This window comes from Paenibacillus sp. J31R109, assembly GCF_059692055.1.
Map to the genome: position 1 here is coordinate 57,672 of NZ_JCAUAR010000008.1, position 57,671 is coordinate 115,342.

A 57,671-nucleotide genomic window follows, 5' to 3' on the forward strand; every position below is an offset into this window, starting at 1 on the left:
GATATCGCGAGCAACCCGGCATGCTCATCATCTTCCGCATTTTCTATGGATGCTCGAATCGCTTTTTCACCGCCAGCAAGGAGACCGTTTACTAAGTCTGCCTCTACCCCGAATGTCGGAGGACATTCAGAAGCATCCAAAATCCCAAGACGTCCGCTTGTTCCAGCTCCGATGTAGAAGAGTCGACCTCCTGCCGTCATCGCATCAGTAATGGCTGCAATAGCAGCGGAAATCTGAGGAATTGCGCCTCGGACCGATAGGGCAACGGTTTGATCTTCCTCATTCATTAATGTCACGATTTCTTCAATGCTAAGTTGGTCAAGGTGCAGTGATTTTTCATTTCTCTGCTCCGTAACCAGTTTATTCTTCTTTTGATGAGCCAAAACGATACCTCCTGTTCTTGGATGATTAGCAGCATCCTTACTTTACCGCGCCAGCAGTCATGCCTTCCATGAATTGTTTAGAGGCCAGGAAAAATATAATCATCATGGGCACAGAAGCTAACGTTAGCCCTGCGAACAGCATGCTTAAATCTGTCGAGTACTGTCCGAACAAAGAGAGCATACCAACCGGAATTGTCTTCTTCGCATCGTCTTGAATAAAAATTAGCGGGAAAAAGAAATCATTCCATGCCGTGATAAAATTCATAATCATCACAGTTCCAAGTGCTGGCCGCATCAGCGGCAGCAAAACATGCCACATAACACCAAAATCAGAGGAACCATCTATGCGCGCCGCCTCTTCCAACTCCTTCGGGAGCGTTCTGAAGAAGCCCGTTAAGATGAGAATAGCAAGTGGCAAGCCGATCGCTGTGTACACACTAACCAACGACCAGATATTATTCAACATCGATAGTTTTTTCATCAAAAGGAACAAAGGGACGATACCGAGCTTAATAGGAATCATCATGCCCAAGAGAAAGAAAAAGAACAAAGCTCCATTCCAGCGGAATGGATATCTCGCAATATAGAAGGAAGCCATAACACCAAACAGCAAAATTAGAACTACGGATACAACACTAACCATAAGACTATTCCAAAAATAAGTGAAAAAGGGAATTTGATGTATCAACTTACTATATGCTGCAAACGAAAGGGATGTTGGTAATGACATTGGATTTTTTAAGATTTGGATGTTCGTCTTCAAGGAGGAGGTCAGCATCAGAAAAATCGGATACAAACTGACCAGCGCCCCCAAATACGCCGCAGCGTACTGGAATCCCCGAACGGATTTGTTGGTTTTCATGGTCTGCCTCCTGTCCTAATGCTGAGCCGATTGGTTCCTAGTAACGTACAGGAACAACGCCGATATCGTTGCAATAATGAAAAATAAAACAACAGCTAATGCCGAACCAAGTCCAAGTGCGACCGAATCTCCGCCAGATGAGCCGCCAAAAGCAATTCGATAAAAGAAGACAGCCAATGTGTCCGTCGAGTTATATGGCTCACCCTGCGATCCTTCCATCGCATAAATCAACTCGAATGCTTCGAAAGCATGAATAAATGTAAAAACAGTAATGATAATCAGAGACTGACTCATCATAGGTAAGATGATCGAGCGAATTAAACGGAAGCCTTTGACGCCATCCAACCGTGCTGCTTCAACAACTTCAGAGGAAATGGCTTGTAAACCAGCAAGAAAGATTAACATCGAGAAACCAACACCAAACCAACTGTTGACGATTGTAATCGAAGTTAGCGCTGTAGCAGGGTCTCCCAGCCAAGGTTTGGCCCATGAAACGAGACCTATCTTTTTGAGCATGACATTCACAACGCCATTATTCGGGTTCAACATGAGCTTCCATAAGAAGCCTACGACGATGACAGACAGCAGCCTAGGTAAAAAGTAGGCCATTTTCAAAAAATTTGAACCTTTGAGTTTACTGTAAACAAGGTAGGCAAGCCCAAAGGCAATCACATTCTGTACAACCATCTCAACGGCAAAATAATAAAGATTGTGACCAAACGCATTCCAAAACAAATGATTAAACGGTTCCTTCGTAAACAAGCTTACAAAATTGCCGAACCCAATGAACTCCCCACGGACGAGGCCTTTCCAATCATAAAAGCTGTAGCCGAACGCGGAAAGAATCGGGTAAATCACGAACATCATGTAAACTGCGAGGGCAGGGACGGGGAACAGGTGAACTGCTCCCTTTTTCCACCCGGACGATTTGGCCAAGTTATTCATGCCCCTCACACCTTCTCTTTACTTATTTCTTAGGTTTAAACCAAGTATCTGTCATTTTTTGAACTTCTTCTGTCACTTGCTCCGGTGTTAATTTATTTAAAAACATACCTTGGATTGAATTTTCTAACGTAGCTTTCGTTGTTGGATTACCGGCATTGAAATAAACGACAGCTGCGTAAGGTGTGGAGATCGTATCGGCATTTTTGGCAATTTTCGCTACCAGAGGATCATTAGCCGCCACACCTGGGATCGTGCTTGGTTTTTGTAATTCATTAACAGCAAGAGCCCCGAATTCTTTCGTTGTTAAAAATTCCATGAATTTCAGTGCTTCCTGTTTATGAGCCGATTTGGCATTCACGGAAAATGAACCATCCACCCATGTGGTTACCGTTTGTTTGCCATCTGCTTTCATTGGCGGAACAGGAAATACATCCATCTGAAGGTCTGGGTTCGTTTTCTTCATAACTGCATACTCCCAGTCCCCCATCACCATCATCGCAGCCTGCTCAGTAACAAACATGTTTCTCATGTCATCCATGCCGATACCTACGTAATTATCTGGGAAAAATGGCGTTAGATCTTTCAGCATTTTAATCGAACTTACATACTCTGGGCTTTTGAAGTTTGCGCCCCCGCTAACAATTTTCTTCATGAAATCTGTCCCATAAACAGCCGGTCCAAGCGTCCCTTCTGTCAGCGATAGAATCCATCCTTCCTTGGAGCCGAAAGCGAAAGGCGTTACTTTATTCTTCTTCAAGGTATCTGCTGTTTTAAGGAATTCATCCCACGTTTTAGGTTCTTGAAGATTGTATTTTTGAAATAGTTTCTTGTTATAAAATACTTGCGTCGAGCTGAAAACAGTTGGCACGCCGTATACTTTACCGTCAGATCCCGTAGCAGCCAGCAATGTATCTTTCGAGAATACATCCATGCCTTTCACATTCGTCAACGGCTCTAGGTAGCCAGCATCCGCCAAAGCAGCACCCGCTGCATAAGGGCGAAGATGGATAATATCTGGACCGTTTCCGCTTTGCAGACTTGTGTTCAGCGCTGTGTTGTACTCCGTATTCTTGGTTGGTTTGAACTCAATATCAATATTGGGATTTTTCTTTTTGAACTCAGCAATGATTTTTGTGTATGCTTCTGTATCTTCTGTACGCCAGCTGCCTATTGTCAGTTTTACTTTATCCTGTGTTGCTGCTGTAGTTGTTGGTACCGTACTAGCTGTACTAGCGGCTGTACTAGGCGTTGCACTGTTACTGCTGCATGCGACAAGCATGGAAGAAGCTGTGACCATAGTTAGTAAAGCACCACTGAATAAACGTTTCATAAAAAAACCTCCCTTTAATTTTCACTTGTATGTTAAACCTCTAGAATTTCAAGAGGACCAAACCAATCCATACAAAATCAGTTGCTGTTATCCATTGCGTTTGCCAACCTTAACCGCTTGTCGAGTCATTTCCAGCGAGGTCACACTTGCCTCGTAGTGGCAGCCAGCGATACCAACATATAGAATATCTATAACATTCAATTGGGCAATTCTTGATGCCATCGCCCCGCTGCGAATACTTTTCTCCAATGTGCTAATAAACAGCTGAATATCTGCCAAGTCTGCAACTGGATTCGATCCGAATCGGGTCAACGTAATGACCGCAGCGCCATTATTCTTCGCTACTTCCAGCGAACGAATCATATCTTCCGTTTGACCCGTATAGGAAATACCAAAGACTACATCTCCCGGGAGCAGGTTAGCAGCAATGGTAGCTTGCGCATCAAACCCTGTACCAATCTCACACCAGCGGTTAATCCGTGAAAGCTTTTGCTTGAAATCCTCCGCGATGACCCCTGAAGCACCAACGCCGAACACGCCAATTTTTCTTGCACGACTTAACGTTTGTATGGCTTTCGCCACACTTTCCGGTGATAGGACGGTTAGCGTATCTTGAATGGAAACAATATTGTTATTTGTGACTGATTTAATGATCTCCCCAATTGAACTGTTCGCATTGATTTCCTGATAGGTCTCTGTTGGCAATGACGACTGTGATAAATCACCAGCGATTCGCATCTTAAGTTCCTGAAATCCTTTAAAGTGGAGAGATCGTGAAAGACGTATGATTGTCGCTTCACTAACGCTGGCAAACTCCGCCAGTTTCTGAACAGAAAGGCTAATAACCTCTTGCGGATGCTCCAAAATGTATTGTGCAACTTTGCGCTCACTCGGCTTCAAACTTGCCATAGCAGCTTCTATGCTCATTAATCCACCTTTTAACATGGGCAACATCCTCTATCGTTTTTTGTTATATGTTATATTATCTAACGCATTTTTCTCATTATAATGAGTTTTATTTCATTTTGTAAAGAAAATTGTGAAATATTATTTCATTAATGTTATTTTATCTGTCATAAAAAGGCTTAAACTGTCTTTCCTTCCTCGTTTAACCTCATAAATACTCGAACTCATGTCATGTAATATGCACATCATTAACTAGCATGCCTAATTCAAGATACCGTTCACATAAAAAATAGCTTACCGATGTCTCGGCAAGCTATTTCCACGTATGATTAAGCTTCGTGTTGTAAGTCGTGTTCCACTTCTTTTTTGATTTTATTCGGCATCATTTTGGGTTTGCTGGTGAACCACTTCGTATACAAATCTTCGTAAGTGCCATCTTTGGATACGGATTGGAGCGCTTCGTTAATTCTTCCGATGTACTTGTTTTTCTTTTTCGCAAGAATAGCCAGACTATCTTTATTGAACGGATCTCCTACTATTTTCACAGACCCTTGCGCAGTGTTCTTCATAAAATCTTGGGCATTGCGTTCCTCCACAATCACTGCGTCTGCTGTATGACTTTTTAACTCTGCATAGGCATCGGCGATTTTTGAGAAACCGTGGATTTTCGCCCCTTGAATTTCACTTGCATAGTAAAACCCAGGTGATCCATTTTCGGTTGCTATCGCTTTGTCGACTAAGTCATCTTTCCCTTTGATAGCTGAGTTCTCCGAAGCAGTCAGAATCACTAAGTTTGTTTGAAAATAAGGATCAGAATACTCCAGATCATTACTACGTGCATCCGTAATTGTCTTCCCCGCAATGGCCAAATCAATATCACCGGACTTCAATCCTTTATTCAATTCGCCCATTTCCATTGGAATTAACTCATATTCTAACTTTGACTTTTTAGCGATTGCTTGCCATAACTCCACCTCGAAGCCCTTCTTCTCCCCACCATCTATATACGTATAGGGGCGGAAATTTTCCTCGATGCCAACCTTGACCGTTTTATTCTGCCCGCATCCCGAAACAATCAGGACGACTAACAGGGGGATTAACAGGACGATTCCTCGTTTGCTACTAGCGCTTCCATTCATGTATGCAATACCCTCCTCATTAGGTAAACATAGGTATTATTTGTCAATGTTCGGACGGTTATTCAGGTTCTTCTTCAGGTTCAATTCTACGATTATTAAAAGAATACGGCTGCTCCCGACAGCGCTCCTTTGCTGCGACGAGATACTCGAAATTTTCGAGTATCTCTGCCTTTTTCTCTCGGGCTGATGTAGCATAAAAAAAGAAGCTGGTCACTCGTACATGAACATGTACAAGAACCAACTTCTTTGCTTACTCACCTATCGCCTAACTCATCAACTCATCTTTTTCCGCTACTTCTCAGCAACCATCATGCAGCTCAAGGACTAACCTGAACTAGCTCCAAGTCATCAAAGTAAACCTCGCCAGGAACGACGTGTTTATACATAAAGATGGTCGCGGTTGTGTTCGTGCTTCCTGTGGTAAACGTGTATTCTTTCCTTGTATATTCAGCAGAATTCACATAAACCTGACGTTGGTAACTGCCGAAATCCCGCACTCCGAACTGTGCAGATCCCCCATCTACGACCTTCGCCCATGCAGAGATCGTATACGTTGTGTTTGGCGTCAGTCCAGTTACAAATTGCTCAATCCCCCCGTAGGCCGTTGCTAATTTGGCTGCGTACGTTCCTGTACGGGCGTTCGTATTCACGATGGCGGATTGGTTAAAATGCGATGGCCAGTTCGTAAAATCCCCTGTCTCAAAGCCGGGGTTGTTCAGCAGATTACTTACAGGAGTTGCAGGCACAACCTCCACGAGGCAAACGGCCGTTTTGGTTCCGTCAACTGTGGTCACGGTCACCGTAGCGGTTCCCTCACCCACCGCGGTCACGATGCCACTTGCATCCACCGTCGCCACTGCGGGATTATTCGTGCTCCAGCTTACCGCTTTATTAGCGGCATTGGACGGTGCGATAGTGGCCAACAACGTCACCGTCGCGCCTATTTTCAAACTCAATCCGCTGCGATCCAGTGAAACCCCAGTTACCGCGACGGGAGGTGGCGTAGTTGGCGCGCTTTGCTGAATAAGTTCAAAATCATCAAAGTACGCCTCTCCTGCCGCAGCACGTTTGTACATGAGAATGGTCGCGGTTGTGTTTGTGCTGCCTGTCGTAAAGGTAATCTCATTTTTCGTATAAGCCGTCGAGTTGATATAAACCTGACGCTTGTAACTACCGAAATCTCTAACACCAAACTCACTATTGATCCCCATGGACCACGCAGAGAGCGTATATGTTGTATTGGGTGTAAGTCCAGTTACAATTTGTTCGATCCCACCGTAGGCAGTTGCCAATTTGGCGGCGTAAGTTCCTGAATGAGTGTTTGTATTCACTACAGCTGCCTGGTTAAAATTCGATGGCCAGTTACTGAAATCCCCTGTCTCAAATCCCGGGTTGTTCAGCAAATTGCTCGCAGATACAACCTCTACGAAGCAAATGGCCGTTTTGGAGCCGTCTACCGTGGTTACCGTAACCGAAGCTGTTCCCTCACCTACAGCCGTGATGATTCCAGTCGCACTTACTTGCGCTACGGCAGCATTGTTTGAGCTCCATGTCACTGCTTTGTTGGCCGCATTAGAAGGAGACACGACTGCCGACAAGGTTGCTGTCCCGCCTACCTTCAGACTCAATGCGGACTTATTCAACGTGACGCCAGACACGGCGACAGGTACGGGCGGCGGTGGAGGTGGCGGCTCCGTTATGCCACTAGTTGTAATGTGGAAATAGTCAAAATCCGCAGTAAGTCCCGTTCCCCCACACACAATAAGTCCGATTTTGGGATCAGCAAGGCTAGTAATTACTGTGTTGCCTATCTGGGTATAAGTGATACCGTCTACCGAATAATAGCCAGCATACTTATCTCCATACTTCATAATTCGAAGGTAAGATGCCGTTGAGCCGATCGTATCGGGTACCTCCATATGGGTACGTACACCACCAACCTTAACGTCAAATTGTAACTGATTGCCACTACCATACAACCGGGTCATCCGGATATAGGTGTCATCATTTACATAGACGACCAATCCACCTTGCGACCACTGCGAATTCGGCTTGCCTTCGAGCTTCGTATCAATAGCCCAGTTGCCTTCAGGCGCACCCGTGAGAAGGATGTTCTTGGCATCTGCACTTCCGCCCGCGATATCTCCGTTTTCACTGACAATTCTCATATACCCCGGATTCGTGCTTAGCGACCATTTCGCTGGGTTCTCTCGGGTCCAATGCCATTGTGAATCGATATCCACATCATTGAACTCATCATCAGAACCTACCGTGTATACGGGATCAGGTTCAACAGGTCCTCCCGGCGCTGCGCTGTACTGGATTAATTCCAAGTCGTCGAAGTAAACGTCCCCGCTGCCGCCGTTTTTATATAAATATATCGTAGCACTGGTGTTGGTACTGCCCGTCGTAAACGTAAGTTCCTTCCTCGCATAACTGGTCGTGCTCATATGCACATCTTTGGAGCTGCCGCCATAATTTTTGACGCCAAATACGGCATCGCCACCGCCAACGCTCTTGCCATTCCCATACAATTTATAGATCGTATTCGGATACAATCCACTGATGGTCTGCTCAACACCCGCCGTATTCCCTGTAAGCTTGGCTGCATAAGTGCCGGTAAGCGCATTGTTACCCTCAATAGTAGCCCCATTGTAATAAGTAGGCCAATTGGTAAAATCACCTGTTTCGAACCCTGAATTCTTCAACAGATTTTCCTCCACCGGCGGTGGTGGGAGCGGAGGCAGGTTGTTAGGATCCAGCCCTGGACCTTGGTAAGCACCGATATTCGGTGCTAGTACGGCCGACACCGGATTGCCGAAGTAGTCCTTGCCTCCGTTGTTCGTCATCAATGTACCCGTTCCAATAGCCGGGGATGTGGAAAGAAGCTGGTATCCGACTACCGTATCTTTGCCTATACCGCCCGAGCCAGGGGAGGCAAGCAGCGGATCCGCCGTAATCTTATTCGCATCCGTTGGTTCGCTAGCCGGATGGTTGCCATAGAACAGATTGTGATCAAACACATTATTCGTACTACCGGCAAAATTGTAGCCGCCAGTTCCGAGATTCGTGATGATATTGTTCGTGAAGTACGTATTTTTGGCATAACCGCCCCAGTTTAAATAATCCACCACTTTCGTGTTCGAATATCGAGGCAGATATACTGTGTTGTTATAGATACGAGTAGTATCAGGAGTTCCGCTAAAATTAAACACAGCACCGCTGTCATTCTGGCTAATGTTATAGCGGATTGTCGTGTTGGTATTGGCGTTGCTCGCAACCGTACCATCATTAACAACCAAGAAGGCTCCGCCTGCATTATTATGGCTGTAGTTATACTGAATAATGGTTCCATCGCTCTTGTAATCGGCATCATAAGCCATAGCGTCTCCGCCCGGCGCAGTATTGTAAACTTCATTGTTCTGAATCACCGCATCCTTCGCAGAAAAGACCCAAAGCGGAACATGATAGCCGCTGGCCCTTACATGCGTGTCATGCACGATGTTGTTTTCGATCAGGGCATTGGTTGTATCCAAGATGAACGCGCCATCTGCACCTACATTATAAATGACGTTGTTCGTTACTTTGGAGTCAGCGGAAAATTTCTTCTGAGCACCATAAATGTAAATGCCCACGCTATCTACGGAATAAATCTTGCTGTTATTCACCACAACATCGGATACGTGATAATCCCAGTTCGTTCCCCAGACGATAATCCCGCCATTATGGGCATAATCGGTGGCTGTATCACCTTTCACATTATGGATCTCTAAATTTTCAAATAGAAAATGCTTAAATACTCTAGGATTCGTGTAGCCGCCGCTGGTGCCGTCCACATGTATGCCTCTGCGTACTGCCTTCGTAGCCGCATCATTGGTAATCTCCAGATTTCGGACTTCCCACTGCTCTTGATTGTTAAAATAGACCGCTGCTGCAGCGCCAGCCCCGGCGATCAATGGCTTACGGCCGGTACCATACATGTCAATCGTGATGGGATTTCCTTCTGTGCCCGAGCCTTGGGGAGAAAGCGTACCCGTCCATACACCGTCTGCCTTGAACATAATGGCGTCGCCAGGCTCAAAGACGGTACTATTGACTTTACTCAGCGATTGCCAAGCCGATCCCGAAGCAGTTCCAGTGTTTGCATCATTGCCGCCTATTGCATCCACATAATAGACGGAACCTGTTGCATAAACCGTTGATGGTGCAGCCATTGGCATGAAGCTTGCTGCTAAGATGACGATTCCCAGCAGCAAGCTTAATAACCTGGACCCTATCACTCTCTTCATCACATTTCCTCCTTTTTTAACCAAACTAATCACATGAGAATAGTACGGTTAATGTTTATCTTAAAAAACGGCGACTCCCCTCGAGGTCGAGTAACCGCTTCCAAGAATATTGTAAAAAACATTTAATGGATATGAATCTTTTTATAAGTGCTTTCATCAATATCAATCTTAGCTTCTCGAATGAGCTTATCCAAATAGTCACCGTATGCAACGTCCACATAATTTCTCCACACATTACGTTTACTCTCTTCATAGTTTTTATAGCCAGTTTTTTCTCGAGCCACGACCTTTACAATCACATACTCGCCCTGCATCGTCTCATCCAGTACAGCACTTACCTGATTAACGCCCAAGTTATCTGCAAGTACGGAATAGAGAACCGCCTGAGACTTGAAATAGGTGCCAGCGTTATCCTTATTCAAGTTCTCCTCAGTAAATCGGAGCATGAACGCATCGTTCTCACCTTGCAGTTCACTTATCGCTTGATCCATCTCTTTTCCTTGATCTAAAAGAAGTTTAATGGCGTCCATTCGTTTCTTGATGGATGGCTTGTTTGCATGGCTGCTCTGTACATCTCCCTTATAAGAAACAGAGATTTTCTGAAATCTAATCCTGTCCTCCTGCGTAAACAACGTATCCTTGAGAAGCTCATAATGCCGCTTGAGTTCATCTTCGGTCACGTTCAGTTCAACCTCAGACAACGATTCCTTCAATTGCGTCCTTAGTTTGCTTATGTAATAGGTCATGAAGGTACTTTCATCCAGTTGGACGGGTCCATAAATAGGTTCACGAGCTTTAACAGCGGCCAGTCTTCGCTTATTCTCTTTATCCATCTCATGGAGCAAATCCTCATAGGAAGTACCTTGTATCAGACCATGATGTTCAGCCAGCTCCAGTTCAATCTTGAGTCGAATGATTTCATCCAAGGCTCTCTGTTTAGCCATCTCTTCCGGATTCTCGCCATGATAGTCCGTTTCCCAGAAATTCTTTCCGTAGTTCACACCTTTGGTCCGATAAAAATAGTCGATGACCGAGGTTCGTTGCTTATCCAACTCACCCTTGAATTCTTGTGATGTGATCACGCTGCCATTCACCATCGCAATCGAAGTCTGGCCCGAATCAGCCCCCACGGAAGCATAAAAGACGATGACTCCAACTATCGGGAGAATCGTCATTGCTACCACGATCCTCTTCGTAAACTTCACTATGATCACCCCTACTTCATCTTATTACAGCGCTTACATTCGAGGTAGAGATAAAGTTTTAAGATGACCTAGGAATTTGTTAAGATTTTATGCATTTCCTACACAATTTCAATCCATTCAATCCGGACTGCATTCTGCTCTGCCCGAATGACCAAACTCATCTGTTCCGTTTCCAGTGGAGTCCTGACGATTCGTTCAACTTGCTGCCAGCTATCCGTGTCCCCAGCGACTTCCATGCTACCGAAATCCTCACCATTCATTGTGAGCTTTATACAAGCGCTCTCTTCGACGGAGCTAATCATCATCCGAATCGTACATTGGGATGCATGCGAAGCGTTGACCGTAACATCATAAGCTAGCCATTCACCTGCAGCTAATTGAACGAACACGCGTTTATCTGACTTGCCCCGGCCATGCCAAAAATTTGACCTCAACTCTCCTCCTTCCACAAAACGGATATCGGTGCAGTCCTGTTCACGGAATCCTATGAGATTCTCATGGTCTGAGGTCGTTCCAAAGCTGACACCCTTCCCTTTAAACCCGTAAAAGATTGCAGGAATTCGAATCGGTGCTCTCCGAAATAGAGATCGAACAACATCCGAATGATAGATGCAATTCCCCAACGCTAGATTGTTTAGGAATTCCCATAATATGCTCTCAGCGACAACTGGATTGGGGCAGTCTCTCCCTTCCAAATATCCGGTTAACAAATGCCAATTGTTCGGCATGTTAATAGAGCAAGGAGTATTCTCCGTGTCTAACTTTTTCCATGGCCAGAAGTTCCATGAAATGCCGTGCTCCTCAAATAATTGAAAGGCACCGATGTACCATTCGTTACTATTTTCCCCGCCTTCGCCCATAAAGATCGGCACGTTCCATTCCTCTCTTTTTGCCAAATAAGGGCTTAGACTCTCTGTGTCAGGATTACTCCAGTATTTATGAAATTGAAGCATCAGGTTATCATCCAACTTTTCGGTAAAAATAGACCAATCCGTCGCCCAATGAACGCCTTCCAGAATGATCATATGACGCGCATCCACTTCCCGGATAGCCCTGACAATCTCCTTGTAAAGCGGCATAATGTGGTGATTATAGGCTGAAAACCAATCTGGCAGCGGCTCGTTTAATAAATCGTAACCAGCCACAATCCATTCGTCTTTATAACGGTCAGCCAGCATCCGCCATAAACCGACAGTTAACTGCTTGTTATTTTCATCCGTAAATAAGTTGGGATGATCCTTCTCCGAATCGTCAATATTTGAACCCGTCTGCCCCCCAGGCGCACCGTGCAAATCTAGGATGACATAGAGGCGGTAATCTCTACACCATTTGATTACTCTATCGATATAAGCCAGATGATGCTCCTTGATCTGAAGCGTCTCTCCATCTTCCATCAGGAAACGTGCATTAACTGGAATTCTTACGGAATTAAAGCCTTCTCCCGCAATTCGTTCGATATCTGCCTCTGCTATATACCTTTCGTAATAGAGCTCCCAGAACCATTCAGCTTTCACAGGACCAACTAAATTCTCAACCATTCGTTCGATCCGTCGAGGCCGATCCCCTTGCTCTGGAAATTTCCACATATACCCTTCTGGTAGCAGCCAATTGCCAAATCCGACACCCCGCAGAATGATTTCTCGGCCATCTCCATTCACAAGTTTACTTCCTTTCGCTCTGACAAAACCTCTTACATCCTGTTCTTTTCCCGGTTGACTCACGATCTATTCACTCCCGCTTCATCTTTGTCATTCGGCGTATTTTAACAAAAAGCCCGCTGATTTCCAGCGGGCTCCCTCATCCTATTTCTTCATTTTCGAGTACCAATCATTCACTTCTTTCGTCATATCATCGCCACCGAGGCTCTTCCACTCTTTCACAAAGTTATCGAATTCGGTAACCGGTTTTTTACCATAAATAATATTGATAAACGTATCTCCCTCTAACTTGACGAGAATACCGCCTTTGGATTGCATCGCCGGCGTATTCGCGCCCGTGTACGCTTGAGGTATATAGATACCGGCTTTCCAGCCATCATCGACAATCTCAGCTGCCTTAAGGCTATCCTGTCCGCTGACTGCTATTTTCTTTTCACTCGGCGTTACTGGCGCTTTTCCTCTACTTACGTCTGCTCGCAACTTCATGCTGATGAATGGATCTTTCGGTTCGATGAGCAAATATTTAGCCGGACTGACTTTGCCTCCCGGAATATCCGCTTCGGTCACGGAGTAGGTGCCATCCGCTTTAATGGTATAATCGTAATCCTTCGCCCACCCGTTCACAAACTCGCTGCCCTCTTCAGGGTTTACAGCAGCAAATATCCGGTTCAAGTATAGGAATAGGGCATCCACATGTTCAAAGTCTTTCTTAACCAATAAGCCGCCTCGTAAGTAAGTCGTGTCACGGGCTTCTATTTTGCCATTCAGCGTTGGCAGCGGATACGGCTTCATGATGGACCCCGCCACATTCTTCTGCATATCGGTGTTCGGCCAGCCGGACATCCACGATGGAGCAACTACGATACCTACGCGACCTTGCGCGATCATTTCAGCCAATTTATTCTCGTCATGAAGGCCAGCTTCTTTCGAAAGATAGCCTTTATTATACCAATCCCTAAGCTTCGACAAGCCGTCTTTCATCGCCGGAAGCGTCGATCCATGGATTAATTTCCCATCCTTCTCCAACCACTGATAAGGTACCGTGCCTAAAGCCCCGAACACCCATGAAGTCTCTCCCAACCAGCTTGTGAACGGATTGGGGGAAGATCCACCTGAGCCCAAACTTGCTCCAAGCGGGATCACATTGTCAGATCCACCAGGCTTTTTCTCCAAAAAAGCCTGCATGACAACTTCCAACTCTTCAAATGTCTTAGGCGCTTTCATACCAAGTTTATCTAACCAATCCTGTCTGATCCACATCACGGGGTTGTCATTCCCAGCAATAGCGAAGTTCGGAATGGCCATTTTTTTACCACCATAGGTGACTTGACTCCAATTTAATGGGTTCGAGTTGTAGATTTGTTTCATTTTGGGAGACGCATATTTCTCAAAATCTGCTGTGATATCTCGATACTTACCGGATTGAATCAATTCGTCTAACAACGTCATATCCTGTGTGGTCAGCACATCCGGCAATGATTCGTTGGCTGTCAGCATCAATCTCAGTTTCGTATTGAATTGTTCGCCGGGCACTTGCCACAAAACCTTCATATCAACACCTAGTTGATCGTGTGCCCACTTCGTGTGCACATTGTTTTCCATCGTCTCACCATTCTTGAACTTCATGGTGGCGTCCGTGGCTTTGACTGTCGTGATGGTCACTGGTGTTTCAAACTTGTATGTTCCCTTCTGAATGGCTTCAGCAGGCGCACCCTTCTGTACAGCAGACGTCGGCGAAGTTTCAGCTCCCTTTTCGCCAGAATTTGTGCTTTGCGTACAAGCGGTTACAAAAGAGAACGTCATAATCACTGCAAGAGCAAGCAGATATCGTTGTTTACCCATTTTCTATCAAGATCCTCCCTTAAGCTGTATTGCGTTGCACCTTTATATTAATACAGCGCTTTCAGCGGAGTAAGTGATAAAGTTTTAAGATGGTGTATGAAATTGTTAAGATTGCGTGATATACCGATCTCTGTACTCTTGGGGTGTAACCCCGTAATAATTTTTAAATAATTTGCTAAAATAAGGCGGGTTTTGGAAGCCCATTTGGCTTGCTAGCTCATAGATTTTGATATCCGTTGAACTCAGCATAACCGCTGCCTTTTCCATCCTATAACGCATGATGAAATCACTGATATTTTCTTTCATTTCCTGCTTATACATGGTTGATAAATATACCGGGTGCAGGGTCACATGATCTGCGATCGTTTGCAGGGAAACATCTTGTGCAATATGCGTTTCAATAAATCGATGAATCTTGGAAATAAGTTGGTTTTTACCGTCCTTGAATTCACGAATGCTGCCAGATTCCATGCTTTCCAGTACCCCTACCGCCCACTCCATGACTTGGTCCGCTCTGTTAAAAGATCGTGGATCTGACGACACGTCCGTCTCTAACCCCGATACTTCCATCAAGGTTTTGCCCTGCAGATGCGCAATATACAAAAAAGCATTCATCAAGGTATAAATAACTTCCATCATGTTTTCTTCCGTATCCATTTTCTTAGCGCTCATTTCTTCGAAAACTTCACGCAATTTGTTACGAACATCCCCCCACCGTCCCGCTTCTAATAGCTGCTGGATACTTGGCGGACTGTATAAGGATTGCAGCGACCTCGATTGCACGCGAGGCTTCCCGGACAAGATCATAATTTGCCTATCACTTCGGGGAACCTTACGAAATTCATTCAGCGATTTGCGATAATGCAGCGCGAGTTCATCTGGAAATAGTCCCTCATCACTTATCAAGACGGATACTTGCCCCTTCAAAAAGGCCGAGACTTTCAATTGCAGTTCATACGCCAAATTCTCTAAACCTGTATCACCCATAGGTTCGAGAGACCCTTTCATGCCTCTGTCCTGCAGCAAAAAGCATAAATACCCGAATGCATCCTTACAATACCAGACGTTGTACTCCAGCTCTAGAATTTCGCAAGCAATATTATGGACAGCGTATTCGTATAACAAATCGTCACCGCCGACCGCATCTCCAAACCCGCCATCCATTCTTACAAGGATAAAAGAACAGTTCATCCCCGGTTCAAACGGAAGCTGGTACTCCTTCATTCGCTCTGCTAATGCGGAGGACGACATCGCTCCACCCGTTAACAAGTTATTTAATAAATTGGATCTTAATAATGGCAGGTGAACATGGAGTGTCTGACGTGCCCTTTCCAAGGAGCCTACATGCTCCCATTCCTCTTGGAAAAGCGTCTTAACACGAGACACCTCCTCCATCAACTCTTCGTCCTTAATCGGCTTTAACAAATAATTCACCGTACCGTACATGATGGCCTGACGTGCGTACTCGAATTCACCGTAACCCGAAAGCAAAATGCATTTGGTACGGGGAAAGTGATCCTGTATATGTTTGCATAATTGCAGCCCATTCATGCCCGGCATCCGGATATCCGTGACGACAATATCGATCGGTGTTTTCTTTAGCACCTCTACGGCTTCCATCCCCGAGGCCGCCTGAAAGACGTATTCCACACCGATACTTCTCCAATCATTTTCAACCATACTCTTTAATAGCATGGGTTCATCATCAACTAGCAGAAGCTGAATCATGGCTGCCGAGCCTCCCTACCTTATTCTCATTCCAACGAAGTGCTACGCTAAGCCCTGACAATCGACTCGAAGCCGTAATGCTGACACTGGCCTCAGATCCAAATCGTTGCACTAATCGTTGATTGACGTTCCACAATCCACACCCTGTATGCTCATCCATTGGACGCTCCAAACTCTGTACATACGCCCCGATCTCCTGCTCCGTCATCCCCACACCGCTATCTTCTACCACAAGCACATTCCAGTCGGCCTCACGGCGACCCGAGACAATAATGGTTCCTCGTCCTGGTTTGGGTTCTATGCCATGCACAATTGCATTTTCTACAACGGGTTGGAGAATAAGCCTCATAACCGGTTCATGCAGCATATCCGCTGGAATATCAATCTGATAATCAAGACGTTCAAGCCTTAACGAATAAATGTTCAAGTAGTGATTGACCAAATCAACCTCCTCTTTTAACAAAGGCATCTGGTTCTCGACTCTTGTGGTATAGCGATAATAATCGCCTAAATGATACGTCATCTGTTTAATCGTGTCAGTATAGCCAGCTTTGGCACAACCCGCAATGAAAGACAGACAATTGTACAGAAAATGGGGATTGATCTGCGATTGCAACTGCTTTAACGTTGCCAGGCGGGAACGATTTTGTTCCTCGTATACATTAGTTATCAAATGTTGGATCTCATCCCCCATATCATTAAATCGCAGCATCATGTAATCAAATTCATTATGAAACCGCTTATTGATCCGGAATGAATAGTCGCCCATCTCCATATGCTTGAGCCCTTTCATGATAAAAGAAATCGGCTTCTGCACATGCAGATACAAGAGATACGAAGTTGCAAATCCAAGAAGAAGCAGCACGAACATGCTGATATAAAACAAATTTCTGCTCTTAATAATTGGTGCGTGAAACGTGTTTAATGGGACATAATCAATCAAATAAGCATCGATACTTGGCAGATGGGTGTAACTCAAATAGGCTTTCTGCTCTTCAAGCTGTATGCTCCGATGCCCGCCTTCGTTCAAGCCTTCCCGAAGAAGTCTTTCTCCTAATTTTTCTAAATCATCATCCCTTGCATCAGAAACCGAGAACACCTCGCCGGTGCTTGTTAATAAAAAAGAGTAACCCGGACTATCTCGTTTGTAGGAGCCTAGCATTTTCCTAATATTGTCTAGCCCAAAACGCACCTCATAAATCGCACTTACCGTCTGTGGACTACTTTTGGAAAAGTACGGATCCCAGATGAACAGTTGATAGTAAGGTGTTTCATTAGAGCCACCTGGACGAAAATGCCATTTTCCGTTATCAGCCGTTTCAAGGACACTTTGATCGTACCGATCATTCGGATTTGTCGATATTCTCCTTTGGGTATCGGGTAAATAGATAGATAAATCATTGGTCCAGTTACTGGAGAAGCTCTGAAGAAAGAGTTTTTCTTTTACCTGCGTTTGAAAGTCAATCATCCCGTAGTAGTCCTTCGTCAGAATACTCGTCTGAAGCTTCAAAATCGAGGAATCACGCGCCAAAACACTGGACGAAAGGGACAGGCGTTCGGCACCTACTTCAATCTGGTTTTTCAAAAACTGCAGCTGGCTTTCGTTGTACGCCGTGATCTGTGAGTCAATGACCTGAAAGCTTGTCCTGCTGAAATACGCAAATAGAATGACAATGGGAATTAATAGAATGAGGATGACACCATTGATTTTCAAGAATATAGGCCAGTGCCGCTTCATTGCACAACCTCCTTAAGATATTGACAGTCACCTTTAATATGTGTTCTATACAAAAAAACGCTTCCATCCTAAGATGAACATACAGAAGATGCAAGTCGAGGAGGAAAATAATGTATGAAAGATACCGTCATTATAACATCATCGTCACCCGTATCAGCAAGAGTAAAAGAGAAACGAAATCATCCCCTTCGCAAAACATGGAGGCTTCATCTCATGCTGCTGCCTGCAGTATTAGTAGCTCTCATCTTTAAATATGCCCCCATGCCGGGAATCATCATGGCGTTTCAGGACTTCAAACCATGGCTTGGCATTTCTGGATCTAGATGGGTAGGTTTGGATAATTTCCAACTTATATTTACGATGAAAGGCTCCGTTCAAGTCATTTGGAACACGTTAATTATTTCTGTTTTGAAAATCATTTTTGGATTGGCAGTCCCCGTCACCTTTGCCTTACTCATCAATGAACTCCGCAATATGAAGTTGAAACGCTCCATTCAAACCATGGTGTACCTGCCCCATTTCATGTCATGGGTTATATTGGGGGGTATCTTGTTGGACGTGCTTTCACTCGACGGTGTTCTAAACCGGTTAGTTGCAGCCCTTCATATACAGCCCATCATGTTTCTGGGAGAAGCGAATTGGTTTCGTTTTACCGTCATTGTGAGTGATTTATGGAAAGAATTCGGCTTCTCCGCGATCGTCTTCCTTGCCGCCTTGTCCGGTATTAATCCAGATCTGTATGAAGCCGCTGAAATCGATGGCGCTGGTAGATGGCAGCAGACCATCCATATTACGCTTCCTTCCCTGCTTCCAATCATGGTTGTCGTATTCACCTTGTCCCTAGGGAATATGCTGAATGCCAACTTCGATCAAATCTACAACCTCATTAATCCACTTGTCCTTCAAAAGGGAGACATTATCGACACGTTTGTTTTCCGTAACTTCCAGGGAGGGCAATACAGCTTAGCTGCCACGGTTGGCTTATTCAAATCGGCCGTCGGGTTTATCCTGATCAGCGCTGGATACTACATATCGCACAAATGGACGAATTACCGTGTATTTTAAAAATGACGAACAGCGGAGGAACAGGCTATGTATTATAAAAATCCATCCTACAAAGTGTTTTACTATGTGAATGTCACGCTTCTGATCCTTGTCTCCATTCTTTGTATTTTGCCTATGCTTCATATCTTTGCCGTCTCTCTCAGTGGAAAAACAGCCGCCGAATCCAATCTGGTCACACTGTTCCCGATTGATTTTAATCTGGACAGCTATGTAAAAACCTTTCAAAATGACAACTTCCTACATGCCATTCAAATCTCGGTATGGCGCAGCCTCATTGGAACAGTAATGGCCATGATGGTCACCGTTCTCGCCGCCTTCCCTTTGTCCAGAAGCAGCATTGATTTCAAGCCACGCAACTTTTACGTCTGGTTTTTCCTGATCATTATGATTTTCGATGCCGGACTTATTCCCCACTATCTGCTCATTCAAAAGATCGGATTGGTTGGTTCGTTCTGGGTCTACATCCTTCCGCATCTACTCAATGTCTGGAATATCATACTCATGATGAATTTTTTCCGTGCGGTGCCCAAAGAATTGGATGAGGCAGCTACGATGGATGGGGCCACATCCTTCCGAATTTTCTTCTCGGTTTACTTACCGATATCGATGCCTGCCCTGGCCACCCTTTCCTTATTCACACTGGTAGGCCATTGGAACAACTGGTTTGATGGTATGTTATATATGAGATCACCTGAACAGTGGCCGCTAGCCACTCTCCTGCAGACCATCGTTGTCGCACGCGACCTCAGTAAAACGGGGATTGATTTTGAAGATTTAGAATTGTTATCCAATCGAAGTGTCAAAGCAGCACAAATCTTCATCGCGATGATTCCGATTCTGGTCGTCTACCCGTTCCTACAGCGCTTTTTTGTTAAAGGCATGGTTATTGGAGCCGTAAAAGAGTAATCCTACAAGTACCCGTTGATGGAACACTTTCTCCAAGTGTCCCGTCAGCGGGTACTTATTACGTATTTGCCTGCATCCAAATGCGATTACATACGTATACGATGTAGAAAGGAGTTGTGCACAGCATGAATGATCTTGAACGCCATCACCATCCGGATACCACCAATGAGCTCCGGCAGGCACTTCGTGAGATCGAAGCCTGGGAAGCTGATCAGAAAGACCTGTGGTTCTGGGAGAAGCTCGGACGCCTTCCTTTTCAGGTGCTGGATCGCTTAACGCCAAAGTTTTTGAATAAAAAAATAGGTGAAGCCTTGGATGAGCTCGGCAATTATTTGCAAGCAGGCGGGCGATATTTAATTTCTGAGAAGGGGACCTTGCGGCATGTTGAAGACGTGTATAAGCGGGGGGAGCGAGATGTTCTTACTGAGGGGCTTTCCATTACATCCGTGGGTACATTGCCGCTGAAAGTACTGGATCAAACCGCTGATGAGATTATCCTGAATCGTTCGAAGATCGCAACGTTGCAAGGCGCAACGACCGGGATCGGCGGGATCCTCACACTCGCCATTGATATTCCAGCCATCCTTGGTCTGTCCTTGAAAACCATTCAAGAAGTGGCCATCTGCTATGGCTATGATCCCAAGGACAAGCAGGAGCGAATCTTCACCATCAAGGTTTTGCAATTCTCCTCCTCCGACATTGTCGGCAAAAAAGCCATTCTCGAAGAACTGGGCAACTATGCTACTGCGGACAAAGAGAAGGTGCAGATGATTTCACAGCTTCAGGGCTGGCGCGAGGTATTCGCTACGTATCGCGATAATTGGGGGTGGAAGAAGCTGTTCCAGCTCATTCCAATCGCGGGCATTCTCTTCGGCGCATGGATCAATCGCGGCACGCTGAAGGATGTCGGCGAAGCTGCAAAAATGCTATATCGCAAGCGGCGTATACTCGAGCGCTTGCACGACCAAGTCGATGGCTAGCTGAAACCACCTGCCCCTCTTCTCGTATATAGAAGAAACAGCAAAAGGAGGCATGCAAGGTGATTAAATATTTACTGCGTAAATTATTCGAATCTCTACTTCATTCCAGACGACGCCGGCATTACCGACATAGCAGTTCTCATCATCGCGTTCATGTTACGCGACGCTACTCTTCTAGTGACCATCGCGGATACGGACATACCCATGGACAGCGTTATTATAGGAATAGAGGAGGAAGCTCCAGTTAATCCACAGCCGCGAAAGTGGCTTTTTTCTTTTTGGCTATGTTAAATCTCAGTGTTAATTATTAGTCAAAAAACAACCGCCCCCTAGAGGGCGGTTTAATAAGTTATCGTACTTCTTAGGTGGATGACGTAATAAGGAATTACTTATTCACGTCAGAGGGTTTCAGTTGTTTCATTTTTCGTATAGAGCAAGGAAAAACTCTTTAATTCCTCTGTTGTATAAAGCTTGCCAGCGACAAATAAGGACATGTTACCTTTGATAAGATATTGGGCCATATTGCCGCTATCGTTAGAATTAGTTGCGGATGAGGAAGAAGATTGCTTTGTTTTTTTCTTGAATAACTGCTCGAACTCTCCATCCTGGACGGTGTCGAGAACGTATGCCATTTTTACCTCTTTGTATCTGTTTGACATTTCTAATTTCTTAATCAGCGCTTGGTACCCTTCACGCTGCGACACTTTGTTTCCGACCAGCTTTTTCTCTAGTGTTTTAAAATCGTAAGCAACCTCACAAAGATGCATAACATTATCCTTTTCTATATAAGAAACATCGACTTCCTGAAGCTCTCTCTTGCTGTCGATATCTTTCTCATCCCATTTTTTCGTTCCGATATATATCGGCGTCCGCGCTTCATCTGATAGATTGGCAGCTGCCCTAATGGCATGACGAATCTCAGCCATATGTCCTTGGAAATTGACGAATTCTCCACCTTTGCACATATCCTCCGTAGCAGCTTTGAATTCAGGCTCGCTAATTTTGTTAGGGGTATATTTATGAGCATGTGTAAGAACTTGCGTCACTTCATTCATGAGTTCATTCACTTCCTTGCGATTGCCGGTCGCTAATTTTATTTTTCCGATATTTAATGCCAGCAGATCGACCGTTTCTGTATTTCCTAAAATGGTTAAAACGATTTTCAATAGATTATCGTTGTGATTCCGACTTTGCTCTATTAACATCTGATTCTCCATACGGTTGCGTTCTTTCTTCTCATGTAACAATTTGTTGGCTCCTGTACCGTTGGCCTCCCGTTCGTCTGCTTCATCGGCTTTGAGAGCTAGCGCTGTATTTTTCAAGGCCCACTCTTTTCTCAGCGATGCAACGCGTTCCATTAACCCATCTTCATCTTCCTTGCGCCAGAGATCCGTGAGCTTTTTGATAACTGTTTTATCTGTTTTAAACTGCTCCTGATAGCGGATCTTTAAATCTGTTTGCATCTGGGTTTCCACATAGGTCGCCCGGTTTTTTCGGGCACTTTCATAGTCTATAATTTTTACCTGCTCGTCCTTGTATTCCTCTTCGAGAGTTTCCTTTTCGGATTTAAAATCCTTCAGTGACTTGAAACTGGTGTCCTTGTACTTGACTTCCCATTCATTTATAGCTTTGTCAATATCCCTCTCTGCATCAGCTAATTCTTTAGCTTCAGAAGGGAATTCGATCGCCCAACTGACCTCTGTTCTCTGCTTATCTAGACTTTTCCATTTACTTCTTTCAACGATTCTCTTTTGTCTGGTATCCATAGAAACCTTAGTTGTCTGGTTTTCAGCCAACTCTGTGTTCCGTCCTTTTTCAATGGCAACGATCGATTTCTTTAGCATTTCAATTTTTTTTGAACGTTCTTTTTGCGGGTCCTCGACGACAGTTGCTGTCGTTTTCTTATCAGCGATTTGTTTATCGGGAGGCCGCTGAATCGCTTTATCATCGTATCCCTTGGGTGATTTCAGCGTCAGCTTCGCTACAGCATCTGAAGCTTCAATTGCCGGCGATTCAACAGTTCCGTTCTTAACTGCAAACGAATATTGCTTGTCACCGGATGTAATACGGACAAGATCGACGATTTGAGCCAGAGTTTTTTTGCGAAATGTATTGGATGCCAGAGTTTTTGCAACAACTTCCTGCATTTCGACTGGATTCAGATCGTACCATTCCCGATTCGTTGGCATAACGACGATATCGGCAATTTTGGTTGAACCTTCAACCGCGACTTCCTCATTCTGTCCGTTCAACTGCTTAACAGCCTTGATCATCTCGCGTCGAACGGTCTCTACCAGCGCCCCTTCGACAACCTTATGCTGGATAGTTTCGACCTTGTCCCCCCACACGACGCTATCTCCGCCCCATCCATATCCGAGACCAATAGGCATCTTATCGACCTCGCTCGCTTGTTGTTCCTTTCCTGCTTGCTTTAAAGCATCAGTAAGATGATCAGGCATCATCGTTCCGAACTGGGCTGTATTACCTGCTTTGATTTGCTCCAGTGCAAACAAGATCTCGCGTACAAAGCCGGTGCCAGATTTAGTAGCTTCATTGTCGGTCTTGTTGGCCGATGTCGCCTTACCCGAACTGCTTTCCCGAATTTTAGCTCTGAACCCGGTGAGCGTCTTGTGGAGTCCGTCTGGATTCAACACAAGCCCACTTACCGCCATTTCAAAAATCTCATCAAACAACCCCGTTGCCTCTCCTATTTCCAGAATCTCCTTTACCTGAGTTTCAGCGACCTTGTATGCAGAATCGTCCTCTTTCACTCTGTACATCTTTGAAATAGCTTTATCGACATCTTCTTGGCGGTAGAGCTGCAGAACGGGATTCGGCATATTAGGTATGGATAAAGAACGATCGTTCGCTACTGGACCATTGCGCGATGTCACCATTCGCTGAACCGCCCGGTTGCCTATGGTTTGCTGAAGCTGCATCATTTGATTGGGATGCATTAGAAATGAAGGAGGGCCTGATGGCTTTTCAGAACGTATTCCCCCTTCTGTTGGCACGCGTTCCTGCCCTGTCAAGTTTTCATTTTTTGTACTGTTCCTGCCGGCAAATATATTCTTGGACATCAATATGGGGATCTCCTTACGGCGTGGATTATATCAGTCTTTAGATGATTGTCAAAAACAGCCTCTGAATTCCTTTATTTTACATCAATTCTTTGTTAAATAGCATATTTATTGGAAAAATGAAGTTAAGCTTAGTGAGTTTAGAGAAGCGAAATGGAGACATGAAGAGGAAGAAATAGTTGAGGAATTACGACCATTTAAACAATCTAAAGAAGAAACTAACTATTTTTTAAGTTATCGATTTATGTCCATAGTTACTAATAATTGATTTTATACTTTGAAGCATTCATGAATAATCCTATTATTAATACAATATTTCATTGCAGAATTGTTTAGTAGAATGGGTTATTCAACAATCGTTACTGCATATCTAATTCCTCCAGACAAGCTCGAACATTCGCATAGGGCGGATCGATTTGCAATAACTTCCGAATCAGTTGCTTCGTCTGTGTGGAAATCGACAGTTCCTCCTCCCATCCCCGTATGACCTCCTCCTGATCATCACTTGATTCATAAGTCGAATACAGCATATACAGTAAAAAGTGGCCGATCGCGTACAAATCTGAAGTCACGTGTACCGTTCTTCTCCTGATGAGTTCTTCATCGGCATCGATTGTTATCCGAGCAGGTTCTCCTAGGCGAGCAGCTAAACCAAAATCAATTAGACTCATGTGATTTCCGTGTACGATGACATTCGGAATTCGGATGTCTAAGTGAACGACGTCATGCTCGTGAATGAAGTGTACGATGTTCAATAATTGCTGAATGAAGCGTAAAGCGTCTTTTTCCTCAAAACGAGCTCCCCGTTCAAAAATCATATCTTCCACGGTCCGACCTTGGATATACTCGGTTATCATATACAATCGTTTCGATTCTTCGAAAGATGTGTAGCATTGGGGAATCGAAGGATGTTCTAACTGACTCATGATCGTTGCCTCACGGCGCAATAGGTCTTGACCCAGTTGCCCTTTGCTCGGCTTCGCTTGCTTCGCGACGACTTCTTGACCGGAATGCTTGTCTAGGCATAAATAGGTTAACCCATAGCTTCCCATTCCTAGGAAACGTTTAATCTGGTATTGTCCCCGAATGACCTCTCCCTCTCTTCGAGGATAGTCGATCCAAGCTTCGTATACCTGTTTTAGATACGCTAACACTGTTCGGTCTCCCCCTCCCTTTTATGCCTCGCAACCTCCTCCATCTCTAAACCTGCAACCGAAATGCTAACGGTCCAGTGCCATGATGCTTCCGAAACACACGATAGAAATACGTCGAGTCACAGTATCCGAGTTCAAGCGATATCTCTTCAATGCTTCGATCTGTCGAAAGGAGCAGTTCTTCCGCTTTGGCAAGCCTTAGCTTATGCATGAATTGTAGCGGCGGACAGCCGAATGCCTGCGTAAAACACGTAATGAGATAGGAAGGCGTCTTCCCTGCGTGTTCAGCTAGTTCCTTAACCGTAAGCGGTGATCGGTAATGTTCATAAATATAATCCCGAACCAAATAAACAAAGTGGAGGTTTCTTCCGTTTACCCCTCTGTGCAGCTCACGGCTCACATGGGACAAAACTTCAAGTAAGATTCCTCTGCACATCGAAAGATAATACATGTCCTTCGTTCTCCAGTGCTGCATCAGCGCCCCGACTCTCTCCTCCAAGAATGGCAGTCTCTTCGAAGCGAGCTTTACCGGCTTGCCCGCTTGCAGCATACTGAATTCCTCATCGCCAGCATCCGGAATGAAACGAATGCCGTATTTATTGTGGGATTCTCCCTTTACAGGCAATCCAATCCGTACGGTTCCATGCGGCAAATAGAGGACATCGCCTTTTTCCAAGCAAATCTCTGTGCCGTTAATTACATATCTAAGCTTGCCGTCTGTGATGAGCATCAACAGGTCATAATCTTGTACGAATTGATCATGATGCCAAGACGGTCCTGCTTCGTAGTACATCACCTGGGTTATTTTCATGTATCGAACATCCTCTGAGCGATTTATGGGCTTTCTGTCTCATTATAAGAACTTATCGTAATTTTGTTAAGGTGCTCTCAGTAATGTCCATGGTCTATTGCTTATTCATCACTTACAATAAGTAAAAACAGTAAGATGAGGAGCGATTCGACATGACCGTTGATCTTTCAACCGTACATACGAAAGATAGCTATTTGGATACGATGGAGCTTGCTTTCAATTGCTATACACGACATCAGATTGAACACCGCGTGTGCCAAGACGGCAAGACTAGACTCGATTTGCAATCTTACTCTCGCATTTTGACTGTGCTTGGATGCTTAATTTCAGCTGGACGACTACAGGATTTGCAACCTTTGTGGGAGCACATGATGACAGAGAGCTGCCGCGAACTATTGACGTTGAAGCAGGACCCTATCGCTGACTTCTCCATTAAAGAAATCATGCTTGCCCTACATTTTATGGGACCACGATGTACAGAGGATGCTAAGTCTCAGTGGCTATCTCTTTTGAGTGAGATCTCTCCTTACACGCAATACAAGTACGTCATTCGGGATGAAGAAAGCAAGCATCATCTGCATAATATCAACATTTATAACATGGCAGGGGAATTTCTACGGGAGAAAGAAGGCGTGACGGATACGCAAGCCTATTTCCATGAACATTGGCCCACGCAATTGGTCCGTTTCGATGAGAATGGGATGTACCGCGATCCAGGCAATCCCATGTTGTACGATCTGACGACAAGAGTTCAAATTCAACTGCTGCTGGGACTAGGTTATCAAGGGGAGTTCGCCTCAGCGTTAGATGAACAGCTTCGAAAGTCCGGACTCTGGACACTTCAACTGCAATCTGCAGCCTTTGAGCACCCCTTCGGTGGAAGAAGCAATCAATTCCTATTTAATGAAATTCTCATCGCCGCAAATGCGGAGTATGAAGCCGTTCGGTATGCTCGATTAGGTGATGTAGAACAAGCTGGCGCATTCAAACGAAGTGCACGGCTTGCCATCGCCTCGGTTCAGAGGTGGCTTGTTCAAACGCCTGCACGGCACATTAAGAATTTGTATCCGATCGACAGCAAATATGGCACCGAATCTTATGGATTCTATGACAAATACATGATTACGATGGGGGCGTTCTTAAGCATCGCCTATCTGTTCATGGACGATACCATTGCTGAAGCGCCATGCCCTGCCGAAGTGGGAGGATATGTCGTGGCCACCTCCCCATCCTTTCACAAAATAATCGCGAATGCCGCAGGCTATTCCGTCCAAATCGACACTTGCGCTGATTCTCATTACGATGCTACAGGTTTAGGTCGCATCCATCGCATTGGCGTTCCTACAGAACTTGGGCTGTCTGTTCCGTTCTCCGCAGGTGACTCGTTCGAGTTACGGGAGGGCATACATCGAAGTTGTCTAGCCATCGGTCCTGGCTGGAAACGGGAAGACGGATGCATTCAATATTTATCCGAGTACTGTGACGAGAGCATTCAGGGCGAACTATCCGTCATCAAGGAAACGCCAGAAAGTGTTCAATTCACAGTGACCTATCGCGGCAATTTGCAGGGTGTTCAAGGTGTGAAAGAACATTACCTGGTCCATGCGGATGGTGTTTCGTTAACGATTGAACTCGTCGAGCCGACATATAATGAACTCTATCTACGCGTGCCGCTGCTTCACACGAATGGCAAGGACATCACGTCCATCACAACGACCGAGCACGTCATCCAAGTCGCAATGGATAAGCATGCCTACACGGTTCATTACGAGGGTGAGTTGAATATTAAGCCGGACTTATACGGTAACCGCAATGGGGAATACCAACTCGCCGTCATTCAAATAGATGCATCACGTGCAACGCTGCAGCTACGATTGAGCTGAATCATCCATAACGGGGCTTCGGCTCCGTTTTTTCTTTATTATCTTTTTGCAGTAAAAAAATAACTGTTCCTATGCACCCGCAGATGGCAGCCGCAATTAATAACCCTGAAATCGGCATGTAATTGGATAGACCGGTACTGATTAATGGCGCGATTGAGCCGCGAATACCAAACAGCATTAAATGCAGACCGAATACGACGGCTTCACGACCAGGGACGACACGAAAAATATAAGCCAGAATGCCAATATCCCAGATTGCATCCCCAATTCCCTGAATTCCACTGCCAATAATGACAGCCGGATAATTTCCAAAAACCCCGTAAAGTAAAGGAACAATAGCAAACGCCGCCAATCCATAGACCAGCGTTTGTTTGGCAGAGAATCTGTCGATCACGAAACCCACAACGAAATACGCCACTAATAAACACACATAATAAGAAATACGCGCAATCGCAATTTCAATGTTGTTCAACTGCAACTCTCTGACTTGGATAATCTGATATAGCGGACTCGCCAAGATGTTACCAAAGCCCGTCAATGTCGTTGCTGCAAAAAATACGACCAGCTCCCGATGATTTCTCACGAGCTTGAGCTGATCCTTGAAGGAAGATTTGCGTGCCGATACCTTCGTTGGTAACGCAATCTCTTTCACCCGTGCTAACGAAAGAATGGATATGACACCTGTTATGGCCGCTGCCATCAGCGCTCCACTCGGTCCTGACTTATCCGTCCATGAGCCGACCAAGTAAGCAAGCGGAATCATAATAGCTCCCATGGCAACTCGCACGTAGCCCATTAGCCGGCCACGTAATTCAGGCTGATACATACGGGTAACTAGCGCAGGATAAGCCGGTGCTTGTATGCCCATTAGAAAGTAAAAAATAATAGCGGTCACAACATAAACGCTGGGAGCACCAAAAAATGCCGGAAGCAACAGGAGCGCTCTGCCAATTAAATTCGGGATGATGACAAAAGGTTTAGGATTCGATTGTTCAATTCTCCCTGCCCAAATTGGGGAAAACAGTAAACCAATGGCCGGAGCAGCTGCCAAAATTCCGACTTCCAAATTCGTAGCCCCTTGTCTTATGGCAAGTGCGATGTAAAACTGATTAAAGACCACATTAAAGAGACTGAATAAACAGGCTGAACCAAAATCACTATACAAATTATGCTTAGTTGCCGGGCTCATGTGTAAGCCTAGTTTATGAAACACTTTGTTTGCCAGCATGGCTTTACTTCCCCTCTTGCTTCTCTCATTCTAAGCTCAATATTATCTTCATCATAGCAGGTTTTCCTGTTTGTTTCTCTCATAAAAAAGCGTGTGCGGACATACAAAAGAGCTCACCATTTCTACATGGTTGAGCTCTTTATGTCTACACTCACAGATCTATCATGTCTGCCCTTCCAATCTCCGATCCAACATTCCTTGGACGAACCATGTATACACGACATATCCGACCAGCAGCGCAATCGCCGTCATTAGGAATGGCCAAGCATAGTGATTACCGGCCAAAATATAGCCCGCCCAGTAGGAGGCAATTGTATTGCCGACACTGCGGGAAACCGTCCGCATACCAGCGAACAGGTTGCGATCCTCTTCGGAGACGGCTGACATGCATTGACTATCCGTCAAGTTGTTCAGCATCGTGAAGCCCGTCCCGCGAATGAGCAGCAGCATCCCGAACACGGCGGCTGGCATCGCGATGGCCATCAGCCCCACGATGACGATGTTATACAGGAAGAGGAAGATGAAAGTCTTGCGTCCTCCCCATCTATCAACGACATACGGCATAATGATCGAACCGATAAAGAAGAAGAATCCGGACAAAGCCAGTACACCTGAGATGCTGCCGTCTTCCATCCCAAATCGGAATTTCAAAATAACGTTCAAGAACGGACTGAGCAATCCGAACGTGAAACCCGAGTTAAAAATAAGCAGAGAAAGCAGCAGCAGAAAGTAGATTGCATGTCTTCGCCTCGGCAGCTCCGAGGACTTTGCTCGTTGACCATCGCTAGTCTTCTCTGCACCCTTGGCTTGCTCCGTTGTATGAGAAGCTGGCAGCAGGATCCAACGTAATATACCAGAGAGGCCTAAACAGCCGCCGGCAATAAAGAAGGCATATTGATACATCGTGGTATGACCCGGCATCCAGTCCGGCAAATAACCACCAAGCCATGTGCCGAGGCCAGTAAACAACGTAAATATGGCGAACAGCAGCGAATATGCGCTTGTTTCTTCCTTTTTCGAACGGCAATATTGGAAAATTAATTGAATTTCCGAATTCACAATCGCGGTAACGCCCAGTGAATAAATTATTTGCGCAGCTGTAATCGCACCAAGGCTAGTTCCGATCCCGAAAAGAATGAGAGCAAAAAAAGTCAGCAGCATACCAGTGACGAGCATTGTTTTGCGCCCGACACGCTTCACGATGAAGCCTGCAGGCAGACTGCCTAAGCCAATGGTTAAGGCGCCAAGCGACGTTATTCGGCCGATATCGCCTTTGGAGAATCCTAAGTCCAATAGATGCAAGTTAAGAATAAGGCTAAACACGCCTGCTCCGATGCCAAATAGGCTTTCCGTCGCGATGAATCGCTTTACGTTAGGCGACAAATCACGAAATAAATGTACCGTATACGACCACATAAGATGCACCTTTTCTCTTGTTGTTATGTGCTCTATCTTACATGGCGAGGGCACCCAGTTCAATCTTATTTTCCAATTAGTCGCTACCTAACAATTTCAAAATACGAAGACTCGTGCCCGTGCTGCGTTCATCCTTTCTCCCTGTCGGACGTATTGTGATTCGTCTACTTTGCCGCTCTGCATCCATAGGAAACATCGTCATAATGGGACGATATGCTTTTAAACACCAATCATCAAACAGATGAATGGCTTGGAACGGCTCACCTTCGATCGCGTACTCAAATATCCCCGAGTCAGGCCCGCACAGCACTACAACACCAGCACTCTGCCCGTGCAGTGTGAAAGAAAGTGAGGCATCCAGCGTATCTGCGTAGAGATGTCGCGTGTCATATCTCCAGTTCATAAGCGGTTCTGATGAAAATTCCTTCCCTACAAAACCTTCCACACTCGTCGCAAAATCCACCCCAAACATGGCTGCGTATTCGTAATTGTCCAGCTCTTGCGGTGGTGGCATCACTACTGTATTCATTTCCTTAGCTGCCCTCATATCTAGGGCTACATCCAGATACTCCTGCAGAAACTGCGCATACCGGGCATGTCCCACATCATTCGGATGTACCCGATCTGAAGCAAGATCGTTCCATTGCACTTCGTCTGTCTCCATCAAACTATATACTCTCGCCGCAAAGTTAACGGAAGGAATGTCATAATATGATGCGACTTCTTCATGCACAGCTATGTTAAATGGCACGTGCTCGGTCAAATTTTTATCCGCCGCCGTGTAGATATAACAGATATCCGTACGAGGAGACAGCCGCCGGCATTGTCGTACGATCCCTTCCATGCCCCTGATGGATTCGTCGCGATCCAAACCGTCGTTCACACTAAACTCAACGAATAGCAAATCAATCTCACCGTGAGACAAAACATGTTCATGCAATCGGTGAGCACCGAATGTAGAACTCGTTCCACCAACGCCCGCATTGATACACGTCACCTTGTCTGCGGTATAGCGTTGCTTCAAGTAGCTCTCGGTTAAGGCACGCCAACTCGTGGTCGTCAAATCCGATGCCCCTGCACCTTCGGTAATCGAGCCGCCAATAAAAGCGACGACGATCGGTTCGTTGCGAATTAATTTCTCCTTGAAGTGAGGCAGCCCACCCCGATGATTTACCCACTGGTTAGCCCATGAACTAGTCATTTTCTACATCTCCTTTTCGAATAAAAAAAATCAAGTGCTCTATGCATGAACATAAAGCACTCGATCTATAACGATCTTATTTTTTATAGGAAGAACTGTCATACGCCTTTTGCAAAATTTCCAGATAACGTCCAACTTTCAAATTATCCAGTCCTTTTACATAAGCATCCCAATCCTTGTTCAAATCCTTATTTCCTGTAATGAATTGGAGCGCGCTTTGATCAATATAATTTTTGAGATTCGTTTGAAGAATGCTTGCTTCATCTGTTTGTGCAGGATCAACCCAAACCGCCCAGATCGGATAGATCTCTTTCGGTTCATGCCCTTGGTACAAGAGCGTGGCATTGTATAATCTGCGCTCATAGTTCGCCGAATCATAGACATCTGTTCCTTGAACAATGCTGTCTCGATATTCACTCGGTTGGTAGAAGTGTCCCATGCCGCTCCACCCTGCATTATGAGGAGCTTCTCCTTCCACTGCTGGAATTGATGCCATGAGTGGCTTCACACCTTTGCCTAATGCAACTTCGCCTTCTTTTGGTTTTCTCCAGTCGATCCCTTCCATACCTGACGCTGCATTCGTTTGACCTTCAAACGTAAACATGTAATCAACCATTTTGATCAACGTAATCTGTTCTTCTTTTGTAGCTTTATTCGTAATGACGAATTTCGCCCCAGGCGTCAAACCGCCACCATCATGTGTAGCTAGGGAACCGTTCGGCCCCGTAAGTGGAGGCACTGGATTGTAATCAGCTGAATTCTTATTTCCTTTATCGATGTTTACGAAAATAGCGGGATGCATGCCTGCGCCTACCCCAAGAATTTGCGTCCCTGCGTTCTCACCAATCTTTTTGAATGCTTCCGCATTTTGCGTAAATGCACCTGGATCAATAAGCCCTTCGTCATACAAAGATTTAATATACGCGAGGCCTTCTTTCCACTGGGGCTTATTCGCTGCTGTATCGACCTTGCCATTTGCCATCGTCAGGTAATTGCGATCATCATCATAAATGAAACCATTCATGAGGAACGGAATGATATGCACCCCAAAATCTTCCGTAGATCCACTTAGCGGAACTTCATCAGCTTTGCCGTTACCGTTAGGATCATTCTTTTTGAAGGCTTGGAGTACTTTCTTGAAATCTTCGGTCGTTTTTGGCATCTCCATATTCACTTTGGATAACCATTTCGTATTGATCCACATTTTGTTCGGATACGAGCAGTGGAAGCATTGCGTATACGAGCCCAATCCATAAATCTTGCCATCTGGCGCTGTACTAAAGCTCTTCAGTGTTGCGTCTTTCGCCATAGCGGCTTTGATATTCGGAGCATACTGGTCAATGAGATCGTTCAAGGGAATTAAGATGCCTTGCTTCCCATATTTGAGAATGTCTGCTTGTGAAAATTGATCGATCCACGCCGTCAACATATACGAATCGGGATAATCACCGCTGGCTAGCGAAATCTGTCTCTTTTCTTTGGCACCATCAAACGGGATAATTTCAAAATTAAACTTCGCATTGAACTTTTCTTCCATAAATTTCGTGAATTTATTCGTCTTCAAGTCGATCGCTGTATCCTGTTGAGCAAACATGCTGATTGCGACAGGCCCACTCGTCTTTGTCCCTCCCGTTGCTGCTGGAGACACGGATGCTGTATCATCCTTCGAGCATGCAGCTAGAAATAAACTAGCCATCATTATTACCAGTAGTGCGCTTACAAGACCCTTTTTCACATGTATCGCTCCCTTTTATCCTACATTTAGTATAACCCCGATCTACGATCCACTGCCAGCATTACCTGAAATGAATCACCCCTTTCGATGGCATCCACGGGATGGTTCCGCGTCTTAACCTTTTACAGAGCCAACTAACATGCCTTGCACAAAAAATCGCTGAACGAACGGATAAATAATCAACACGGGCAGTGTTGTAACGACAATAAGCGAATATTTCAACGCCTCTGCAAGCTGCTGTCTTTCTACTTGCTTCAAGGCATCTGTTGCGTTCGAACTGTTATTGAGAATAATGATGCTGCGCAAAATCAACTGCAGTGGGAACAAACTAGCCGATTTGAGATAAATCAAGGCATCGAAGTACGCGTTCCACTGGCCGACAGCATAAATGAGCACAAGAACGGCAATGATCGGTTTCGATAACGGAACAACAACGCTTCTCAGAAACCTGAAGTCACTGCAGCCATCGATTTCACTGGCATCAAACAGTTCATCTGGAATCGCGGATTGAAAGAATGATCTCGTGATGATGACCTGCCACACCCAAATCGCATTCGGAATGAGCAGCGCCCATCTCGTATCAATGAGTCCCATCTGCTTGACGACCAAGTACGTCGGAATTAACCCGCCGCTGAACAGCAACGTAAATGTGATTAACATCATGAGTACATTTTTGCCGAAGAAGGTTTTGCGAGAAAGCGGGTACGCAATCATAATGGTAAGCACGACACTGATGATGGTTCCTACACTTGTATAAAAAAGTGAATTCGCATAACCAATCACCACTTTTTCATTGTGAATTAAGGTGTTGTACCCTTTGAGCGATAACTCAACGGGCCACAGCCATACTCTCCCTGAAGTGACCGCAGCAGGACTGCTGAACGAACTGCTAATTACGTAAATAAGCGGATATAGCACAACAATGAGCAGAAGACTCAGAAGTACGTAGACGGCAATCAAGAACATTTTATCTCCTAGCGAATCTTTCACCCTTGCTTTGATCGTAGACATAGCTGCACTCCTTTTTTACCAAATACTATGATTCGAAAATTTCCTAGCCAATCTATTCACAACAATGAGCAGGATTAAATTGATGACTGAATTAAACAATCCGACGGCTGTGGCGAAGCTGTAATTCGCATTCAGCAGTCCCACTTTGTACACATAAGTCGCGATAATTTCCGAATTCACCGTATTTAGTGGATTTTGCAATAAATAGACCTTCTCGAAGCCAATCGCCATAACGTTCCCTACATTTAAGATAAGGACGACGACAATCGTGGGCAAAATGCCAGGTAAATCAACGTGGATAATTTTCTGTATCCGTGAAGCACCATCTACTTTGGCCGCTTCATAGAGGGAAGGATCCACGCCTGCTAAGGCTGCTAAAAAAATGACCGAATAATACCCAGCCGTCTGCCAAATATCCGACCATACGTAGATGGAGCGAAACATGCCGGGTTCTCCCAGAAAATTAATCGAGTCCATACCAAAATGATTCATCACCACATTCACGAACCCTAGTCGAGGTGCCAGAAAGAGCATAATAATGGACACCATCACAACGGTAGATATGAAATAAGGTGCAAAAGAAACGAGTTGGACGAGTTTCTTAAAGCGTTGATTACGTACCTCATTAATCGCCAGCGCCAATAGGATGGGAATCGGGAAGCCAACAATTAGCAGGTATCCACTTATGAAGATGGTGTTCTTCACTAGTGTCCAGAACATCGGATTTTCAAAAAACAATTTAAAGTGCTTAAACCCCACCCAAGGACTCCCCCAGATGCCTTTCGTGACATTGTAGTCCTTAAAAGCAAGCACCGCGTTCAGTATCGGATAATACTTAAATAGCAGGAAATATAACGCAGGTGGAATGATGAGCAGATACAGCTGCCAGTGCTTTTTGAAGCTTCGCGTTGCTGCCTCCATGAGGCTAAGTCGACTGTTCTTGATTAGCGATCTCTGACTGGTGACTAGTCCTTTGTCCAAAATAAAACCCCCTAAGATCATCTGCCTTATAATGATTGCGCTTTCTTGAGCCTTATTCTAGGGGATAGCTGCCCGTATTAGATAGGTACATTTGCGATTTTTCACGTACACTTGACGGTAAATGGTGGGTACTTCTGTCTAGTGGGCATCCAAATTTACCTAGGAGGCTGCGATGCTACGCGGTGTAACCGCAGTAGGTTCATTGCACTCTGCGCTGGACGAACTACTAACTAGCTGCTTCAACTCATATTTGCCTACTGAGAAGACGTTTATCGACCGCTCAACGTCACTCTTCCGCATATCAAGCTCCGAGACGTCATTTTCGGACGTCTCGGACTTCTAATTAGCTGCTTCAACTCATATTCGCCTACTGAGACGACGTTTATCGACCGCTCAACGTCACTCTTCCCCACATAAAGCTCCGAGACGTCATTTTCGGACGTCTCCGACTGCTAACTAGCTACTCCAACACATTTTCGCCTACTGAGAAGACGTTTATCGACCGCTCAACGCCACTCTTCCGCATGTCCACCTCCGAGACGTCATTTTCGGACGTCTCAGACTTCCAACTAGCTACTCCAACACATTTTCGCCTACTGAGACGACGATTATCGACCGCTCAGCATCACTCTTCCGCATATCAAGCTCCGAGACGTCATTTTTGGACGTCTCCGACTTCTAATTAGCTACTCCAACACATTTTCGCCTACTGAGACGACGATTATCGACCGCTCAATGTCACTCTTCCGCATGTCCACCTCCGAGACGTCATTTTCGGACGTCTCAGACTTCTAACTAGCTACTCCAACACATTTTCGCCTACTGAGACGACGTTTATCGACCGCTAAACGTCACTCTTCCCCATATCCACCTAGCTGGGTGGCTGGGGTAAGCAACAATAACAAAAAAGCTAAGCGGATCAAGCCGCTTAGCTCCTTTATCTTTATTCCGTCGTAGACTGCCGATACGAACTTGGCGAAACACCCAGCACCCGCTTGAACGCTCTGCGGAAAGAATGCGAGCTGTTGTATCCGACACGCGCTGCAATTTCGTCTACCGTGTACGTATCCCCTTTTAACAAATTAGCAGCTTGATCCATTCTCACTTGCTCCAGATGATCCGATAAATTCATCCCCGTTACCTCTTTGAACAGGTTGGAGATGTATTTCTCTGGACGCTCCACTTTTTCCGCTACGCGATAGAGATTGAGATCGGGATCACTGTACATTTCACCGATGTATGTCATCACTTGCTCCACGGTTTTATTATGGTGATCATTCTTTTTGGTGGCGATTAATCCGCATAAGGATGCCATAATATCATCGATATCCTGCCGAATCGCATCCATGTCTTCATTCGCCTGAATATCAGCGATGCGATTTTTCACGACCTCGTAAATCTCAGACTCCTGAAATGTTTTCTGATACAACAACTTCAAGAAAGTGCCCTTCAACTCGCCAACCAGCTGATGCTTCATCTCAATGGAGAGTTCGCGATTTTCAATGTTTTGGGCAATAATCGCGCCCAGAATCCGTCTGGCTTCCTCAAGATCCCCCGCTCGAATTGTACTGATGAAGCGCAGCTCAATATCAAGCGGATAATAATACGTATCGCTTTCTAGCCTCGCATCAGAGAACCAGATGACCCCTTTTCGATTCATGTGCAAGGCGTACTCTAACGCTTGTTTCGCTTGCTCATACGTATGGCTGACCTCCATAACCGTAGTAAATGGATTGCTCATGGCTGCGATGATAGTAATTTTGTACTCAGCAAATAAGTACTCAGCAAGTTCATTCAGGATTCGCTCAATTTCTTGATTCGGCGTGTCTTCTGCAGACGCTATCCCTTCAAAGATAACCACAACCCGATCAGCACCCAGATCCGTCATATGAACAAGCCATCCTAAATCCTGCACCGTCTGTTTCATAATGAATCGAGCTGCACTCAACTCGTTAAGAATCTCAACGTTGTCCATCCCCGAGTATCCTTTGATTTGCAAAATACTCGTATAACCCGTGTTCGCCTCCAACCCTGTATTGGCCTGTTCAGCAGCTGCGGCAATCTCTTCGAGGGACCGAAACTCACCGGCGATCAGCCTCTTCAAGAAGGCATCCCGAATTAATGGGAGTTGGCGGTTCAACTCATTTTCAAGACGCTTATTATTAGAAATCATATTCGAGATATTGCCCTGTAGAAAATCGTACTCATTCCGTCCTACAGCTGCATCTTTGCCAAACTGCTCTTTCATCACATTCAGCAGTCTATGCATAGGCGTACTATTGCGGTAAGCTTGCCACAGTCCCACCAACAATCCCACGACAAGAGCGCTGCTTGTCACAGACCAAGTAATATATTTGATTTTATTCGCATTTTCCATTAATACATGTCTAGGAATTCCTGCTCTATAGACCCATCCTGTCGTTTTGGAACGAATCGTAATCACCAGATCATCGCTATAGAATTGACTCTCTTTCATTTGATCGAAGCTGGTGTCTGCGGCCAACTTAGCAGCATCCGATTCATTAATGCCAAGTAAACTTATGGTATGTCCCTGGGCATCACTAATGTGAGACCACCCGCCATATTGATTCTTGAGATCCGATAAGAGGCTGGTAATAACCTTTTCATCAATGAGAACAACGACTGTCGCGCGTGCGGAACCACTAAAGCTGTCTAACGGGAGCGATTGGATATACGTAATTACAGAGGTTTGCACACCATTCGTTATAAAAGGCTTCAGCGGTATGACTTCCCTGTTGTGCGTTTGCTCTAAAAGTGTTCGTTTCCACTCATCCGCGGGTAGATCCTTATAACGGAAGGACTGGTAGTAACGTTCAGGTTGGAAATAGGAAGAGGCCGGCGTTAGGAGCACATTGTAATTATTTAAATAGATATAGAATTGCTGTAAGAAATCGTTGGTTTGGCTAAAGGCCTTAATATCATTATTTACTTTCCATATGCCATATAAATTGACCTTCTCATCCATTCCCTTCTCATTCATGAGAACACTCAATTCCTGATTCAGCGCCAGCTGTCTCGTGAAGCCTTCTACCTCAGCCATTCTTCGCTCCAAAATATCTTGACTCTTCCGAAGCTGTGTCACGTTATTCTCAATAGATACGGATTGCGTTACCGCAATCGCAGTACGATAGGACATATAGCCTGCAATACTTGGAATTAACAAAATGACGATATAGGAGATCAGAAATTTACGGAATATTCGCGAGAATTTCGGCATGAACCCTATCCCCCTTTTAAAATGAAAGCGTTATCTAAATAGATTTTCATTATACCATTTCTTTTTCTAGATAAAAAAAGGAAAAGCAACTACGCTTATACTGACTGTAGCTGCCTTGGTCTACTTGATATTCAGATTAGGTTGATATTCAGATTAGGTTGATGTTCAACTTCCTATCGATCTGGTACATGCAGTTGGGCTCCAGAGCCACCTCGACTTTATGTTCACCGTAACGGATCGACGTATGAACTGCTGAGTATGCACGAATTCTCGCCTCGACCAATTCACAATTCGCCCAAGTGACATCCACCTCTGCGTTCCCTTTTACCCGCAATCCCGTAACTTTGCCCGTGTGCCACTTGGCAGGTAGCGCAGGCAGGAAATGAATACTTCCTGCCTGACTTTGGAGCAGCATTTCAGCAATAGCTGCAGTCCCGCCAAAGTTACCGTCCACCACACATATATTCGTTTCGGCTCCTGCGATCCCTGCCTTGGAGTAGGTTAACAAATTGTCAAAACACAAATGGCCGATTAAATGCGTGAGATGCTTGTAAGCATTCTCACCGTCTTGTAGTCTGGCAAAATTCGCGACAAGTGCAGCTAACGTAAACTCAACGTCCTCTAACGTTTCACGATCCATGCGATTCTCCAGAGTTACCCTTGCTGCAGCACTGAGCTCTGGGGTACCTTCAGGCGTTACCTGATTGCCAGGATATAAGCTGAAGAGATGAGATAAGTGACGATGGTCTGGCTGCGCCTCTTCATAGTCCTCAAGCCACTCCTGTAATTGTCCTCTTCGGCCAATCATCAGCGGAGGCAATAGAGCAATGGCCGTCTTCAGCTCCTGTTGGAGCTCCATATCCACCTGCAACATTTCCGATGCTTCTAGGCAAAATGCGAACAAATCGCGCACCAGTACTTGGTCCAGCGTGGAGCCCATGGACAATTGATATTCGCTTCGCTGCGGATCATCTATATAGAAGCTGTTCTCCGGCGAGTTCGACGGACCTGTCACTAGCCAACCATATTGCGGGTGAACCGTCATATAGTCGAGGAAAAAGGCAGCAGCCTCTTTCAGAACCGGATACGCCGTCTCTGCGAGAAAAGTCTGATCGAGTCCGAATTCATAGTGCTCCCGAAGCTGCGTGGCAATCCATAAGCCTCCCGTTACGTTAAGCCCCCACGATGTTTCCCAGCCGGGAGACGCGAATCCCCAAGCGTTCGTAAATACGTGAGCAACCCATCCTTCACAGCCATAGAAATGCTTCGCCGCCGCTCTTCCACTCCCCGCTAATTGCGATACGAATCGCATTAAGGGAAGATGGCATTCCGCCAAATTGCTGACTTCTGCCGGGTAATAATTCATTTGCGTATTGATATCCAAATGATAATCGCAGCTCCATTGCATACGATTGGCTTCACCATCGTTCCAAATCCCTTGCAGATTAAGCGGCAGCGGAGAATCCGCCCTTGATCCAGCAATAGTTAGATAGCGACCATATTGATAAAATAAAGCAAATAAGTGCGGATCATCATCCCGCCCTTGCAGAAATAGCTCTATTCTTTTGTCTGTGGGTAAGCTCGAATTCTTGCTTACGCCTAGGTCTAGGTTGACGTTGTCATACAACCGCCGATAGTCCGCCACGTGATCCGCTCTCAGCCGTTCGTATCCCTTTGCTATGGCGTTCTCTACTTGGCGCAACGACTTTGACATCCACTCGTCATCACTGCTGCCATAATTCGTGTTCGCTGCCAAATAGATTACAACTTCGTCAGCTCGGTCTATCTTAATTTGGCCAGTAGCTGCATCTGCGGTTACACTGCCTCCATGGGTGATGACCTTTAATACACCTTGGCAACTTACACCGCACTCCCCGTTACTATGCATATGTTCCGTTGCTTGCCCCTCAAAAACAAACGTTTCCTTATCCACTAATGTTGCAGTGAATCGCTCAGTTCTTCCAAGAATACGCAGCGTGAGCGATAGACCTCCAGACTGCTCGCTAAACAATCGTGCAGCTACAATTCCGTCCGGATGCGAAGCCCATACTTCTCTTGTTTGTCTATGCCCGCCCGAGGTGTAGACTGTCTGTGTGCCAGCACTTTGAAGGTCCAGCTCCCGAACCAGTTGATCGCCTTGCTGCTCAAACGTGAATTGAATATCGCACATCGATAAATGCGTGCCGAAGTTCCCCTTCTTTGGCTGCAGGGATTGTTTCGCCAACTCGTCTCCCCGCTTATAATCGCCAGCAAAAAAATGCTCCCGCATTTGATCCAAATCTGCTCTACCTTTGGATGTCCCTGACAGTGGTTCGGGCTTCCCTGACCAATAGGTGATTTCCGTTAAACTCCAGGTTTCATGTCCCACACCACCGTAGATCATTGCGCCCAATCTTCCATTCCCAATGGGTAAACCCTGCGACCAATTTACGCCAGGACGATCATACCATAGCTTCATTTCATTCATACGTGTAGTTCCCCCATAATGATTACGCTTTCTTTATGCTTATTGTAGGGGCAATTCGACTGGCTTAGATAGGTACAATTGCGGTATTCCACGTACACTTGCTTCACAGATAAGGTACATCTCTCATTCGGGCATCCATTTTTCATCTCGGGACGAATTGGCAATATACAATGTCATCCCCCGCGATAGCTGCATTCGCTACAATTCGCTAAAATTAGTGGTTTCTTGTGTGTAATTTATTGGAAAATTAGCCCATTTCGCTCATGACAGCGAACAAGTTGACTGTTATGCTAGCCTCAAAATGCTGATTCAACGATATGAAGGAGGCTGGGTATGTATTCATTTTGGAGAAAAGCTTCGCTGCTCCTAACTGCCGGTGCACTGGTAGTTACTGGCCTAAGCATTGGGGGGTCTAAGACTAGCGCAGAGGCAAATGTTTATGGCATGGACCTGCGTCCAATAGGGGGTACTTACAAAGATTGGCTTCAATATGTGACCGCAGAGGTCCCCTTCGTCATTATTTATAATACAACTAAAGCTGTGTCTACAACTTCAACCGATACTTTATTCTATTCGCGTGATAATGGCGTAAGCTGGATACCACTCACACGCGGGGAAGGTGGTGCTCTAACGCTTCCGATTGATGCCAGTCTCACTTCTGTACTCTTTCGTATCCATGCTTGGTTTGATCCCCTCGTTGGAAGCAACAGTGAAGACGATTATATATCGGTAGCTTACGCCGTAAAGCAGCCTGGAGGCCCCACCGATGTGAAAGCCACAGCCAATGCCAATGGATCCGTGACACTAACGTGGCTGGATAATTCAAATATGGAATCACGGTACGACATTACAAGAACGGGACCTGATGGTAAAAAGACTTTCACCCTATCAGGTAAAACAGATTCAATCGGCCAAGTTTCCTACGTAGATACACAAACGAGTAAAACCACTAACACTTGGTACGTGTACCAAATCAAGCCCATCATTGACCAGTATGCCATTCCCGAATACCTGATTCCTGGAGAGGCCGTCACGATCGTGGAAACATCCCCACCACTCGGCCAGATTAAAGACATTCAAATTGATACGCCTCTATTGAAGGGATCGGGTATACAACCTATTTTGAAACCAGGCAAAACCAAACTTGACACACTGGATGACATCGCCAAAATCACCGTTTCCCCCGATCTTATTGGCAGATTGGACGGCGTTATTACGAATGTCCCCGATATCTTTGCTGGCGCCAGCCCATGGGCTTTGCCTGAGTTGAAGCAAGCTTTTGGTCTCGGATTAACGACCAGCCAAACTTTGAGCAAGTATACAGAGGCGATTACGAGAGAGGATTTTGCTGGACTCGCCGTTCGGCTCTATGAGAAGCTGACGGGTAAAACGCTAGCACCTGACTATAATCCCGTGTTCAAAGATACGAATAATGTGCAAGTGAATCAGGCGTATCGGTTGGGGATCGTGAACGGCTTGACGAACGATACCTTCGGGCCTAAGAACCCCATCACCCGCCAAGAGATGAGTGTCATGCTGCTGAGGACAGTGCGATTAGCGAAGACAGGTGTAGCACTAGATACCACTTTAAAAACAACCTTCACCGACTCCAGCTCCATCTCGAGCTGGGCGCAAGATGCCATGAACTTTGTTGTCAACTACGGCATCATGAATGGTGTTGCTGGCAATAAGCTCGATCCGCACGGTAATACTACGCGGGAGCAAGCGATTCTTCTCTCGCTGCGTACGTATTTGGCAACAGCGGTGCTAAAGTAGAGGCTGTTCCAGAAGTAAAAATAAAAAAGGAGCTTAGCGGTTTAATACATGGTACCTGCTAAGTTCCTTTTTTAGTTTCCGCTTCTCGGAAGACCACGCAAGCTAAGGTGATGGCATCATCTTAGCTTGCGTGTTTTCTCAATTTTACTGGAAATAAAGTGATGGTATAACGCTAAAGCGTTGAAATACGCAGGAAACTTCGATTTTGGAGCTTTTAGCGTTATCGCATAACGTTATTGTTCAGCTGGTCGTCCATTTGCACGGATTAGTGTTCTCCCGTAACGTTATTTAAAGTAGTTGCATCATTTAAAGTCTTCTGGGACAGCCCCTTTACCTCGTTTATTTCATTGTTACAGGATTAGGATTACCATGGATCGTTCCATTTCGACCATGGCCGGACTCATCAAGAGCTCCATTGCGAAATGTCCAGTATCCGGCAAGGTCCGGATCAATTTGTGTTTCAGCATGGTTATACATGTCTGCTTGGATTTCGGTTTTAGATCTGACTGTTGTCCAGAATCTAACTTCTCCGATCTGACCTTTGAAGTATCGAGCTGCAAAATTTGAATGAGCGGAATCTAAGAAATCTACGCCGATGGTAATCGGGGAGGAGTTCGTACTGTAATCGACGTATACAGCTTCTGAATTTAATTCACCATTAATGTAAAGTCTCATAACACGAGAAGCACTATTATATATCGCTGCCAAATGGTACCACTGGTTCAATTGAAGATACGTACTAGAATTAACTTCATTATAATCTCCTATTTGAAAATTAATTCTATTGTACGGTTCATCGCTTGTTCGAAGTGTAAAGGAAGCAAGACCTTGTTCCTGATACTTAGATACAATGCCTGTCTTCCATTCAAAAGCCTCAGGCTTCACCCAAGCTTCAATCGTAAACGACGACGAATTATACATATCATCATGCGGAATTTCTACATAGTCTCCATTACCATCAAAATCCAATGCCTGATACGGCGCTGCCACTGGTTGAACAGGTGGGATCTCAGTTCCTGTCACAACAGACACCACATTCGACTCTCCCGCATGAACGCCGCCGATAACATCCAACTTAAACTGATAAGTCGTGTCCGGCATCAGTCCGCTTACGATATACGTCGCTTCGTTAACACTAAGCGAGGCTACTTCCGTAAATATTTCACTATCCTCACTCTTAAGTAATCTTACACGATCTGCCCCAACTGGCTTACTATAGGTAAGGGTCGCATATGTGGCTGTTGTCGCTGTTTGGACAACACTCAAATCATCAATAGGATCTACAACTGCGATGGGCTCAATCCTAGAAAGTAAATAAGCAATCTCATCTTGGGGAACAAACACGTTATCCCCATTCATATCCCATTCATGATGCTCAGGTAACGCTGAAGCAATCGTTGAGATGTCTGCAATCGTGAACGCATCGCTCCCGTGAACTACGATAGGAGGCAGTGTGATCACATACGGTTCCGTGCCATTAAGCACACTTGCCGTAAGCACATGCACGCCTGTGCCAAGAGGAGGCAATTCAAGCTTTACAACCGAGTAGCCCTCTACATCTTTTGCAATAAGCATCGTTTCACCTTCAAAAATCTCAACCCTAGCACCTATTGGCGCTTGCACGACAACTTCCGTCGTCGTGTTCGTTATGACTGTTTGCTGAGGTGAGATAACAGAAACAGGTACAGCAGCTGTAACCTGATTACCATCCCCCAACCAAGCATAGCCGCTGAAAACTAACACAACTGCCCCCAGCATCCATCTAGCCAATTTGGTCCATGTCCGTTTCATTGTGACTCTTTTCCTCCCAATCAGATAAATCCGCTTATTTTATGACAAGAATTGTATTTTTCATTATAGTAACACTGTCATTTTACCAAACGGAGTAGGATACGAATAGTATTTTTTAAAAAGAAAACAGACAGCTGCACACCAGCTGTCTGTCTCTTCATCCGCTTTAGGTAAACCAAAGCTTCATCGTTTTAATCTCACAAGGATTCAACGTCACAGCAAGATAATCGCTGCCAAATTCAACTTTCGTTTCCAGGGTACGCTCGACCAGATCGCATTCTCTTACATTTTCAATGGTTTCTGTAAATGGCAACCTCACCGCTAAGCATGTATCGTGTAGATTTTGGAAGCGTACAACGTAGGCGTCACCTTGCTCCGCTTTTTTGAAAGCTAGAATATGGATCCCTTCCACGCCCTTTTGCAGCAATTGATAACTTGTAGGGGCCGCAGGATCCCAACCCACTGTCACCTGTGGCGGCATGCACGCTTCGACAGCTTGCTGCTGTGCGCATCCTGCCTGCCAATCCCCCGCGTGAGGCACTAACCGATAAGCGTATTGGAAGCTACCGCTGATCCATTGTGGGAAGTTCGTCCCCCATTGATTGTTAAATAGGTTGAAATGCAGGATTGGCTGCTCGGGGACATACACTTTTTTGGAATAGTGATAAATGCCTTTTTCCCCAATGGAAAATAACGGGGTATCGAATGGAATAATCGTCAAGCCTACTTGATCGTCCTGTACGTCAACCCATTGACTAGCACAGTGCAAGCGTGTATTCGCACCTCTCTCAATATCGACAAGCGGATTTACAACACTGCCTAATTTTTGAAACCGATAATTCGGTTGTTCCGCGTTCAGAGCAAATGTGAAATGCCCACTCTCCGCATACGCCGTAGAGGCTTTACGATGAACCGTCACTTGCATATCGGCATACGATTGATCTTCTTCCAAGCGGAGCGAGAGGGAAATCTCCTCCCCATTTCCAAACTCTTCATAACTTTCATACGGCGTTGTGAAACGGATCTCAATACAGCCCCAGCCATCGCCATTGGAGGTCTTAACATCAACAAGATGCAGCCCATACTGCTTATGATCGATTCTAGGATAACCTGGTTTTCCAAAATCGTTCACATACCAATCCGTTAGATCATAGCTGTATGCTTTTACAAAATCCAGAATCTCCTCTTTCCCATAAACATCATATTCGTATTGTGCAAATCGCCCGTTTACGGCCCATTCCTTCTCATTTTGCTTATCATAAAAGCTAGTCACACCGCCCGACTCGTTGTTGACTACGATACGTATGGCACGGTTTTCCAAAACGGCGTATTCACCGTCTTTCGCTGCTATGGCATCCGTATGAACGTGACCAAGGACTTTTGTATACGCAAAAGTTCGATAACCCATCGGTGCCAAATCACCAATGTAAGCCTCACCGCTTTCATTAACGGTATACACTTGCTTCGTTGCTCTATCCGTAAGTGTACCGGGCTTACCATGATCCAGTGTGATCTTCACGTGCAGTCGTTCCCAAGCAAGGGGGTTATACACGCCAATGATATTTGAATCTACAACTGTAAAAGGGTGAACTTCACTTAGCGCTTTCTCCGCTTGGTCTACGTAGTTTTTTTGCTCAGCCCAAGACGCCTCTGTCTTGACGTAAGAGTCCGGAAACATCGCGCGGTCTTTCTCAATCGCTGCCTTACCGAAAGCGCGCTGACTATTACGGCCAGGCAATAAATTGGATTTAATATCGATGCCCCATGTATGTTCGCCGAATAGCAGCGTGTGTTCATAAGCCTTCGCTATCGCATTCTTGTGATCATTACCACGCAATCCTTGCAGTTGCTCCACTGTTGCTAAGCTCTCCCGTGCTGCAATATCCGAGCGCATCCGCCGTACCCTAGACACTTCTTCCGGATAAGTGCCTATCCCATGAATCCATGTATCCGCTAAATCCTTGCGAATTACAGGGATATCGGGATAGTCTCTCGCCTCAAAGTCGCGTGCAAAATCATCCATCGTCCCGATTTTGACCTCGGTATTTGGATACTTCCTCGCAATCTCATCCAACAAGTCCTGCACCACAGAGCCATCCTGTGGACCGTAGTTGTCTTGCGTTTGCAGCAGCGCTATCCAAATCGGATAGGGCCAATCCTCTGGCGGCGTTAGGTCTGTGCCGTATGCACCTTTGGAATAATAGGTTAATACCCTGCTGCCATCTGGACCTTCCCAATGAAACAACCGTGGCAAATCGACCGGTGAAGAGCAGGAGTTTACGCCTAAATGCAAAAACGAAATGCCTGCATTTTTCAACAAAGTAGGCAGCATCCACGTGTGGCCGGGGACGTCCGTCATTTTAGCAGATATCGCCGTATGCCCATATTGCTTCCGAAGTTCTTCTGAGATGTATAACCCTCTAATATATTCTTCGGTACCGCAAAACTCCGTATGTGTCGTAAATGGAAGTCCATGCCAACGCAATTGTCCGTTCGTAATTAAGGCCTCCAGTCTTTCCTTTCTAACTGCATCAGGGGTAACCAAGCATTCCTTCAACATCCATGCAGGCAGTGTCCACACATAATGATGATCAGGGCCATCTTTTTTGGTGTCTTCACATACAGCTAGAACGTCGTTCATCATCTCTTCTCTATACTGGGAGACCACATTGCTGGCCAAGTCCGTAAAACCCAAATCTACGTGAGTTTTGAAAACAACATATATTTTCTCTAGTTGCCGCACTGTTCTCTCCTCCGATCTACTCATTCATCCGCTAACTTCCTTCCGTACTTGTACCAAAGCAGCAATATTACGAGAAGTAATCGAGTGAACCCCCATCTCCATAAAATGCTTCATCTCATCTTCTGCATTTACCGTCCAGATGTAGACATCCAGCTTATGACGGGCTGCTGCCTGAAGGAGTTTTGGTCCTACAACACGATAATTCACGTTAAGTCCGAAGCAGTTGGCGCTAGAAGCGTCCTCACAACTAATGCGAGCAGCTTCTTTTTCATTTAGGGCTAAAAATAAGGACGTATCCACGTTCAGCAGTTTACGTAAACGCGAATCCGTTCTGTTTACAGCGTGAGCACGACTGGTCTCACATCCACTTAGAATGACGATTTTATGCAGTCCATTGTTTTCGACGAATCGGGCAACAGGCTCCACACAGTCATCGGATTTCAGATCTAGATTCATGATTTTACCTGATGCCCGAAGGAGAGGCAGAACCGACTCCAACGATAAAATTCGCATGGTCTCGCCAGGAGCTCCGTTATGTGCTTTGATATCCAACTGACTCAGTTCGGTGTAGCTCATGCTGGAAATCCTGTATGCCTTTCCATCTGCGGCGTACACGCTATCGTCGTGAGAAAGTACGAGGACACCATCAGAAGTTACTAATATATCTTCTTCTACAATGTCAGCCCCGCTAGAGAGCGCTGTTTCTATTGAAAATAAACTGTTATCAGGTGTACCCATACAGCCCGTATGAGCAGTTAGTAAGGGATATGTCATTATCTTCACCTCAATCAAGAATCTTTGCGAATCCCAGCTTTACTACCTAATTAATTCGCAAACCAAACAGCTTCTTTCTCCATGAAAGAAGCTTCCTGCGATAAGTTGCTCACTCACTTCTTAATTTCCTCAAGCGGCTTGTGATGCCCATAAAATGTCTTTTCTCTTTTCACCGGGGCTGTCCATTTCACCGCATTAGCAATGACCCGTTGCACATCTTTGTTGTGATAAGTCGGATACGTCTCGTGGCCTGGACGGAAATAGAAAATTTTCCCTTGGCCCCGACGATACGTACACCCACTGCGGAATACCTCGCCCCCCTGGAACCAACTGACGAATATTAATTCCTCAGGTGTAGGAATATCAAAATGTTCGCCGTACATTTCCTCTTCTTCCAAATCGATGTAGGGACCGATTCCCTCTACAATGGGATGTGATGGATCAAGGACCCACAACCGCTCTTTCTCATCTGCTTCTCTCCATAGAAGATCACAGGAAGTGCCCATCAATTTGCGGAACAGCTTAGAATGATGTCCGGAGTGAAGTACGATGAGTCCCATACCTTCATGTACGCGTCTACAGATACGGTCTACGACGTTATCCTGAAAGCCTTTATGCTCAACGTGTCCCCAATAAATAAGAACATCTGTCTGATCCAGCTTTTCCTGCGTTAAGCCATGTTCAGGCTCATTGAACGTTGCACACTGAATCTCCAAGCCATCTTGGCTAATCCCATCTGCAATAGCTCCGTGCATGCCCTTTGGATAGATTAGAGCTACCTCTTCTTTTCTTTGCTCCTGGAGAAATTCATTCCAAATCGTTACTCTGATCATATGAGAGCCCTCCCTTATGCTAGTCGAAAAGCATTTTATAAGCTTCGCGTCACGCCATCTTTTGCTGAGTCGATGATCGCTTGCAGCACTTGTTGGTTACGGTATCCATCCATAATCGTAGGGACCGATGAAGAATGCTTTTGCTCCAAATAATCCACAAAATCCTGCAGCATCGGCTTCACGGACTTCTCATCTAAGTGAATGGTGGACTCGGTCAGTTGTAGATTGTCACCAGATCTGAGCGTCAAATGGACTTCATTCGGCTTTTCAACTGAGATTCGAACCGTGCCCAGATCGCCAAACAAGGTAACGTTAAATTGATTACCTGTCCCAATTGCATTCTTATGGGTATAAAATGAGCCCATCACACCGCCATCAAGCACGCACTGGAAAGAAGTAAAGTCATCCACATCGACTTCAGCGTATTGTCCCGTCCGTTTATCTAACCGACGATCAATAAACGTGCTCATCATACCGGATACCTGCGTAAATTCGCCTACAAAGAATCGTGCCGCATCCACCATATGTGAGCCGATATCCGCTAATATGCCGGATCCTGCCATCTCTTTATTAAACCGCCACGTATACTCCTTATTAAACATCGGCGCGTTTTCCTCTTGCAGGTAATGCGCAGCGATATGCCGAATCCGCCCTAAGGCGCCATCCGTAACCAGTTGCTTCACATATTGAAAGCAGGGTCTGTACCGATAGGAGAATCCAATCATACAGGGGATCGGATTGTGCTCATATAAGCGTAGCAGTTCATCCGCCTCTTCCAAGGTTCGCGTAAAGGGCTTCTCCGAGAAAATGGGTTTACCGTTCTCAATCGCACATTTCAAAATGTCATAATGGTATTTATTCGAAACCCCTGAAATAACGAAGTCGATGTCAGGATCAGCTATGAGTGCTCGATAATCACTGTATCTCTTCTCTTTTGGCAAATTCAGACGATCTCCAACCTGCTCCACTGCTGTCTCATTCACATCACAGATGGCCGCAACGCTTGTATGGGCCACTTTCGCCAGATTATTCCTGTGATAATCGCCGATACCGCCAAGGCCAATTATACCTACCTGCCATTTTCGAGTGCTCATTCGGCTCCCTCCCCTATTTGCTTACCTATGTGACCCTGTCCAGCTCAAATTGTCGAACATGAATTTCGTTCTATAATTTTGCTTTCAACGATGACATTCTCAGCGAAGTCACCTGGAAGCACGCCCAATTGGTGCATTAAGATTCGAACAGATTGCGCTCCCAGCTCAGAAGGCTGCAGATCCATACTTGTCAAAGAGGGGTTGGATTGAACCATCATGGAATGATCTCCACAGATGACAAATATAGAAATATCGCCAGGTACACTGAGATTTAAATCCTTGATCGCATTCAGGACACTGAATGCTGTACGGTCATCATCTGCAATAATCGCAGTGACTTTCTTCTTCTGTTTACCAAGAATATTCATAGTCTCTTCGTAGCCATAATCCAAGTATTCACTTGAACTCAAGTCCGGCTTATGATGAATCATATGTTCCGCAACATCTAGCCCACGCTCATTCATCGCTTTGATAAAACTATCTTTCCTATCAATTGACACCGTCATAAGCTCATTGGCATTCAAAAACATAATGTCTTTATGGCCTCTATCCATCAAGTATTCGCAAATACTGAACATAATCTGCCCATTATCGTTATCAACACTTGAGGAATGTTCAATATTCTCATTCATTACGTGGCCAACGGTGACAAATGGGATCTGACCCATATGCATCAGATTAATGCGTTCATCATTGGTGGTAGGCCGCATAACGACAGCACCGTCAATCGGATAACTTGTCAAGAACGGCGTTTTCACCTGCTGCAAAGGAATAATGTCCAGCAAGACCCTATACCCATAATAAGACGCTTCTAAAATAACCCCATTAATAAATTGCGTATGGAACGCACTAAAGAAGAAACTGCCATGCGGAATGGTTAACCCAATCGCCATCGTTTTCTTGGTAACTAAGCTTCGCGCCGTGTGATTGGGGACATAGTTTAATTGCCTGGAAACGCTCATGACACGTTCCCTGACTTCATTACTCGTCGGTCTTTTTTGGCTAAAGACGTTGGAGACCGTCCCTTTTGAGACTTTCGCTAATCTTGCGACATCATCAATTTTAGCCATGGTTAGATAAACTTCCCTTCATTACAATGTTCATTTAAGCCAATTGTGCATTAAGCTTCTCCACTAAGTCAATTAATTCAATCGGATTGCTTATCGTATAAGCAGGCTTTTGACTTTCTTCTTCGTGCAGCTTCGGATAGCGTGGCGTCCAGCTTAAGAAGATGCTGGTAATCCCCATTTCGTTAGCGCCTTTTATGTCTCGGCTTAAGTTATTACCTACCATAACAATTCGTGAGCAATCCTGCTCCGTAAGTTCTAGTGCACCCATAGCTGCTTTAAACATGCGAGGATGTGGTTTAGCAGCTTTAACGGCTTCAGAATATACCATCGTCGTAAAATAATCATACAAACCATGATCCGTCAGCATGTTTTTAAACGATTGTGCTCTGCCATCTGCTACAAGTGCCAGGATATAGCCCCGTTCAGCAAGCGTCTTCACCATAATATCTGCCCCTGGAATAATATCAGCCTTGATAACCACATCGTAGTCATCTCTAATTTCAGTTGATTCATCAATAATCGTATCTCCGCAGTCTAGAAATACAATTAATTTCTTCGCATTGGGATCAACCGCGATATGATCATTCGTTACTCGTTTATTCATGTGCAACACCTCTTAAGTTTAATTCGCTTGCATAATGACAGGCGGCATAATGATTGTTGCCTATGTCCCGCAGCTCAGGTTCTTCTTGTATACACTTGTCGGTCTTGTACATACACCTCGGATGAAAATGGCACCCACTTGGCGGATTCGCCGGGTTCGGTACTTCGCCTTCGAGAATGATGCGTTCCTTCTTATAGTCCGGATCAGGCTCCGGCACGGCAGACAACAGAGCCTCTGTATAGGGATGCTTTGGCTGATTAAATAGTGCTTCCACAGGTGCTAATTCAACAATTCGACCTAAGTGCATAACGGCTACCCGGTCAGAAATATTTTGCACAATCGATAAATCGTGAGAGATAAAAATATACGTAATCTGAAGCTGCTGCTGCAGGTCTTTTAATAGATTAATAATTTGCGCTTTGATCGATACGTCCAAGGCGGACACCGCTTCATCGCAGACGATGAGTCGAGGTTGTGAAATAAGCGCTCTAGCGATCGCAATACGTTGTCTTTGCCCTCCGGAGAAAGCATGCGGATACCGTTTGAGATAACTGACATTTAACCCGGTTTTTTCGGCAATCAGGGTCACTTTTTCGTCTAATTCCGCTTTCGTTAGCTTAAAGTTGGCAAGCAGGGGCTCCGAAATAATGTCATAGACGCTCATTCTCGGGCTCAATGACGAATACGGATCCTGAAAGATCATCTGAATGTCTTTTCTGAACTTCTTAAATTCTTTGCCCCGTAGGCCTAAAAAATCAACTTTCGCATCACCTTCCGGATGGTAAATCACTTCCCCTGACGATGCATTCATGCCCCTCACGATACAACGGCCTAGCGTCGTTTTCCCGCAGCCTGATTCACCAACGATACTTAAGGTTTCTCCCTCCACAAGTTCAAAAGAAACGTTGTTCAGCACGCGAACGGAGGAGGGCTTGCTAAACAACTTATTCTTGTCTTTCACTTCAAAATTCTTGATTAGATTGTTTACTTTCAATATAGGCTTAGACATGCTGATTCTCCTCACCTTCATTCTTGTAAAGAAAACATCTAACCATATGATTATCCGTTATTTGCGTTTTGGGCACGGCTTGTTTATTGCATACTCCTTCGATCCGATCTTTGCACCGCTCATAAAAGCCGCACATTGGAGGCATGTCGATGGCCATCGGTACAGTACCTTCGATTGATTCCAGGCGGGTATTGCGATTACCAGCTAATCTCGGCATCGAGTTGAGCAACCCTTTGGTGTAGGGGTGCTTCGGATTTTTGAAGATCTCCCCGACCGTTGATTGCTCCACAATTTTGCCTAAATACATGACAGCTACTTCATCGCACATCTCAGCAATGATGCCTAGATCATGCGTTACGAGGAGAATGGCCATGCCAAACTCTTTTTGAAGTCCCTTCATCAGCTCCATCACTTGCGCTTGAATGGTGACATCGAGCGCAGTCGTGGGCTCATCGGCGATTAACAATTCAGGGTTGCAAGATAACGCCATGGAGATCATCGCACGCTGACGCATACCACCTGAAAACTCATGCGGGTACTGATCAAATCTCTTCGCCTCATCCGAAATGCCCACTTTACTTAACATTTCAAGCGCAATTTTTTTGGCTTCTTTTTTATCCTTGGTGCGGTGGATGAGGATCGATTCCATGATCTGATTGCCAATCGTGTACATCGGTGAAAATGCCGTCATCGGCTCTTGAAAGATCATCGCAATCTTGCGTCCGCGAATAGATCGAATCTGCTTACCCTTTGTATCTAGCGACAACAAATTTAATTCATTCAGTGCTTTCTCCGACTTGGAGTGATACACAATTTTGCCTGAAGTTTCACACTCTTTGGGATTAATACTGATGATGGCCCTGCTGGTTAGACTTTTCCCACAGCCGGACTCGCCAACAAGCCCAAGTGTTTTTCCTTTTTTTATTTCAAAATCAACGCCATCTACAGCTCTCATTTCCCCATTATCCATCTGAATACGTATCTTGAGGTCTTGAACGGACAGTAGGGGTAGCTCGGATTGCGAATCAATACTAGCATTTGATGTCATGACATTCCCCGCCTTACCTTAGTTTATTTCTTGTATGGATCGGCTGCATCACGCAGACCGTCGCCTAGAAAGTTAAACGTTAACACGGTAACAATGACAAACCCGAGAGGGAAAAGCTTCCATGGATACAAAGCAATATTCTCAATTTGCTGTGCTTCCTGAAGCAATACACCCCAGCTGGTCGCGGGAGATCGGATACCCAGACCTAGAAAGCTCATAGCCGTCTCGCCCAGAATCATCCCAGGGATAGCGAGTGTCGTCGCCACGACCAAATAGGAGATAAAGCCAGGTAAAAGATGCTTGATAATAATTTTAGCGTCGCTGACGCCTGCTATTTTGGCTGCTAACACATATTCTTCATTTTTTAATGAGATGAACTTCCCTCTCGCAACCCTGGCTAAATCCGTCCAACCAATGAAGGCAAAGATGATGACGATATAGAGATACATGGTCACTACAGGGACGCGGGCTGGTATGGCAGCTGATAAGGCCATCCAGAGCGGCAGCGTTGGAAATGATCGAATGATTTCAATGAACCGCTGAATAACCGAATCAATCCATCCTCCGAAATAGCCAGATATCCCACCGATAAATAAACCAAGGACAAAGCTAATCCCCACGCCGATGAGTGGAATACTTAGTGAAATTTGGCTGCCTAGGGCAACACGTGAAAGTAAATCTCTCCCCATTCCGTCCGTACCGAATAGAAAGATACGACCAGGTTCATCTACACCAAATAGGTGGGTACTTGTTGGAATCATACCCAGGAATTTGTAGCTTTCACCTTTCACAAAAAAACGCAGCGGATGGCGAACATTCTCATCTTGGACAAACTTTTTACGCAGTGTAACGGGATCTCTCCCGGATTTGAGTTCATTAACAAACGGTCTGAAATGAAAGTTGCCCTCAGCATCCTTAAAACTCAATTTCGTAGGTGGCGCATTGACATATTTGCTGTCGTAGCTTTCCAAACTATAAGGGGCTATAAACTGAGCAAAGAGTGCTACTAGGTAGAAACTAGCTAGAATGATTAAGCTGATTCGGGCTAATTTATGTTTTTTCAATCTGCGGTATATAAGACGCCACTGTGAGCTGTAATAGACATCGTTATTTTTCGGACGCTTGAAGCTAGGCAGGAGTTGTTTACGCACCGTTGTAATTGGTTTCATAGTTACACACCTCTGAATGCAGTGCGAATTTTGGGATCTAGCCATGCCAACAAAATATCTGATATCAACGTACCTACAACCGTCAGTACGGCCATAAACAATAACCACGTACCTGCTAGATACATATCTTGGGCTAATAAGGCGTTATACATAACGGGACCTTGAATAGGCAAATTAAGAACAATCGCCGTAATCGTAGAACCAGTAAAAATCGACGTTAGTGACCATCCAAGGGTACTTACGATGGGGTTGAGCGCAGCGCGCGTCGGGTATTTCAGTAATATTTTCATTTCCGATAAGCCTTTGGACCGTGCAGTCACTACATTCGGCTTATTTAATTCGTCCAGCATTTGCCCTCTCATGACGCGAATAAGCTCTGCTGTGTTCGCCAAACCAATCACGATAATAGGGATAATCATATGCTTCAGCAAGTCAAGAACCTTACCCATCGACCATGCCGCACTCGCATATTCGTTGGAGAATAGACCTAACAACGGATCACCAAAATACACATAGGACAAATACATGAGAATGATCGCCATCAAAAAGTGAGGTGTAGCCATACCAAGGAAACCGAAAGCTGAAAAGATATAATCACCAATGGAATATTGTTTTACTGCACAATAGATCCCAATTGGAATGGCTACAGCATAGGTAAATACCATCGTCGCCACAGAAACGATCAGCGTTAACGCCATATATTGCGATATGACATCCATAACTGGCCTATTGAAGCTAAACGAATATCCAAAGTTAAATTCGGTGAAAATGTTTTTCATCCATTCCAAATATTGTACAAACCAATGTTGATCCAATTTTAAGGCTGATCTCATTTCGGCGATATCTGCTTGTGTCATGATCTCACCAGCCGCGGACATCTTCGCTGCATACGATGAAACATAGTCACCAGGAGGTAACTGAATGATATAGAATACAATAACGGATATAACAAAAACGACGGGTATGACCAAAACGATTCTTTTTAAAATATATTGGAGCATCTCGATCCTGTCCTCTCCGGTTAATTCGATCATCCTCTTGTAACGCATACAGGGGAAATTAAATTTCCCCTGTATGTCGCTAACAACGACCTATTGTTTGATAAAGAATTGGGCTGGATGTCCATGACCTAAGCTGCGGAATTCATCAGCGAAAATTAAATTCTTAGGCACGTTCCCCATCTTGTTGGATGCAACAATCAGATTTGGTGTTGGACCCGTATAACCAATTAACCATTGATTTTTTTGATTGAGTTTAATGATTTCATTACTCCACTTCGTAATATCTTCCTTCGTTGTCGATGATTTAACTTTATTCCAGTAATCCATAACTAACGCGATGTCACCTTCCGGTTTAACTCCCTCTTTACCATTAGAAGACGTATACAAGCCATAATTGCCAAGCCATGGTGTCAATACGCGCAGCGGTACAAGTGTATCCGGTCTGAAAGCCACATTGACAAGGGAAATATTTTCTGTCGTTGCCGAAATCTTATTGGCGTATTTGAGATCATTATGCGTGCCGGCATCTACAACTTTGATATCTACCTTTAGTCCCACTTTTTCATAATATTTTTTTACTAATTCCAAGAAAGTTGCCGTATTTGTCGTGTTCTCAGTAATCGTAATGGTTAGATCAGAACCGTCAGCATTTAAACGAAAGTTATTTTTATCACGTTTGGTCAGACCAAGTTCATCTAGCAGTTGATTAGCACGCGCTTGATCAAATTTACTCCACTGATCGGCCCAGCCTTTTTGGTAGCCCACCAAGCCTTCTGGAACGGAAGCTTGTTGAGGTACGCCTAATCCGTTCGTAACAATTTCCGAAATTTCTTTGCGGTCGACCGCAACAGAAACAGCTTCTCTAAATTTAATATCTTGGAAGAGCTTACGCAGATTAGGATCAGCAATGGTTTGATTGAATTGAAGCCCTGTACTTGACCAAGCTGCTGTCGTCCAAGCCAATACACTGAAGTTTGCTTTTTTCTCATTTTCTTTTAATACGGTGAAATCTTTAAAGTCAAATCCAAGCAAATTATAATCGCCAGCTAAAGCACCAAGCACTCTTTGTGCTGGATCCTGAACTTTGGTAGCCACGATACGGTCCATATAAGGCAGTTGATTTCCTGCGCTGTCCACTTTCCAATAGTAAGGATTGCGCTCCATAATGAATTGATCACTATTCGGATCATTTTTAGCTACCCAAGGTCTTAAAGTTGGGATTTGCGGGTTAACCCAGTAGTAATAGCCCGTTGCGACCAAGAAAGATTTGACATCTGCAAAGCCCCATTGCTTCGCAATTTCTAGCGCTTTTGCTTCACCTACAAACTCAGGCAATATCGTTTTTTGAAAATGTGCCGGTGCGAAGAACCATTTATTATCGATAGCAACACGCTCCAAAAATTGAACGCTTGGATACTTATGGGTAACTTTAAAGGTGTAGTCATCCACTTTGGTCACTGTAGCTAGAGCCTTTTCTCCCGATACAGGGTCGACGGAGTAATAAGCATCATAAATTTTCTTCCCGAAAGTCTCTTTCGTGAGCATGTGCTCCCAGTAGAAGAGGACATCATCCGCTGT

The 57,671-nt window shown here is 45.1% G+C and carries 40 protein-coding genes (2 of these 40 cut by a window edge); 5 read left to right on the forward strand and 35 right to left on the reverse strand.

Translation table 11 applies throughout. The features are described from left to right. The 12 genes from murQ to AC58QT_RS20425 form a co-directional block, all read right to left on the reverse strand. A protein-coding gene (murQ, locus tag AC58QT_RS20370; RefSeq protein ID WP_497410627.1) for an N-acetylmuramic acid 6-phosphate etherase crosses the window boundary here: on the reverse strand, positions 1 to 383 show its beginning. It extends 529 nt beyond the left edge of the window; 383 of the gene's 912 nt are visible here — the first part of the coding sequence; it begins with the start codon at positions 381 to 383; its stop codon lies off the left edge, out of view. Positions 384 to 420: 37 nt separating this feature from the next. After that, positions 421 to 1,245 (reverse strand): carbohydrate ABC transporter permease, encoded by an 825-nt coding sequence (locus AC58QT_RS20375; protein ID WP_497410628.1) that lies wholly within the window; start codon positions 1,243 to 1,245, stop codon positions 421 to 423. 15 nt (positions 1,246 to 1,260) lie between these two features. Beyond that, positions 1,261 to 2,190, reverse strand: coding sequence for a carbohydrate ABC transporter permease (locus AC58QT_RS20380; RefSeq protein WP_497410629.1), 930 nt, complete (start codon positions 2,188 to 2,190; stop codon positions 1,261 to 1,263). A 22-nt stretch (positions 2,191 to 2,212) separates the two neighbouring features. Then, entirely contained in the window at positions 2,213 to 3,520 is a 1,308-nt protein-coding gene (locus AC58QT_RS20385) for an ABC transporter substrate-binding protein (RefSeq protein WP_497410630.1), read from the reverse strand. An 87-nt stretch (positions 3,521 to 3,607) separates the two neighbouring features. After that, entirely contained in the window at positions 3,608 to 4,465 is an 858-nt protein-coding gene (locus tag AC58QT_RS20390) for a MurR/RpiR family transcriptional regulator (protein ID WP_497410631.1), read from the reverse strand. A 290-nt stretch (positions 4,466 to 4,755) separates the two neighbouring features. Next, the gene (locus AC58QT_RS20395; protein WP_497410632.1) at positions 4,756 to 5,565 is read right to left on the reverse strand and encodes a substrate-binding periplasmic protein; all 810 of its coding nucleotides are present in this window, start codon (positions 5,563 to 5,565) and stop codon (positions 4,756 to 4,758) included. A 317-nt stretch (positions 5,566 to 5,882) separates the two neighbouring features. Next, positions 5,883 to 9,854, reverse strand: a complete 3,972-nt coding sequence (locus tag AC58QT_RS20400) for an Ig-like domain-containing protein (protein ID WP_497410633.1) — start codon at positions 9,852 to 9,854, stop codon at positions 5,883 to 5,885. A gap of 122 nt (positions 9,855 to 9,976) precedes the next feature. Further along, positions 9,977 to 11,059 carry a peptidylprolyl isomerase gene (locus AC58QT_RS20405; protein ID WP_497410634.1) on the reverse strand — a complete coding sequence of 361 codons (1,083 nt, stop codon included), beginning with the start codon at positions 11,057 to 11,059 and terminating at the stop codon, positions 9,977 to 9,979. A gap of 98 nt (positions 11,060 to 11,157) precedes the next feature. Beyond that, on the reverse strand, positions 11,158 to 12,780 hold the full coding sequence (locus tag AC58QT_RS20410) for a cellulase family glycosylhydrolase (RefSeq protein ID WP_497410635.1): 1,623 nt from the start codon (positions 12,778 to 12,780) through the stop codon (positions 11,158 to 11,160). A gap of 81 nt (positions 12,781 to 12,861) precedes the next feature. Next, positions 12,862 to 14,559 carry a type 2 periplasmic-binding domain-containing protein gene (locus tag AC58QT_RS20415; protein ID WP_497410636.1) on the reverse strand — a complete coding sequence of 566 codons (1,698 nt, stop codon included), beginning with the start codon at positions 14,557 to 14,559 and terminating at the stop codon, positions 12,862 to 12,864. A 105-nt stretch (positions 14,560 to 14,664) separates the two neighbouring features. Next, positions 14,665 to 16,287 (reverse strand): response regulator transcription factor, encoded by a 1,623-nt coding sequence (locus tag AC58QT_RS20420; protein WP_497410637.1) that lies wholly within the window; start codon positions 16,285 to 16,287, stop codon positions 14,665 to 14,667. Then, positions 16,265 to 18,025 carry a cache domain-containing sensor histidine kinase gene (locus AC58QT_RS20425; protein WP_497410638.1) on the reverse strand — a complete coding sequence of 587 codons (1,761 nt, stop codon included), beginning with the start codon at positions 18,023 to 18,025 and terminating at the stop codon, positions 16,265 to 16,267. The genes AC58QT_RS20420 and AC58QT_RS20425 overlap by 23 nt, the downstream gene beginning before the upstream one ends. 114 nt (positions 18,026 to 18,139) lie before the next feature. On the opposite strand from AC58QT_RS20425, the gene AC58QT_RS20430 reads away from it, so the two are divergent. The 3 genes from AC58QT_RS20430 (at position 18,140) to AC58QT_RS20440 (ending at position 20,976) form a co-directional block, all read left to right on the forward strand. Beyond that, complete coding sequence (locus tag AC58QT_RS20430; RefSeq protein ID WP_397340709.1) at positions 18,140 to 19,090, forward strand: ABC transporter permease; 951 nt, start codon at positions 18,140 to 18,142, stop codon at positions 19,088 to 19,090. A gap of 27 nt (positions 19,091 to 19,117) precedes the next feature. Beyond that, positions 19,118 to 19,996, forward strand: coding sequence for a carbohydrate ABC transporter permease (locus tag AC58QT_RS20435; protein ID WP_497410639.1), 879 nt, complete (start codon positions 19,118 to 19,120; stop codon positions 19,994 to 19,996). A gap of 125 nt (positions 19,997 to 20,121) precedes the next feature. Further along, positions 20,122 to 20,976, forward strand: a complete 855-nt coding sequence (locus AC58QT_RS20440; protein WP_497410640.1) for an EcsC family protein — start codon at positions 20,122 to 20,124, stop codon at positions 20,974 to 20,976. A 398-nt stretch (positions 20,977 to 21,374) separates the two neighbouring features. Here AC58QT_RS20440 and AC58QT_RS20445 read toward each other — a convergent pair whose 3' ends face one another. The 3 genes from AC58QT_RS20445 to AC58QT_RS20455 form a co-directional block, all read right to left on the reverse strand. Then, positions 21,375 to 24,056, reverse strand: a complete 2,682-nt coding sequence (locus AC58QT_RS20445; RefSeq protein WP_497410641.1) for a hypothetical protein — start codon at positions 24,054 to 24,056, stop codon at positions 21,375 to 21,377. Between the two features lie 359 nt (positions 24,057 to 24,415). Further along, positions 24,416 to 25,210, reverse strand: coding sequence for a serine/threonine protein kinase (locus AC58QT_RS20450; RefSeq protein WP_497410642.1), 795 nt, complete (start codon positions 25,208 to 25,210; stop codon positions 24,416 to 24,418). A gap of 46 nt (positions 25,211 to 25,256) precedes the next feature. After that, positions 25,257 to 26,021, reverse strand: coding sequence for a helix-turn-helix domain-containing protein (locus AC58QT_RS20455; RefSeq protein WP_497410643.1), 765 nt, complete (start codon positions 26,019 to 26,021; stop codon positions 25,257 to 25,259). 152 nt (positions 26,022 to 26,173) lie between these two features. Here AC58QT_RS20455 and AC58QT_RS20460 point away from each other — a divergent pair, with 152 nt between their 5' ends. After that, positions 26,174 to 27,904: a hypothetical protein gene (locus tag AC58QT_RS20460; protein ID WP_497410644.1), complete on the forward strand. Its 1,731-nt coding sequence runs from the start codon at positions 26,174 to 26,176 to the stop codon at positions 27,902 to 27,904. 1 nt (position 27,905) lies between these two features. On the opposite strand, the gene AC58QT_RS20465 is transcribed toward AC58QT_RS20460, so the two are convergent. The 8 genes from AC58QT_RS20465 to AC58QT_RS20500 all read right to left on the reverse strand — a co-directional run bounded on the left by AC58QT_RS20465 (position 27,906) and on the right by AC58QT_RS20500 (position 41,181). Further along, positions 27,906 to 29,132, reverse strand: a complete 1,227-nt coding sequence (locus tag AC58QT_RS20465; protein WP_497410645.1) for an MFS transporter — start codon at positions 29,130 to 29,132, stop codon at positions 27,906 to 27,908. Positions 29,133 to 29,294: 162 nt separating this feature from the next. Next, on the reverse strand, positions 29,295 to 30,548 hold the full coding sequence (locus AC58QT_RS20470; protein ID WP_497410646.1) for an MFS transporter: 1,254 nt from the start codon (positions 30,546 to 30,548) through the stop codon (positions 29,295 to 29,297). 76 nt (positions 30,549 to 30,624) lie between these two features. Continuing rightward, positions 30,625 to 31,749 carry an SGNH/GDSL hydrolase family protein gene (locus AC58QT_RS20475; protein WP_497410647.1) on the reverse strand — a complete coding sequence of 375 codons (1,125 nt, stop codon included), beginning with the start codon at positions 31,747 to 31,749 and terminating at the stop codon, positions 30,625 to 30,627. Positions 31,750 to 31,825: 76 nt separating this feature from the next. After that, positions 31,826 to 33,484, reverse strand: coding sequence for an extracellular solute-binding protein (locus tag AC58QT_RS20480; protein WP_497410648.1), 1,659 nt, complete (start codon positions 33,482 to 33,484; stop codon positions 31,826 to 31,828). Between the two features lie 114 nt (positions 33,485 to 33,598). After that, positions 33,599 to 34,495, reverse strand: a complete 897-nt coding sequence (locus AC58QT_RS20485; RefSeq protein ID WP_310499253.1) for a carbohydrate ABC transporter permease — start codon at positions 34,493 to 34,495, stop codon at positions 33,599 to 33,601. 15 nt (positions 34,496 to 34,510) lie between these two features. Then, complete coding sequence (locus tag AC58QT_RS20490; RefSeq protein WP_310499561.1) at positions 34,511 to 35,416, reverse strand: ABC transporter permease; 906 nt, start codon at positions 35,414 to 35,416, stop codon at positions 34,511 to 34,513. A gap of 1,003 nt (positions 35,417 to 36,419) precedes the next feature. Beyond that, entirely contained in the window at positions 36,420 to 38,714 is a 2,295-nt protein-coding gene (locus AC58QT_RS20495; RefSeq protein ID WP_497410649.1) for a helix-turn-helix domain-containing protein, read from the reverse strand. Positions 38,715 to 38,862: 148 nt separating this feature from the next. Continuing rightward, positions 38,863 to 41,181: a glycoside hydrolase family 95 protein gene (locus AC58QT_RS20500; RefSeq protein WP_497410650.1), complete on the reverse strand. Its 2,319-nt coding sequence runs from the start codon at positions 41,179 to 41,181 to the stop codon at positions 38,863 to 38,865. A gap of 333 nt (positions 41,182 to 41,514) precedes the next feature. Here AC58QT_RS20500 and AC58QT_RS20505 point away from each other — a divergent pair, with 333 nt between their 5' ends. After that, positions 41,515 to 42,957, forward strand: coding sequence for an S-layer homology domain-containing protein (locus AC58QT_RS20505; protein ID WP_497410651.1), 1,443 nt, complete (start codon positions 41,515 to 41,517; stop codon positions 42,955 to 42,957). Between the two features lie 339 nt (positions 42,958 to 43,296). On the opposite strand, the gene AC58QT_RS20510 is transcribed toward AC58QT_RS20505, so the two are convergent. The 12 genes from AC58QT_RS20510 to AC58QT_RS20565 all read right to left on the reverse strand — a co-directional run. Continuing rightward, positions 43,297 to 44,748, reverse strand: a complete 1,452-nt coding sequence (locus tag AC58QT_RS20510) for a LamG domain-containing protein (protein WP_497410652.1) — start codon at positions 44,746 to 44,748, stop codon at positions 43,297 to 43,299. Positions 44,749 to 44,914: 166 nt separating this feature from the next. Beyond that, positions 44,915 to 47,491: a DUF5054 domain-containing protein gene (locus AC58QT_RS20515; RefSeq protein WP_497410653.1), complete on the reverse strand. Its 2,577-nt coding sequence runs from the start codon at positions 47,489 to 47,491 to the stop codon at positions 44,915 to 44,917. Positions 47,492 to 47,515: 24 nt separating this feature from the next. Next, entirely contained in the window at positions 47,516 to 48,265 is a 750-nt protein-coding gene (locus tag AC58QT_RS20520) for a glycerophosphodiester phosphodiesterase (RefSeq protein WP_497410654.1), read from the reverse strand. A gap of 113 nt (positions 48,266 to 48,378) precedes the next feature. Continuing rightward, positions 48,379 to 49,098, reverse strand: coding sequence for a ThuA domain-containing protein (locus AC58QT_RS20525; RefSeq protein WP_497410655.1), 720 nt, complete (start codon positions 49,096 to 49,098; stop codon positions 48,379 to 48,381). Positions 49,099 to 49,133: 35 nt separating this feature from the next. After that, positions 49,134 to 50,192 carry a Gfo/Idh/MocA family protein gene (locus tag AC58QT_RS20530; RefSeq protein ID WP_497410656.1) on the reverse strand — a complete coding sequence of 353 codons (1,059 nt, stop codon included), beginning with the start codon at positions 50,190 to 50,192 and terminating at the stop codon, positions 49,134 to 49,136. Between the two features lie 44 nt (positions 50,193 to 50,236). After that, the gene (locus AC58QT_RS20535) at positions 50,237 to 51,262 is read right to left on the reverse strand and encodes a LacI family DNA-binding transcriptional regulator (protein ID WP_497410657.1); all 1,026 of its coding nucleotides are present in this window, start codon (positions 51,260 to 51,262) and stop codon (positions 50,237 to 50,239) included. Positions 51,263 to 51,296: 34 nt separating this feature from the next. Then, positions 51,297 to 51,866, reverse strand: a complete 570-nt coding sequence (locus AC58QT_RS20540) for an HAD family hydrolase (RefSeq protein WP_497410658.1) — start codon at positions 51,864 to 51,866, stop codon at positions 51,297 to 51,299. Then, positions 51,859 to 52,875, reverse strand: a complete 1,017-nt coding sequence (locus AC58QT_RS20545) for an ABC transporter ATP-binding protein (RefSeq protein WP_497410659.1) — start codon at positions 52,873 to 52,875, stop codon at positions 51,859 to 51,861. The genes AC58QT_RS20540 and AC58QT_RS20545 overlap by 8 nt, the downstream gene beginning before the upstream one ends. Next, positions 52,868 to 53,923: an ABC transporter ATP-binding protein gene (locus tag AC58QT_RS20550; RefSeq protein ID WP_497410660.1), complete on the reverse strand. Its 1,056-nt coding sequence runs from the start codon at positions 53,921 to 53,923 to the stop codon at positions 52,868 to 52,870. Before AC58QT_RS20550 ends, AC58QT_RS20545 begins: the two co-directional genes overlap by 8 nt. Positions 53,924 to 53,946: 23 nt before the next feature. Beyond that, positions 53,947 to 55,092, reverse strand: a complete 1,146-nt coding sequence (locus tag AC58QT_RS20555; RefSeq protein WP_497410661.1) for an ABC transporter permease — start codon at positions 55,090 to 55,092, stop codon at positions 53,947 to 53,949. A 2-nt stretch (positions 55,093 to 55,094) separates the two neighbouring features. Then, positions 55,095 to 56,093, reverse strand: coding sequence for an ABC transporter permease (locus AC58QT_RS20560; RefSeq protein ID WP_497410662.1), 999 nt, complete (start codon positions 56,091 to 56,093; stop codon positions 55,095 to 55,097). A gap of 90 nt (positions 56,094 to 56,183) precedes the next feature. Continuing rightward, positions 56,184 to 57,671, reverse strand: partial view of an ABC transporter substrate-binding protein gene (locus AC58QT_RS20565; RefSeq protein ID WP_497410663.1) — the 3' portion only. 486 nt of this gene lie beyond the right edge of the window; the window shows 1,488 of its 1,974 coding nt (coding positions 487-1,974); its start codon lies off the right edge, out of view; it ends in the stop codon at positions 56,184 to 56,186.

Bases quoted from the DNA above. Each gene is read 5' to 3' on its own strand.
- AC58QT_RS20555 (WP_497410661.1), bottom strand. From the start codon at position 55,092: ATGAAACCAATTACAACGGTGCGTAAACAACTCCTGCCTAGCTTCAAG.
- AC58QT_RS20380 (WP_497410629.1), bottom strand. From the start codon at position 2,190: ATGAATAACTTGGCCAAATCGTCCGGGTGGAAAAAGGGAGCAGTTCAC.
- AC58QT_RS20455 (WP_497410643.1), bottom strand. From the start codon at position 26,021: ATGAAAATAACCCAGGTGATGTACTACGAAGCAGGACCGTCTTGGCAT.
- AC58QT_RS20550 (WP_497410660.1), bottom strand. From the start codon at position 53,923: ATGACATCAAATGCTAGTATTGATTCGCAATCCGAGCTACCCCTACTG.
- AC58QT_RS20415 (WP_497410636.1), bottom strand. From the start codon at position 14,559: ATGGGTAAACAACGATATCTGCTTGCTCTTGCAGTGATTATGACGTTC.
- AC58QT_RS20495 (WP_497410649.1), bottom strand. From the start codon at position 38,714: ATGCCGAAATTCTCGCGAATATTCCGTAAATTTCTGATCTCCTATATC.
- AC58QT_RS20475 (WP_497410647.1), bottom strand. From the start codon at position 31,749: ATGACTAGTTCATGGGCTAACCAGTGGGTAAATCATCGGGGTGGGCTG.
- AC58QT_RS20530 (WP_497410656.1), bottom strand. From the start codon at position 50,192: ATGAGCACTCGAAAATGGCAGGTAGGTATAATTGGCCTTGGCGGTATC.
- AC58QT_RS20445 (WP_497410641.1), bottom strand. From the start codon at position 24,056: ATGTCCAAGAATATATTTGCCGGCAGGAACAGTACAAAAAATGAAAAC.
- AC58QT_RS20465 (WP_497410645.1), bottom strand. From the start codon at position 29,132: ATGCTGGCAAACAAAGTGTTTCATAAACTAGGCTTACACATGAGCCCG.
- AC58QT_RS20420 (WP_497410637.1), bottom strand. From the start codon at position 16,287: ATGATTCAGCTTCTGCTAGTTGATGATGAACCCATGCTATTAAAGAGT.
- AC58QT_RS20525 (WP_497410655.1), bottom strand. From the start codon at position 49,098: ATGATCAGAGTAACGATTTGGAATGAATTTCTCCAGGAGCAAAGAAAA.
- AC58QT_RS20390 (WP_497410631.1), bottom strand. From the start codon at position 4,465: ATGTTAAAAGGTGGATTAATGAGCATAGAAGCTGCTATGGCAAGTTTG.
- AC58QT_RS20470 (WP_497410646.1), bottom strand. From the start codon at position 30,548: ATGTGGTCGTATACGGTACATTTATTTCGTGATTTGTCGCCTAACGTA.
- AC58QT_RS20385 (WP_497410630.1), bottom strand. From the start codon at position 3,520: ATGAAACGTTTATTCAGTGGTGCTTTACTAACTATGGTCACAGCTTCT.
- AC58QT_RS20510 (WP_497410652.1), bottom strand. From the start codon at position 44,748: ATGAAACGGACATGGACCAAATTGGCTAGATGGATGCTGGGGGCAGTT.
- AC58QT_RS20400 (WP_497410633.1), bottom strand. From the start codon at position 9,854: ATGAAGAGAGTGATAGGGTCCAGGTTATTAAGCTTGCTGCTGGGAATC.
- AC58QT_RS20560 (WP_497410662.1), bottom strand. From the start codon at position 56,093: ATGCTCCAATATATTTTAAAAAGAATCGTTTTGGTCATACCCGTCGTT.
- AC58QT_RS20440 (WP_497410640.1), top strand. From the start codon at position 20,122: ATGAATGATCTTGAACGCCATCACCATCCGGATACCACCAATGAGCTC.
- AC58QT_RS20500 (WP_497410650.1), bottom strand. From the start codon at position 41,181: ATGAATGAAATGAAGCTATGGTATGATCGTCCTGGCGTAAATTGGTCG.
- AC58QT_RS20540 (WP_497410658.1), bottom strand. From the start codon at position 51,866: ATGAATAAACGAGTAACGAATGATCATATCGCGGTTGATCCCAATGCG.
- AC58QT_RS20435 (WP_497410639.1), top strand. From the start codon at position 19,118: ATGTATTATAAAAATCCATCCTACAAAGTGTTTTACTATGTGAATGTC.
- AC58QT_RS20425 (WP_497410638.1), bottom strand. From the start codon at position 18,025: ATGAAGCGGCACTGGCCTATATTCTTGAAAATCAATGGTGTCATCCTC.
- AC58QT_RS20490 (WP_310499561.1), bottom strand. From the start codon at position 35,416: ATGGAGGCAGCAACGCGAAGCTTCAAAAAGCACTGGCAGCTGTATCTG.
- AC58QT_RS20430 (WP_397340709.1), top strand. From the start codon at position 18,140: ATGAAAGATACCGTCATTATAACATCATCGTCACCCGTATCAGCAAGA.
- AC58QT_RS20375 (WP_497410628.1), bottom strand. From the start codon at position 1,245: ATGAAAACCAACAAATCCGTTCGGGGATTCCAGTACGCTGCGGCGTAT.
- AC58QT_RS20545 (WP_497410659.1), bottom strand. From the start codon at position 52,875: ATGTCTAAGCCTATATTGAAAGTAAACAATCTAATCAAGAATTTTGAA.
- AC58QT_RS20460 (WP_497410644.1), top strand. From the start codon at position 26,174: ATGACCGTTGATCTTTCAACCGTACATACGAAAGATAGCTATTTGGAT.
- AC58QT_RS20520 (WP_497410654.1), bottom strand. From the start codon at position 48,265: ATGACATATCCCTTACTAACTGCTCATACGGGCTGTATGGGTACACCT.
- AC58QT_RS20485 (WP_310499253.1), bottom strand. From the start codon at position 34,495: ATGTCTACGATCAAAGCAAGGGTGAAAGATTCGCTAGGAGATAAAATG.
- AC58QT_RS20505 (WP_497410651.1), top strand. From the start codon at position 41,515: ATGTATTCATTTTGGAGAAAAGCTTCGCTGCTCCTAACTGCCGGTGCA.
- AC58QT_RS20395 (WP_497410632.1), bottom strand. From the start codon at position 5,565: ATGAATGGAAGCGCTAGTAGCAAACGAGGAATCGTCCTGTTAATCCCC.
- AC58QT_RS20535 (WP_497410657.1), bottom strand. From the start codon at position 51,262: ATGGCTAAAATTGATGATGTCGCAAGATTAGCGAAAGTCTCAAAAGGG.